Here is a 57,671-nt window from a genome sequence, read left to right on the forward strand (position 1 = left end):
CGCCGACATTCTGAGAGCGCTCGACAAGGGTGACCTTCACGTCCTTTGCCCTCGTATCCCTTATAAGTTCGGATAAAAAGTACGCGGTCGATAGCCCGGACACTCCGCCGCCTATTATGACTATGTGCTTACCGCTCATGCGCTGCCCTTGATGTTATTTAGCACTACGTCGGCAAGCATCTTTATGAACTTTGGCGAGGTGTTTAACGAAAGAGAGCGCGCGAAGTTAAGGCCTGCCTTTAGCGCTATATCCTTAAATAGAATATCTATGTCGTAGAGCGTTTCAACGTGGTCAGAGACAAAGCCTACAGGGACTATAAGAATACTACCGAATCCGTCCTTTGCGGCCTTTTCGATTTCATCCTCTGCAGCAGGGCCAAGCCACTCAACAGGGCCGCCGCCCTTACTCTGGTAGGCAAGGCGATGCTCAGGGAGATTTGCGCCCTTGGTAACGGCCTCTATGGTCTCGTTTATTTTCCCAACATACGAATCTCCGGCAAGCGCAGGCGCCGGAAGACTGTGCGCGGTGAAAAGCAAAAGCGTTTTTTTATCCAACGGAAGTGTTTTTAGCGCAGCGTCTATATTGTCCTTTATCGCCTCTATGAATAGCGGGTGCGTATGCCACGTAGATGCGTACCGAACCTCCGGCACCCCGGCAGTCGTTTTTCTCGCCTCTTCTATATCAGCAAGATACCCGCCTGTAGCAACCCTCGATGTGTGCGGGGCCATGATAACGGCAAGCGCGTCCTCGACCCCGTCCATCCACATGTCGCGAACGGTTTCCTTTATATACGGATGCCAAAAACGCATGCCAACGTAGACCTCGGTATCGAGGCCAAGAGATGCAAGCTCGACCTTTAGCGCGTCTGCCTCGGCAAGTGTGATTTTAAGAAGCGGCGAAGAGCCGCCGATAAGGGCGTAGCGTTTCTCAGCGTGCTTTACCGTCTCGTCGCTTACAGGGCGACCCTTTAAGACGTTCTTTACAAAAGGCGCCACATTTTCTATAGCGTCCGCGCCTCCGAAGGCCAGAAGCAGCACGCCTTTCTTTTTACCTTCGCTCATTTCGAACTTAGATCATGCACGGTGTCGATCAAATACCTTACATTATCCACCGGCGTACCGAGTATTATGCCGTGTCCGAGGTTAAAGATATGGCCCTTCCTGCCTTTGGCCTCATCTAACACGGCCTTTGCCCGCTTCTTTATCTCTGCCTTTGAGCCGAATAAAACCGTCGGGTCGAGGTTGCCCTGAACTGCCTTGTTATAGCCAACCCTCTTCCACGCTTCCCCGAGCTTTACCTTCCAATCAAGCCCTATGACGTCCCCGCCTGCCGAGGCGCAGAGTTCGAGATACGTTCCGGTGTTGGTCGAAAAATTTATGAACGGCAGCTTCGGAGCGTACTTCTTAAGAGCCGAGAATATCTTCTTATTATACGGAAGAGCAAAGACCTTGTAGTCCTCGGGGCTAAGGCACCCGACCCAGCTGTCGAAAAGCTGGAGCGCGTTAACGCCCGCATCTGCCTGCGCCTTGAGATAACGTATGATGATTTCCGTTATCTTCTTCATCAGGCGGTGCCACTCTTTAGGTTCGGTATACATAAGACGCTTTGCGTTTATGTAGTTCTTCGACCCGCCGCCTTCGATTATATAGCTTGCAATCGTAAACGGCGCTCCGGAAAACCCTATAAGCGGGATCTTTCCGTTAAGCTCGCGCTGCACGAGCTTTATGGCATTCAGGAGATAAGGCACGTCTTTCTCCGGCTCTATTATGCGGATTGCGCTTATGTCCTTGGAGGTACGCACAGGGTTGCCGATTACCGGGCCGTCTCCTTTTGCGAACTCCAGCTTTATGCCCATTCCGGGAAGAGGAAGAAGAATGTCTGCGAATATGATTGCCGCGTCGAGGTCGAATGCCTTTATGGGCTGCATCGTTACTTCGCAGGCGATCTCAGGGTTCCTGCACATCTCGAGAAAGGAGTACTTTGCCTTCAAGGCCATGTACTCTTTCATATATCTGCCGGCCTGGCGCATGAGCCACACGGGCGTGTGCCCTGTTTTTTCGCGCCTGCACGCGCGTAGGAATGTGTCGTTCTGTATTGTCTGCATAAAACTCCTCTCTGCCGTATAGCTTACGGGTATTAAAGAATTTTCATTATACGGGGATTTATGCGTCGTTGCAAGGGTTTTGAAGATATTCGGCTCTGCGCAATCCTGTATGCAACGCGCCGGGAAACAGCCGCACTAACGTCCTACTCTACCTCTTCCTCTATCCTCGTTATGAGCCCGCGCATCATGTTCACTTCCTTGTGCATCAGGCCCGTTCTGCCAAACAAACGGCGAAAGTTCCTTAGAATGCTTGCTATGATGAATTCGCCCTTTACCTTTTCGCCGTACCCGAGCTTTCTCGCCATCTTCTCGATGTGCCCGTAGAAGAGCTCGACGTCCTCTCTTGGTGCAACCCTGTACGACGGCTCAACAGGGTTCTCTGCCCTGAATATGTAGTGACACACTACAAACACTGCCTGCGCAAGGTTTATGGAGGCATAATCGCGGTGCGAGGGTATCTCGAGAAGAATGTCGCAAATCTCGGTTTCTTCGTTCTTTAGGCCCTTATCCTCCCTGCCAAAAAGTATTGCAACGCGGTTCTTCCTTGCGCGCTTGATTATCTCCGGTATGGCCTCGTCTATGTTCATCGTTGGAAAGCGAAGCTTGCCTCTGCGTCTCGTCGTGCCTACGACAAGCGGCGCATCCTTTATGGCCACGTCGAGCGTTGGAAACACGCGCGCGGCCTGAAGCATGTCGGTAGCGTTACAGGCCATGGATTTGCCTTCCTCTGTCATGTAAGGCACGGGGTTAACGAGGCGTAAGTCCTTTAAGCCGTTATTCTTCATTGCGCGGCAAACGCTTCCGATGTTTCCTGCGCCCCTCGGCTCAACAAGCACTATTGATATGTTTTTAGCTACACCCTTTACCATGGGCTAAAGTATACCAAAACAAAAGCAGGCTTCCCATAAATAAAAAACCGGCCGCTTACAAGCGGTTGCCTCCGGGGTCGAAGTAATGGTTTGCATACCTAAACCATGCTTCCGTAAACGGCGCGACAAATACCCCGTGCCACGTGAACTCAAACGGCGTGGTATCGTCCTCGTCCATGGAGCCTTTTCCCAATTTTGCTTTAATTATATCTTCAGCCAAGGCATTACCAGTGATATCTGTTATCAAATTCGGTGTTATGGTTGTAATTCCATATGCCTTGATTGTCACCTCCTTGTGCGTATTTATTTCATAGGCACTTGCTTCCAACGGAAAAACTATCACTAAAACAATGACTGAAAATAAGATTATCTGCCCGATTCTGTTTTTCATGGTGCCTCCTCCTTGAACAATTCTTTCTCAATAAACTCTGGTGTATGATAATGAAGAATTTTACTTTTATGATTCTTTGTTGCACTTTTTACAGCGTGCAGTGCGTTTTTGACCTTTCTCCACTCTGAAATGTCTCTGGCAACAAAATCCGTTTTATTTGGATCATGGTAATGTAAGTACTCTTCAAAAGATTCATAAAAATACCTCAACATATCCCAATACCTCTCCTCGTCGGTCTTGGGGTGGAGCGTTATTAAGCGGCCGTTCCACACGGATTCGCGGATTTGCCCCTTGGGGGTCTTAACGTTATCGTGAAGCCTCGAAAACTCATCTCCCAGCAATTCGCTGTCCAGATTAGCCACGTCCGTATATTTCTTGCGCTTAAAAGCCCACGGCAACCTACTGGCAGCGTCCTTATAATACGCCCGCATCTCCTCGTAACTCACAAACGCATCGAAGCCTTCGGGATTGCTTAGAATCTTCTCCACAATAGCCTTGTCCATGTTATATTGGTCTTGCGCCTCATACCCTTCCTTAAAAAACCAAAGCTCAGGGTCGCTGCGCTTAAATTCGCCGTTCCATGGGATAGTTAACGGCCCCTTGGCAGCAATAAAATAATTGCCGTCCTTATCCGTAACGCTCTCGGCAATGTCAATAATCACGTCAATACTCCCTTCGCCGTACGGCTTCTTGTATTCCCACACCGCCACCACCACCGCGCCTTCGATAGGCTTTCTCGTATCCGCGTCCACAACCCTTCCACGGATTTCCTTTGTATAAAACTTCCTTGCGTCTATGCCTATTGGTTCGTCAGGGGGAAGGTTAAGCTGCCTCCTGATGTCGGCCTTGTCCTTGTCGCTCGCGGCGGCCATAGTAATACAGCCGCTTATAAGGGCAACCGCAAAAATAGCCGCAACCAAAAAAACGAGATTTACAAATATATACTTTCGTACACGCATGTTTGCCTACCCTCTTCTCCCCGCATACAGGTATATCGTGCCAAACACTTTTTTGAATGACAATTTGTCGGTAACGTCAATAAACCCCGCTTCCTTCATATAGGACGGAAGAAGCCCCTCGGCATTGTCATGTATATGTTCCTTAAAGGACATCATGAACACCCCTATACGCGCAAATAATCCAGATGGCGGGCCGAGGTCGAGTATTGCGATGCGGCCCCCGGGCTTTAACACGCGAAAAAGCTCCTTTAAGGCCTCGCGCTTACCTTCCGGCTCTATGTGGTGAAAGACAAGGCTCGATATAACGACATCAAGTGAAGCGTCTTCATACGGAAGCCTGTGGCCGTCATACTCGTCTATGGCAATGGCAGCGCCACTTCGCCTAATTTTTTCTTTCGCAACCGCAAGGATTTCCGGGTCTATGTCAATGCCCGTGAGCTTCGCACCCGTTTGCATGCGGTTTATTTCCGTAAGCACGCTTGCTGTGCCGCAACCGAAATCGAGTAGGCTTTTACCGGATGAAACCCCGGTTGCCCCTACAAGCTCCCTGGCCATAAAGCCGTAAGGCAGAAAAAGACGCGTCATCGGGTCGTAAAAACACGTCATAAAGCTAAACTCGAGAGCTGGTATGAACTTTTTCTTGGCCATGCGGCTTTACTGCTGCTTCGGGCGTTCCCCGATAATGGCTATTATCGGCTTATCTTCGCCGTCCGGCTCTGCGATAATTTCCATGTACTCGCCCGAGGTCTTGTACACATAAGGCGCGTTCTTAAGCGGGTTCTTCGGGATTACGGACATATATTCAGGAGCTAGCTTATCGAGCGTCTCCGGATATTTGCCGTGCTTAGCCTTATAAACCAGGGCCGAGGCAAACAGCAAAGCTATGTCACGTTCTGCCTCTGCCTGCAGTTCACGCTTGAAATACGGCGAAAACGCAGGCGTGCCGATGGTAGCAAAAAGAGCCGGCAGTGCCGTGTGCTCGGCAAAGAACTTATCGACCATTTCATTGTCTGCCTTTCTTTTTACAAGATCCCTCTCGCTCGCGCCAGGCATAATAAGCCCGGCACCTCTCATGAACACGTAAGCATCCCATTTGCCAAAGGCCCTATAATACGCCAGGGTGGCGTATTTCTCCGTCCAACCTCCGCTGGACACAAATGACTCTTCCAGAATAACACCTGTGTTTAGCGCCTCGGAAAGCGCCACCATGCCCGAGAACTCGGCTCCCATTGCCCGTGAGAAAGAATCCTTCATCGGACGGATATCGCCGCTGACCTTTCTTGCAAACTCGAGCGCGGCCTTTTTATCCTTTGCGTTTTTCGCAATCGACACAAGCCCGTTATAGATAATCTTCATATCGGCAACACGTATAAGGTAGCTGACCAGCCACGGGTCCTGCTCGAGCATATCGGTAATGGCAATGATCTTCGAAATACGGGTACCTGCCTCGGTCCAATTGCCGCCGTTTGCAGCCCTCATGGCTTCGAGCATCTCAATCCTTGAAAACCTCTTGAATGTCGAAAACTGCGGTATCCTTACCGAGCTGTGCCCGTAACGGCCGTCCTTTGCTTTAATATCGTCCCAGAGAAACTTCTTATAGCCGACAGCCTTTTCCAGGGCCTCCATGGGCTTTGCCGTTTTTTCGGAAAGTTTCTTTATATCGTCCATGGCCTTTACCCGGTCATATTCCTTCTCGCCTGTGACCATATCCCAGAGCCTTGTTACTTCCTTGTCGTCGGCGTCCGTAAAAAGTTTTCCCGCGGCCTCTATATGCGGCGCGGCGTTCTCCGGGTCTTTATAATCCATATCAGGGAAGAAACTCTTCCACTCGGATGTAACGCCGTACTGCGCAAGCGCAGCCTTCTCCTTCTCTGCCATTGCACCAAAGACATGGGAATTTATCAAAACAGCGATGACATAGCACGCAACTGCACCGCCGATGATTATGATATAAACGAACAGGGACTTAAGCCCCGCTCCCGCGCCCGAGGCTCCGGCAAGCGCGCTACCGGTGAGAGCGCCGCTTTTATTCTTTATGAATATGAAATACAGGTACACCGAAACGAGGAACGCGACGGCCGCAACGCCGTATACCGCCCAGGAACTTTCAACCGACACGGTAAAGATGATGTCCACATAAGACATCAGGAGCACCGCAACAACCGACACGGCAAACGACAAGATGACGAACAAAACAAGGTTTAAAAGGACTGAAGCCAGCTTTTTCATGCGATACCTCCTTATAGAGAAGCATGGCAAGGCTTATAAATAATACCAACCCCCGGCCACCCTGTAAACACAAAATAAAAAGGGGCGGCATAAAAGCCGCCCCTGGTATTTATTACACAAAGTCCGACAAAACTGTCGTCACACAACATCTTCGCAATCATTCTCTTATGCCAAAACACAGCGGCAAGTCGGCTGTCAGGCTAAGCGCGCGAAATTTTTGACCGCAGGCGTATCTTTGGTGATACGTCGAGAATCAAAAATTTTCGCGCAACAACGCATGACAGACAAATCGCCGCTGTGCCGTCGACGGTTTTACCTTACCTTACAAGCCCAACCATTGCCTCAAGACGCTTGATACGCTCCTCCAAAGGCGGGTGCGTGGTGAAAAGGCTCGTCAAACCGCCCCTGCCAAAAAGCGGGCTCACGATGAACATGTGCGCAGTCGATTCATTCACATTATGCATCGGTATCTTCTGATTATAATACGTAAGCTTTCTTAGCGCCTCGGCAAGATACATCGGGTTTCCTGCAATCTCCGCGCCCCCCCTATCGGCTCCGTACTCCCTTGAGCGCGATATTGCCATCTGTATGAGGAAGGCCGCTATAGGGCCAAGTATCATCGTGAGTATCAGAACAGCCGGATGCCCGCCGCGTTCATTATCGCGGCCGCCGCCAAACCACATGGCCATGTGCGAGAGATAGCTTATCGCGCCGGCAATAGTCGCGGCAACGGTTGAGATAAGCATATCGCGGTTCTTTATGTGGCTAAGCTCGTGCGCCATCACGCCCATCAGCTCTTCGCGCGTAAGAAGCCTCATGATGCCGGTTGTCGCTGCAACTACGGCGTGTTCGGGGTTTCTGCCGGTAGCAAAGGCGTTTGGCGTATCGGTCTCCATCATATAAACCTTTGGCATCGGCAGATTGGCCTTCACTGCCAGGTCCCTTACCATTCCCACAAGCTCCGGGGCCTCGGCCTCTGTTACCTGCTTGGCGCCGTACATCGCAAGCACCATCTTGTCGCTAAACCAGTACGCACCGAAGTTCATCACCCCGGCGATTATGAGCGCAATGAGCGCGCCCTGCTTGCCGCCCAAATGCCCGCCTATGGCAACGAGCATGCCCGCAAGGAGACCGAGAAGAACAGCTGTCTTAAGATAGTTCATCGTTTATTCGACTACCTCCGTTAGTGTTATGCGGCAGAGTTTCTCCATACCTGCCTGCCGCGCCCTGATATATTTTAGGGACAAGCCCCCTCTTTGTCAAGGGAATGCGGCCCTAAGCAGCCTTCGCGCTCTCCGGGTTAAGCAGCGCCTCGATGGCGTTTTTGACCTCGGTCATATCCACTCCTGTCGACAGACAATACCCAAGCGGCCTCTTGTTGACGATTGCAAGCACAGGAAGCGGGTACGCGTCCTGAACTCCGCTTGTAAGGTCTCTTTCGCAGGCAACGGCCACAACGGCATCGGGCCGAAATTCCTTAAGCTTACGCCTTGCAACGGTGCCTCCGGTAAGCACAAAGAACTTTAAGCCGTACTTTCTCGACACGGTCAAAAGCTCCGCTATCTCGCACTTGCCGCATTCAACGCAATTATCGACGTCGCGAGTGACCTTTATTTTACAATCGTCGAACTGTATGCAGTGGGGCATGAGAAGGATTATCTTCTCGGGCTTAAAGCCGCTTTTTCTTTGCGACAGGCCTCTGACCATCTTGTTATTTAAGTCTATAAACACCTGCTCTACCTTTATCTTCGGAATCTTAAAGAGCCCGGAGGCCATTATGGTCACCGGCAAAAAGAACTTAACAAGAAGCCCCCTAAACATCGGGGAAACTGCCTGGCTCGAGGCCCCCCTCATTGCAGACGAAGCAACTGCAATGCCGCCTATTGCAACGAACCCTACGACTATTATTATCACAGCCCCGAGCGCGTACGGAAGCGCCGGGTGTATGTGCGAGAGCCCTACCGTTGGCACGTACCAGAGAAAGAACCCTATTGCCGCTATGAAGAGCGCAATTGCGCCGACAAAAGCAGCGACAGCAAAGCCCCCCGGCCTGTACTCTACACTCGCATGCCCTGCGCTGTTTATCTCGGCGCCATTATCCAAAGACTTTTTTTCCAAGCTTATGCCCTCTTGTAAACTCGTCTGCGCCGCAGCGCTTTTTACCTTCCAACTGAAGCTCCATTATCTCGTAACAGCCGCTCCCGCACTTAACACGGATAACGCCGCCCTCTATATCAAGCACCTCGCCAGGCCTCGCGTCCTTTGAGTCTTCGCCGACCGCCCTGCCCAAATGTATCTTTAGAACCTTGCCGTCGAGCTTCGTATACGCTCCGGGCCAGGGCGCAAACCCGCGCACCCGGTTATTTATCTCTACCGCGCTCCTGCTCCAGTCTATGAGGCCGTCTTCTTTCTTTAGTATCGGCGCGTAGGTGGCCTGTGATTCGTCCTGTCTTTCGGCCTTCAAATTACCTTCGGCAAGAAGCCCGAGCGTCTGTACAAGAAGGCTTCCGCCTAGAGGGGCAAGCTTTTCGAGCACGCTTTCTGCGGTATCTCCATCATCTATCCCTATCTCCTCTTTAAGGAGCATGGGGCCTGTATCCATGCCCTTGTCCATGAGCATGGTCGTAACGCCCGTTACCTTTTCGCCGTTAACTATCGCCCAGTTCACAGGGGCCGCGCCCCTGTACTTTGGCAAAAGAGAGGCGTGCACGTTCACGCACCCAAGCCTCGGTATGTTAAGCACAGCCTCCGGAAGGATTTTCCCGTAAGCTACGACAGCGATGACATCGGGCTTTATGTCTTTTAAAACATCCTGAAACGCGCTGTCTTTAAGGCTCTTTGGCTCATATACCGTTATGCCTCTGCCAAGCGCAAGCGTTTTTACGGCAGTATCAACAGGGACCTTGCTCCTGCCAGAAGGCTTTGCCGGCTGCGTTACAACGCAGGCTACATCCGCCCCTGCATTAAGAAGGGCCTTCAAAGACGCTGCCGCAAACTCCGGCGAGCCCATGAAGACTATTTTAAGGTTTTTCATCTGTATTTCAAAGCCTTTTAAAAGAAGCTAATCTTCCTTATCCTCTTCCTGCAGCCTTTTATACTTTCTAAGTATGAGCGAGCGCTTTAAGCGGCTTAGCTTATCGACAAACAACACGCCGTCAAGATGGTCTATCTCGTGCTGAAAGGCTATTGCCATCAGGCCTTTTGCGGCGATTTCAACTGTCTTGCCCATTTCATCAAGGGCGCGTACCGTTACCTCGGCAAACCTGTCTACATCGGCCCTAACGCCCGGCACGCTAAGACAGCCTTCCTCAAAGGTTACCTCTCCGCTAGAAGCTATAATCTCAGGGTTTGCGAACTTGTAGACAATGGTCTTTATGTCCTTATGCCTTTCGCTTCCGTCCCCTTCTTCATAGTCCTCTTCGTCATCGATATTCTCCGGAATTTCCATCACTATTACGCGCTTATCAACGCCTACCTGCGTTGCGGCAAGGCCTATGCCTATGTGCGCGCGCATGGTCTCGACCATTTCGTCCATAAGGCGGCGCACCTCGGCGTTTACCTCCATAACAGGCGCGGCCTTTACGCGAAGCCTCTCGTCAGGATATGTGAGAACCGTTAGTATGCTCATATCTATAATATTATATTATAACGCCTCGCACACCCAATGTCAGCTAAAAAAAGACCGTTTACCCAAAAGAGTAATTGGCACATTGTGCACATTAACAATTATTCTTATTGACAATTTTTATATTTTCTATATACTTATATGTTAGAAAGGTTTTTTCTACCTTCGTAAAGGCAATTATCGGTCTTAAGCCTCTATCTTTTGGCTATGAAAAAACTTGCTACTTTAATAAAAAATATCCTACTACGAAATTAAAAAGGCTTTATTATCAACGCGTTTTATGTGGCACGCAATTTGCAACATTATCTGATTAGCAGGACTAACTCTCGAGATTATCGGAGGTTTTAATAGAATACTAAACAAGCAATAACATTACAAGCATCATCCTTACCACGCGATAAGAGCAACCCGTTGTGACGAGCGCGGGGCGCAGAGCCATTAACCCGACATCCGGAAACGGAAAGGGTTTGAAGGGACGCCGAAGTGGTTAGGGTTTGAAAAGAACATTGTCTTGGCCGGTTATTTTCGGACAGGATAAATCCCTTTTCGGCCTGCCTTCGGTGAAACAAGAAAAAGAGGCAGGCCGTTTTTTTTTACGAAGAAATACCAAGGAGAAACACTTAGAGAAAACATCGAAAGAACGCACATAGCACCAGCGCCACGCGATAAGAGCAACCCGTCACGACGAGTACGGGGCGCAGAGCCATTAACCCGACATCCGGAAACGGAAAGGGTTTGAAGGGACGCCGAAGTGGCCGGTTGATTGCATTACAGAGAAACTTGCGAACATAAGGACGCGCGTAGCGCCTTAAGTCCGCCATCAACCCATCTTCGGCGATACAAATAGAAGATGGGTTTTATTTTTAAGGCGAGGGAAATGAAGAAAGTTCTCAAAAAAACGCTCCATACCTTGTATATAGCGCCCATAATGCGCCTTATGGCGGCGTTTGCGCTCTTTACCCTCGCGCTCCTTTCGCCAAACGCATCATACGCGGTAATAGACAACACCACCACTGCCACAAACAGCCTAAGCTGCGCAGGAACGCGCGCAGCCACCAACCTCGGATGCACGGCAAACGACTTTACGGTCAATGCGGTCCTTAGCGCTCAAAGCGGCACGGTTCCTTTTTGCATCGCAGGCGATGTCTTCTCTTTCAACGTGGAAGTATCGATAACCGGCGGCATAGGCGACAAATACGATATCGGCTTCTTTGCCGGCGAAACAGGGAACGACCCTGCAGTCAACGACGCTACAAAGACATGCTCCGTTGCGACCTTTCCGGTGACCGGAGTAGCCCCGTGGCAAACCCTTGATCCGCAAAACGACGCATGCAGCGACTTTACCGGCAAAAATCCGGCCTACACATCAATAGCCCTTATAAATAACGTAAAGGTGGTCTGTCAGGGTGCTGCCGGGGCGCCTACCGGAACGCTGGCAGTGCCTTTTGTCGCAAGCTTCCACTCAAATAGCGGCACCACCTGCACAGGGCCCACTGATGTATCGATCGCCGGAAGCTCCAAATGCGCCAAAGGCGTATCAACGGTCTCCGGAACCGTACAGGTGCGCTCGGGCACCTATATCGACGTAACCAAGGCAACGAACCCCACGCCGGACGGCTCGCTCCAGGATTTTACGTTAACAGCCTCAGTACCAGCGCCGCTTGTAGTTGTATCTCTAAAGAACGGCGTATACTCCTCGCCCATAACCACGGCAACGCAAACAGTCACAGCGACTATAAAACAGGGCGAGACAGTAAGGTTCATAACCGATGCGCTCGCAACGGACCAGATAATGACCATCACCGAGAGCGCCACCACCTTCTGGGAGACTTCGGCAGAGGCCATAACATGCGCAGGAAACATCACATCGCCAGTAGCCCCGACCTTTACGACAAACCTCGGAACGCGCACCATAACAGCGGCCCTTAGCACGCAAAAAGTATCGGGCTCCTGCACTATCACAAATAAGAAAAGAAGCAAAATCACCATGGTAAAGAACGTGGACGGACGCGTAAACCCGACAGATCAGTTCTCGGTCACGGCAACCGGCGGCGGCACGCTAACCGACAGCGTTGGAGCCGCCATAACCGCGCCCGTGACAATTACGACCGCGCTCGCTGAAACGACAAAGCAGACGACCTTCTGGAGCCAGCCCGGGCAGGCACTTACCATCACAGACAGCGCGGCAAGCGGCTTGCTTACCGACTATTATACACTGTATTCCTGCACGAACGCCTTCGCAGGCTCAACGACCGTGCTCCCTGCCCCGGGAGTTGCAAGCTCATTTAACCTTACCCCCGGCCCTGACGACGACATCACATGCACATACACGAACAGGGCAAAGCCCAGGGGGGCCGCAAAATCGTTTAACCCGGTAAGTATCGGCACAAACGATACATCGGTAATGACCATAACCCTGGAAAACAAAAACTCTCTGGCAATAACAGGCGCTGCATTCACTGACACATATCCCGCAGGCCTTATAAACACCGCGACCCCAAGCCCGGCAATCAGCGGCGTTGGATGCACAGGTACATTCACGAACCCGGACACTACCTCTGCCGCGCTCACAGGCGCTACCATACCGGCAAACACCACCTGCTCCTACACAATAAACGTAACAAGCGCGACCGCTGGAAGCTACACAAACACGCTGCCGGCAGGCGCAGTTACGAGCACGGACGCAGGAACAAGCCCCACGGCTGCGTCGGCAACGCTTACGGTAATGAACCACCCTGCTGCTACCAAGGCATTTAGTCCTGCGAGCATAGGCGTGAACGAAACGTCTACGCTTACAATAACGCTTACGAACTCGAACGCCGCGAACATAACGGGCGCGGCATTCACCGATACCTACCCGGCAAATCTCGTTAACGCGGCAACACCTGCCGGCTCTACGACCTGCGCCGGAGGCACTGTAACGGCAGTAGCAGGCGGCGGCAGTGTTTCGCTTAGCGGCGCAACAATTCCGGCATCCGGAAGCTGTACGGTAACGGTCAACGTAACGAGCGCAACGGCAGCCTCTTACACCAACACGCTGGCAACAGGCGGCGTAACTACCACGAACGCCGGAGCAACCCTTGCGCCTGCTTCGGCAACACTTATAGTGCTTAACCGGCCAACCGTTTCAAAGGCCTTTAGCCCGACAAGCATAGGCGTAAACGACACCTCGACCATCACCATAACGCTTACGAACTCGAATGCCACGGATATAACAGGCGCGGCATTTACCGACACGTATCCGGCAAATCTTGTTAACGCGGCAACCCCTGCCGGCGCCACCACCTGTACCGGAGGCACTGTAACGGCAGTAGCAGGCGGCGGCACGCTGCAGCTTAGCGGAGCAACTATTCCTGCATCAGGAAGCTGCACCGTAACCGTGAATGTCACGAGCGCTACGCCAGGAAGCTACTTGAATACAATACCAGCAGGCGGCGTTACAACGGCAAACGCAGGCTCGAACACAGGGGCTGCATCGGATACACTTACCGTGCTTGGCCGCCCGACCGTTTCAAAGGCCTTTAGCCCAACGAGCATAGGCGTAAACAGCACCTCGACCATCACGATAACGCTTACGAACCCTAACGCCGCGAACATAACCGGCGCGGCATTTACCGATACCTACCCGGCAGGCCTTGTCAATGCGGCAGCCCCTGCAGGCTCGACAACCTGCGCAGGAGGCTCGGTAACGGCAGCGGCAGGCGGCGGCAGCGTTCAACTTAGCGGAGCAACGATTCCGGCATCCGGAAGCTGCACAATAACCGTTACGGTCACGAGCGCTACTGCGGGAAGTTACACCAACACAATAGCGGCAGGCGGCGTGACAACAACGAACGCGGGCTCTAACGCCGGGGCAGCGTCAGCCACACTTACGGTACTTAACCGCCCTGACATTACAAAAGCATTTAGCCCGACAGACCTGGCAGTGAACGCGCCCTCGACACTTACCATAACGCTTACGAACTCTAACGCCGTAAACATCACCGGCGCTACGTTTACAGACACCCTGCCTGCGGGCGTAACGGTAGCAAGCCCGGTTAGCACCTCAAATAACTGCGGCGGGACATTTACTAATGGTGGCGGCGGAGCTATAGCAGCCGGGGACGGCTCTGTAAAGCTCACGGGCGGCACCATACCTCCGGCAGGCTGCGCTGTCACGGTCGATATTACGAGCGCTACTGCGGCGGCATATACCAACACCATAGCAGTCGGGGACCTTACAACCACGAATGCCGGGCCAAACACAGCAGTGGCAACGGCAACGGTAAAGTTCTACGACAACCCGACGATAACAAAGTCGTTTAGCCCGGCAAGCATCGGCACGAACGACCCGTCACTGCTTACCGTAACCGTCGCCAACCCGAACCCGAGCGCGCTAACAAACGTTGCCTTTACAGACAACTACCCGGGCGGCGGCGTCATGCAAAACGCAACAGGCGCCTCACCGACCATAACCGGGGCAGGATGCACGGGCACGCTTACTGCCGTTGACGGAGGGGTAAGCTTCTCGCTTAGCGGCGCAACCGTTCCTGCGGCATTTACCTGCACATACACTGCGTACGTAACGGCCACAACAGCGGGTGCGTACCTTAACTCGACCGGGAACGTAACGACAAACCAGGGCGTTACCGGAGCGGCAGCTACAGCTACCCTTACGGTGCTTAACCACCCAAGTGTTACAAAGGCCTTTAGCCCCACGGCTATCGGCGTCGGCGGCACATCGACCATCACCATAACGCTTACGAACTCTAACGGGGTTAACATAACAGGCGCGGCATTTACGGATACATATCCGGCAAATCTTGTTAACGCGGCTACGCCTGCAGGCTCTACGACATGCGCCGGAGGCGCTGTAACTGCAGCAGCAGGGGCTGGAAGCGTGGCGCTTAGCGGAGCAACCATCCCGGCCGGAGGAAGCTGCACAGTGACAGTTAGCGTCACGAGCGCGACATCTGGCTCATACACAAACACAATCGCCGCAGGCGGTGTGACCAGCACCAACGCCGGGGCAAACACCGCTTTAGCCTCGGATACACTGACGGTGCTTAACCGCCCGACCGTTACAAAGACATTTACCCCGGCCTCTATCGGCGTAAACGACACTTCCACAATGAAGGTCACCATTACGAACTCAAACGGAGTTGCGATAACCGGCGCGGCATTTACCGACACGTATCCTGCAAACCTGGTTAACGCGGCCACACCGGCTCCTACGATAACGGGCGTAGGCTGCACAGGGACGTTTACCGATCCAAGCACCACATCGGTTCAACTTAGCGGCGCAACCATTCCGGCAGGCAGCTCCTGCGACTATACGGTAACGGTCACAAGCGCGACGGCAGCAAGCTACACCAATACCATAGCGGCCGGAGACGTGACCACCACCAACGCCGGAGCAAACGCCGGGGCCGCATCAGCGACACTTACGGTGCTTAATCACCCGACAATTGCAAAGGCGTTTAGCCCGGCCTCGATCGGCGTTAACGACACTTCTACCATCACCATAACGCTTACAAACTCGAACGGAGTTGCCGTAACAGGCGCGGCATTTACCGATACGTATCCGGCAAATGTTGTAAACGCGGCAAGCCCTTCCGAGGCAACGACCTGCGCCGTGGGCACTGTCACGGCAGCGGCAGGTGGCGGCAGCGTTGCGCTTAGCGGAGCAACCATCCCGGCCGGCGGGAGCTGCACGTTAACTGTCACTGTCACGAGCGCGACAACGGGAAGCTACACCAACACAATAGCGGCCGGAAACGTGACCACCACAAACGCAGGAGCAAACACAGGAGCAGCATCGGCTACCCTTACGGTGCTTAACCACCCAAGTGTTACAAAGGCCTTTAGCCCCACGGCTATCGGCGTCGGCGGCACATCGACCATCACCATAACGCTTACGAACTCTAACGGGGTTGACATAACGGGCGCGGCATTTACGGATACATATCCGGCAAACCTGGTTAACGCCGCGGCTCCGGCAGAAGCAACAACCTGCGCAGGAGGCACTGTAACCGCAACGGCAGGGGCAGGAAGCGTGGCGCTTAGCGGAGCAACCATCCCGGCCGGAGGAAGCTGCACGGTAACTGTCACTGTCACGAGCGCGACATCTGGCTCATACACAAACACAATCGCCGCAGGCGGCGTGACCAGCACCAACGCAGGGGCAAACACCGCTTTAGCCTCGGATACACTTACGGTGCTTAACCGCCCGACTGTTACAAAGACATTTACCCCGGCCTCTATCGGCGTAAACGACACTTCTACAATGAAGGTCACCATTACGAACTCAAACGGAGTTGCGATAACCGGCGCGGCATTTACCGACACGTATCCTGCAAACCTGGTTAACGCGGCCACCCCGGCTCCTACGATAACGGGCGCGGGCTGCACAGGGACATTTACCGACCCGAGTACAACATCGGTTCAACTTAGCGGCGCAACTATTCCCGCAGGCAGCTCCTGCGACTATACGGTAACGGTCACAAGCGCGACAACAGGCAGCTACACCAATACAATAGCGGCAGGCGGCGTGACTACGACCAACGCCGGAGCAAACGCCGGGGCCGCATCAGCCACACTTACGGTGCTTAATCACCCGACGGTCACGAAGGCCTTCGCCCCCATACTGATAGGCACCGGAGGCACCTCGCTTCTTACCATAACACTTGCAAATTCGAACGTGGTTAACGTAACCGGCGCGGCATTTACCGATACTTACCCGGCAAATCTTGTTAACGCCGCTACTCCGGCAGGCTCTACGACCTGCACAGGCGGCACGGTAACGGCAGCGGCAGGGGGCGGCAGCGTGGCACTTAGCGGCGCAACTATCCCGGCCGGCGGAAGCTGCACGGTAACGGTAAACGTCCGAAGCTCCGTGCCAGGCACATACACGAACACCATCGGCATCGGGGCCATAACAACCGCTAACGCAGGAGCAAACCTTGCATCCGCTTCGGACTCACTCACGGTCGTGGCAGCAGGCATGCTCATAATATCGAAGACCGTTACGACGTATTCCGACCCGATAAACGGCATAACAGGGCCGCTTACCATACCGGGCGCGTACATGGATTACCTCATCACAATAAACAACATCGGCGCCGGAGCGTCATCGAGCCTCGTAGTGACAGACCCGATACCAACGGCGAATGTTGAGTTCTTCGGCGGCAACCTCGGCGGCGGCAGCCCGTTCGTGTATACGGACACAACGGCGCCCAACGGGCTTACGGGAATAACGTCACTGGAATACTCAAACGATAACGGAACAACGTGGACATACGCGCCGGCGCTAACGTTCGATCCAGCGGTAACGAACTTCAGGGTGACCTTTGGCGGCACGCTTGGCGCCGCAAAGGCGTTCACTCTCAAATTCAGGGTACGGGTGAAGTGATGACACGGTTTAAACTTACATACCGGCATCTGGCGGCAAAGGCGCTTTGCGCAGTAGCGGCCCTTATTATCGCGCTCTGCTGCCCGGCCATGTCCGAAGGGGCAACGCCTGCAGGAGTAACCATAAACAACACCGCCCTTGTGACCTATAATGTCGGCGGCGTATGGGCGACCATCAACGCTACCATCGGCTTTAAAGTACAGGAAGTAATACAGCCAACGATAACCTGGCAAAACAGCCCGGCGGTGTATGTTGCGCCTTCGCAGACAAACGCCATAGCGACATTCACCATAACCAATTCAGGCAACGGATGGGACGACTATACTGTCGTGGTAAACAATTCAGTAGGCGGCGACAACTTCGACCCCATACTTAGCGCCATATACGTAGACACCAACTCTAACGGCTTTTACGATGTTGGCGTAGATACACTCCTCTCCGGCGACCCGGGGCTTAACGCCGGAGCCTCTGTAACGTTATTCGTATTAAGTAACATACCGGCAGGCGCAACCGGCACAGGCACAAGCCGTATAACCATAACCTCCAAGACCGGCACAGGGGCGCCCGGCACCGTGCTCGCAAGCGCAGGCGACGGCGGCACTGACGCTGTAATAGGAGCGACAAGCGGCATAGCAAGCGTAGACGCGCTGTACTCGGTATCCGCAGCAACGGTGAACATAGCAAAAACATCTACTGTCCTGGACGTGTACGGCGGCTCTAACGCCATAACAGGATCGACCGTAACATACACGCTGACAGTAACGGTTGCCGGCGCGGGCACGGCAAATAACGTTGTGATAACCGACGCCATACCAACGAACACGACTTATAAAACCGGCACGATAACGCTCGACGGCGCGCCGATAAGCGACACCCCGGCAAACGACGCCGGAGATTATAATTCAACGGCCCCGGGGGCGATTACAATCAACCTCGGCTCGATGACAGCGGCTGTGACAAAGGTAATAACGTTCAAAGTAACTATAGATTAGAACGACGCTACAAGAAGGAGGCTCATATGCACCAAAAAAGAACACGGATGCTAACGGCGGCCGTTCTGGCCGGAGGCGCCTTTATCGCCCTCGCCCTTGCCAGTGAGGCAGCTGCAGCCGGCAAGATAGAGGTAAAGATAGCGGCACAGGTGCCGGTCAAGACCTCCGATGCAAGCGGCAAGAAGACAACTAAGATGGTGGATGCGGCAATTGCCAAGGTAATACCAGGAGATGTCGTGACATATACGATAACATACACGAACACCGGCGACGACGCCGTAAAAGAGGTCATTGTCACGAACCCTGTACCGCCTGAGGTCGAATACATAGAAAAAAGCGCGTCGGGAAAGGACTCGGTTATGACCTTTTCCATAGACGGAGGTAATACGTACGACGTTCCAACGAAGCTCGAAGTAAAAGACAAGGACGGAAAAACGCGCCGGGCCAAGGCGTCCGAATACACGAACATAAAATGGACGCTAAAGGGCAGCTTAGCCCCGGGGAAAGGGGGCTCGGTTGCGTACCGTGCGAAGATCAAATAACAGGACGCAAAATCACGAATTTACCGACAACTACTATATAAAAGGAGGACGACATGGCCCAAGTTAAGGAAATACTGGTTGAATAGAAAGGATGCAAAAGACAATAACGGAACATAAAAGACAATGGAGAAAGCAATGTTTACTTACAAAACGAAACATACAAACAAAAAGGAGGAGAATATGAACAGGCAGATAAAGCGCCTTCTACTGGCCCTGTTCGCCGCAGCCATGCTCGTTAGCATACTGCCGACGTCAGGAGCAGCAGAAACTGCAGGAGGCACGACCGTAACAAACAACGCAACCGTCTACTACAGCGACGGTGTGACAAGCACGTCGGCGGACACCACGCTGGCCCCGGCGACCTTCAAGGTCGACAACAGGGTCGAGGTGACGATGACGCTAAACACTACGTCGCCCATGGCAGTAGTAACCGGCGCAGCCGACAGAGTGCACTCGTTCACACTGACCAATGGAGGCAACACGACACAAAGGTACTCTTTTGCCATAGCCGATGGCGGGACCTTCACCGTCGCCAACCCGACGACGGGTGTTAAGATATTCGCCGAGATATGCCCATGCGACGGGATTTATAACGGTACAGACGTAGACCTGTCCGCCGGCGGCCTTACACCGGACGTGGCGCCCGGCGCAACCATTGACATCCACGTATGGGTCAATATCCCTGGCGCACTTACCCCGCCGAACAACTCGACCATAACGCTCACGGCAACGACACATAACAGAAGCGCCGTGGACGTAAACGCAACTACAGAGACCAACCTCGGCCTGAACACCGAGGACGCGGTATTCAACGACGTAGCCGGCGCAACCGATGCCGCAACCGACGGCAAATACTCCGTCACCGCTGCATACACGCTCGTTGGCACGGAGATGACCATCACGAAATCGGTAGCCCTGGTATCCGACCCGCTTGGCAGCGGCCTGACGATACCCGGAGCAATTGTCGAATACACCATAATCGCCAAAAACGGCAACGGTGCGGCGCCTGCGGCATCTTCGGCAACCCTGTCGAGCATACAGGACTTCATCGACATAGGGAAACTTACAATCGTCGCAGACTCCGTCAACATAACAACGTCCAGAGGCGGTTCATTCCTGCTCCGTACAACGGACCTAGGCGATGGCGATACAGACGGAGTCGCATATAACAGCGGCACTGGCGGACTTGTCATAGATTCAACTGTCTTCCTGCCGGCCGGAGGCATATATACTAACGCCGGGGAGCTACAGGACGGACAAACCATAACCATAACGTTCCAGGCAACAATACAGTAAGGAAATAAAACAAAGTGCAGGAGGCTTGGTGAAGGGATTCTTTAACATAGTAAGCGCTACGAACGGACGCTCAGGGAGTGTCGCCCGTACGTACGCGTCTGCCCTTTTCAGGGAAGTATTGTTAAAGGAGCCAGGCACCGCAGGCAACCCGGCGGCAGCGAGCAATACGCCGGGCTGTCTGCACGTTGCGCAAACCGGGGGTAAAGGCCTCGGGTTGCGCAACGTGCAGGCAGCTATCGCCTTTATAATGCTCTTTATCACAGCATCGGCGTCAGTGGCAGCTACACCTCCGGGCACTATAATAACCAACACCGCCACTGCCTCATACGACGTTGGCGCGGTCGTAGGCATAGCCGCGGTCTCGAACTCGGCATCAACGACAGTTGTAACACTAAATACAGCGTCAACGATAGACTTTCTCCTCTATAACCCTGCTCCAGGCACGTCCTTTAACGTGGCAACCGGCGCATATTCTGCGACAGGCTCGCTTGCAGGGCCGTTTACGCCGCTTGCTTCGCCCGTAGCGCAGACGCTTGGAGGCGCATTCAACCCTATCAACCTCGGCGCGCCGGTATCTCTATACCCCGGCACAACGGTCCATGCCGGAGAGCCGATATTCGTGCGCGTAAAAGACCCTGACCAGGACACGGACCCAGCGCTCCTCGACACGCTGACCATTACCATAACCACGGCATCGGGCGACTCAGAGGTCATCGTGCTTACCGAGACAGGGGTAAACACGGGCGAGTTCATAGGATACATTCAGACAGACGGAGCCACCGGCGCCCAAAACGACGGCGCAATAAACGTGGTGGACTCGGATTCCATAACCGCGAACTACACAGACCCCAACAACGCAATCGACGTATCGGCAAACGCCGTGCTCGTGGACCCATACGGCATACTCTTTAACAGCCTTACAGGAGCCCCGGTAAACGGAGCAACGGTTACGCTTAGGGAGTCGCCCGGCGGCGCCCTCGCAACAGTGTACGGCGACGACGGCATAAGCTCATACCCGGCAACGGTTGTAAGCGGCGGCACTGTAACCGACTCGGGCTCCAACGTCTACACCTTCCCTGCCGGCGGCTACCGCTTCCCGCTCATACCGCCCGGCAACTATGTGCTCGAAATAACGCCGCCTCCGGGGTACTCGGTACCGTCGGTCGTGCCAACGGCAATGCTTCAGACGCTTCCAGGAGCGCCGTTTACCATAATAACCGGCTCGAGGCTCGAGGTATTTACGATAGTGGCCGGCCCGGCAGTAAGGATAGACGTTCCGCTCGACGCGACAAGCGCTACGAGCCTGTTCGTCAGAAAAGACGCGTCGAAGGAAAAAGTATCGAAGGGCGACTTCCTCCAGTACAAGGTCGAGGTCGATAACGCAACCGGCGCGATACTAAATAACGTAGTCGTCACCGACAGGCTGCCCTCGGGCTTCAGGTACGAAGAAAATTCGGCGACATATAACGGCATCGCAGCCGCTAACCCTGCGATATCCGCAGACGGCCGCACCCTCACCTTCTCCGTAGCAACGCTTGGAGCAGGCGCGAAGATTACAATCGGCTACGTCGTGCACGTCGGCGCAGGAGCAAAATTCGGCGAGGCGGTTAACTCGGCCTCTGCGGCCTCGGGCGTAATCACCTCCAACACGGCAAAGGCAAAGGTAAAGGTCGTGGACGACCTTATGGAAACCAAGTCCGTCATCGTCGGAAGAGTCATCCCAGACGGCTGCGGCGAGACCGATCCTAATGCCGACGGCGCCGAAGGCGTAAGAATATACCTCGAGGACGGCACCTACGCCGTAACCGACAAGCGCGGCATGTTCCACTTCGAAGGCATCACCCCGGGCACACACATCGTGCAGATGGATACGGCAACGATACCCGAAACATACGAGCCCGTACTCTGCAAAGCGAACACTCGCAACTCCGGCAGCGCAATCAGCCAGTTCGTGGACGTACAGGGCGGCACGCTCTGGAGAGCGGACTTCCATATAAAGCTCAGGGCAAAGACCACGGGACAGGTATCGCTCTCTCTTGACAGCTCCATGAACGAAAGGACTATCAACTACAGCGCCGCTATAGACAACCTGGCGGTAAAGATCGACGGCGTGTCGGTAACCATATCGCTTCCGGAAGGGCTTACCTACAAAAAAGGCTCGGCCATCCAAAACAACGCCTCCATTGCCGACCCCGAGGACTTCGGCTCGAACACGCTGGTCTTTAGGCTAGGCGAGATAGGGGCCGACTCAAAGACAGAGCTCAACTTCGCTGCCTCGATAAACGACCCGAAGAGCACGAAGGAATACGGCGCCGGCGCCATGATGACATTTAACACTCCATCGGCAAAGAACCAGCGCACGCCGGTAGTGAAAAGCACTGCGGCAAGACAGGTGCAAACTAACACCACCACCTTCGACGCCATAACGCTGCATCCGCAATTCGCGCCAAGCTCCGATGAACTGCAGCCAGGCGACATAGAGACCATCAAGAAGGCGGCCGACACTATCAGGGATAAAAAGCTTAAGCGCGTGTACGTGATCGGGCACTCGGACTCTTCGAAGGTGCGTAACGCCAAAAACGCCAAATTCAAAGATAACCAGAACCTCTCGCTTGCCAGGGCAAAGGCCGTGGCAGAGGTGCTAAAAAACACCCTCGGCCTTACCGACGACGTTTTCGTCACCGAGGGCAAGGGTGACGCCGAGCCAGTGGCAACCAACAAGACCGCCGACGGCAGGGCCAAGAACCGCAGGGTGGAGATGCGTATAGAGCTTCAGGACGTTATCGACGAGAAAACTGTCGACACGGCCAAGAAAAGCTCGAACACGGTAAGCGCCGAGACCGTTGGACTTCGCCCCGGCGAATCGGCCACCATGCAGCCAGCAGACGGCGCCGGGACCGAAGAGACATTAAGGCCTCACATGGTGCCAATGCCGGAGGGCAAAACGCCGGAACTGGAGATACTCTGGCCAACGGAAGGGCACCACCCGGCAGCTCCATCCATGGGAATAGCAATAAAGCACGCGCCTGCTGAAATCATAAAAGTATACATCGGCGGCGAAGAAATAGCCCCGATCAACTTCGAAGAACGCGTTGTAAGCAAAGACTCGACGGTGGCAATAAGCCGCTGGCTCGGTATCCCGCTTGCTGGCGGCGACAACGTGCTCGAGGCCGCTACCTTTGACAAAGACGGCATCGAGACAAAACGCGTAAAGCGCACCGTGCACTACTCAACGGACCCGGTAAAGGCCGCATATTCGAAGGAGTTCTCGTCGCTTACAGCCGACGGCAAGACATCGCCGGTAATGGCCATACGCCTCTTTGACAAAGATAATCACCCGGTAAGGGAAGGTCTGATAATAGAAGCCGCGGTCGAGCCGCCCTACTCGTCATACGTAAGCTCGACATTGGCCGACAAATCGCCGCTCACCAAGAGCCCCTCTAACGCGAACTCGTTTAGGGTCGGCAAGGACGGCATAGTACTTGTGCCCATTACACCGACAACAAAGACCGGAGAAGTCTCGGTCAGGGTAAAGCTCGCTGGTTCGGAAGAAACCGTAAAGGGCTGGCTAAGGCCTGAGAAGCGCGACTGGGTGCTCATAGGACTCGCAGAGGGCACGGCAGCGCACGGCACGGTATCCAAGAACATGACAACTGCCAAGGACATGGGCGCAGAGTACGACTACTACGAGGACGGACGCATCGCCTTCTTCACAAAAGGCACGATAAAGGGCGAGTGGCTCCTTACCATGACCTACGACAGCAAGAAGGACGGCAACTACGACCAGACGCGGCTCCACAGCGTAATAGACCCGGGCACCTACTACACAGTATACGGCGACGCAAGCGAGCAGAGGTACGAGGCATCGAGTGCAAGGCCTCTCTACATAAAGATAGAGCGCGACCAGTTCTACGCCCTGTTCGGGGACTTCGATACCGGGCTCACGGTAACCGAGCTTTCTCGCTACTCGAGGTCGCATAACGGAATAAAGAGCGAATACAAGGGCGATAACTTCAACTACAGCGCCTTCGCAACAGATACGAGCCAGGCATTCGTAAAGGACGAAATACGCGGCGACGGCACCTCCGGGCTCTACCGTCTTACGAGGTCAAATGTCGTGATGAACTCCGAGAAGGTCGCCATCGAAGTGCGCGACCGCTTCAGAAGCGAGATAGTAATATCGAGAAGAGAGCTCATGAGGCACGCCGACTACGACATAGACTACGACTCCTCGACGATATTCTTTAAAGAGCCGGTAGCGAGCCGCGATGCCGACTTTAACCCCGTCTACATAGTGGCTGACTATGAAAGCAACGACAAGGCAGACCGCGAGTACAACTACGGAGGCCGCGTAGGCGCGAACACAACGAACGAAAAACTTTCGGGCGGCGTAACTCACGTGCACGAAGGCACGCTAAACGCCGAGGCAAACCTCTACGGCGCGGACGCGACAATAGAGATAACTGACAATACAAGGCTCAAGGTCGAGGCCGCAACGACCGACAAGGAAGTCGCAGCCAACGATACAAAGAAGGGCTCTGCCTACCTGGCCGAGATAACGCATCTTGGCGCCAAGGCAAAGGCAAGGACCTACATCCGCGAAATAGACGACGAATTCGGGCTCGGCCACACAAGCGGCTCCGAAGGCGGCATGAGGAAAATCGGGCTCGATGCCGAGTACAGCTTCAACACGACAACGAGCGCCTCAACGGAAATGTATAAGCACTCGAACCTCTCCACCGGCGCCGACCGCTACTACGGCAGCGTGAAGGCTACTTACAGGGAGAAGAACTACTCGCTCTTTACGGGGGTCAAGAGGGCCGAGGACCGCTTCGTAAACGGCCCCATAAACGACTCGACACAGATTGAGCTTGGCGGCTCACTTGGCCTTATGGAAAACAGGCTCACGCTAAAGGCCTCGCATGAGCAGTCGGTATCTGGCAACGAGAACCCGGACTTCCCGACGCGCACAACTCTCGGAGGCGAATACAGGCTAACCGAGTACGCCTCGGTCTTCGCAGCCCAGGAGTTCACGAACGGCAAGGATAACCACGCGGAGCTTACGAGGGCCGGCATAAAGGCAACGCCGTGGAGCGGCGCACAGATTGGCAGTTCGGTCGAGCAGCGCCACAACGAGGACGGCACGAGGCTTCTTTCCAACTCGGGCCTTAAGCAGCGCTACCAGTACTCCAAGCACTGGAGCTTCGATGCCTCGCTTGACCGCTCGGCTACGATAAAGCAGCCAGGCTCTCCGACCACCAACATGAACGCCCCGAAGGCCTCTTACGACAGCGAGGACTTTACGGCCCTGTCGCTTGGCGCTGCCTATAAAGAAGAGACATGGGGCGCAACATCGAGGTTCGAGTTCAGAAACGCCTCGAGCGAGGATAAGATAGGCCTGCTCCTTGGCGCGTACGGCGAGCCTAAGGAAGGCTACGGCGTATCGGCGGCCATGAGAACGCTTAGGACTTACAGGACCACACACACTCATTCGGCGGCCGACAACCTGCGTATCGGCTTCGCGTACAGGCCGAAGACAACGCAGTGGATAGTGCTCGATAAGCTCGACTTCATACACGACGAAATGGGCGGCTCGGCATCAACGTATAACTACGACAACAGGCGCGTTGTAAACAACTTGAACGTCAACTACAAGCCAAACGACAGAAACGAGCTCTCGGTCCACTACGGCATCAAGTACGTTACCGAGACCATCGACAACACGGATTACAGCGGCATCACCGAGCTCATCGGGCTCGAAGGCCGCCACGACGTAACGCCCAAGGTAGACCTCGGCGCGCACGCAAGGATACTCCATTCGTACCGCACCAACCAACAGGACTACAACACCGGCGTCTCGGTCGGCTACACGCTTGTAAAGAACGCCTGGGTAAGCATCGGCTACAACTTTAGCGGCTTCAAGGACACGGACTTCTCGGCAGCGGATTTTACGAGCCAGGGCGTATATCTTAAGTTCAGGATAAAGGTGGACCAGGAAAGCGCCAAGGAAGCCGTCAGGTGGCTGACCGGGCAGTAAGCGAGGCTTAGACCGTTACCGACGGGTCTACATCGAACAAGAGACGCACCGAACCAAGCCTTCTTGCAAGAAAATCCCTTTTAAGGCAAACAAGGAACCTGTTTAACCTGGAGGCATCGGCGCATTTAACGAGCATCTGCCGCCTGGTGCGCCCCCTTACCTTCTCTATAAGTGCTGGCACAGGGCCAAGGAGCACTATGCCACGCTCGACATATTTGTCGGCAACAGCGCGAAGCAGCGCCGCCCCCTTCTCGACATCTGCCTCCTTTATGCCGTCAATCCTCACAAGCGCGAGCCTTTCGTATGGCGGGTACTCGGCGTCCTTTCTTATTAGAAGTTCTTCCTTATAAAAACCGTCGTAATCGTGCGTTGCCGCGGCATGAAAGCAGAAGTGCTCCGGGCTAAATGTCTGCACCAGGACTTTCGACGGGCCGCTCTCTCTGCCTGCCCGGCCCGAGGCCTGCGCCATGAGCTGAAACGTCCGCTCGCCGCTTCGAAAGTCCGGGATGCCAAGCGATGTATCCCCTGATACTATGCCAACAAGCGTAATGCGCGGAAAATGGTGGCCCTTTGCAGCCATCTGCGTGCCTACGAGTATATCGACACTTCCGTCCTCGACAGCATCGAGTATTTTCTTTAGTGAGCCTTTTTTCGAGGTCGTGTCGCTGTCAAGGCGCGCTACCCTTGCCTTTGGAAAAAGCCCCCGTACCTCTTCCTCGACCTTTTCCGTGCCTATACCCGGGTCTACTATGTCCACGGAGGCGCAGCCTGGGCAGCTCTCCGGCACAGGCATGGTGAAATCACAGTAATGGCATTTAAGGGCACGCGCGCGCTTATGAAATGTAAGCGTCACGGAACAGTTCAAGCACTTCACTGCGCTGCCGCAGCCGCGGCAGAGAACAAAGCTCGAAAACCCGCGCCTGTTGAGGAAGACAAGCGTCTGATTGCCGGCTGTAAGGTTTTCCTCCATAAGCACGCGAAGCCTGCCGGATATTACCGTGCCCTTTGTCTCTTTTTTCATGTCAAAGAGCTCGACCTCCGGAAGCGTTGCGTCATCAACGCGTCTTGTGAGGCGAAGCATTTCGAACTTCCCAGTTATGGCGCTGTTATATGTCTCGACCGACGGGGTTGCGGAGCCCAGAATAACGGCAATGCCAAGCGTCTTTGCCAGCATCAGCGCCGAATCCCTGGCGTTGTACCTTGCCTTGTCGTCCTGCTTGTAGGAGGGGTCGTGCTCCTCGTCAACGATAATGAGCCCTATGTCCGAGAGCGGGGCAAAGAGCGCGCTTCTTGCGCCTATAACAACGTCAACGCCGCCTGCGCGGATTTTCCTCCACTGATCTGCTCTCTCGCCTTCGCCAATTGAACTGTGCACAACGGCAACGCGCCCCGGAAAATGCGCGTTAAGGAGCGCGGCAGGGCGCTCGGTCAGGCCTATCTCCGGAACAAGGAACAGGGCGCGCTTACCCTGCCTTACGGCCTCTTCTATTGCCTTTAGATATACAAACGTCTTTCCGCTCCCGGTGATGCCGTAGAGAAGAAACGGAGAAAAACCGTTACCGAGCGCGGCAGAGATGCGGCCTATCGCAGCGGCCTGCTCGTCATTTGGCTTGTGCGTAACACGACGAACGGCACTATCCTTAAACGGGTCTCTATCCACGACACGCTCTTCCTTTTCCAGAAGCCCGGAACCGACAAGCCTTCTTACAGGCTCATCGACCGAACCAAGCGCGTCCCTTAACGCCGAAAGCGGTATTTCGCCGTGCAGCTTTATGTGCTCGAAAACTTTTCTTCTAAGCGGCGCGGCCTTCATGCCTTCGAGCGCGGCCGCCTCATCAGCTTCCTTTACAAGCCTTACAACTGTCTCGGTCTTTACGCCAAGCGGGCCCTTTGCAACCACCTCTTCCGTTAAAAACCCCTTTTCCCTGAGCCTTGTCACTGCGGCGTATACAGAACCTTTTTTAACGGCCTTTACCACCGAAGAAAGCCGCTTTCCGCCCTTTGCAAGATCGAGAATAACGGCCTCGGTGCTATCTGGCTTTTTGATTGTCTCGAGATATTCAAGCCCCTTACCGGTTGTGGATATGACGCGCTCTTCACCGGGGTTCATGGCAGACGGCGCGGCAAGAAAGAACACCTCGCCCGGCGGGGCAAGGTAGTAGCCGCACATCCATTTGAGGAACTTAAGCCTCGCGCTATCAAGCACTGGAACGCTGTCTATGACGTCGATAAGGGGTTTTACGGATGTAACGGACGGCTTTTCTCTGGTCTCGACGATTATGGCAGTGATTTTCTTCCTTCCAAACTCTACGGCAACGCGCCTGCCCGGGCGTGCCTCGTCCAGAAGGTGCTCGGGCACCGAATAAGTAAAAAACCCTTCCACAGGAAGGGCAACGCTCACGTCCACGAATTTTTTCATTGTTTGTATATGCGCGTAAGACGTTACTGCAGGCCCGGCGTTACGACTCCACCCATTCGCCGCGTATATCGCCGTAATCGACCTGCGTCTGGTCCTCGAACCTCGCAAGCTCGTTCATAAAGGTAAGTTTTATCGTGTCTGTTGGGCCGTTACGCTGCTTTGCAACTATTATCTCGGCCCCTCTTCTTTTGCCGCAGGTGCAAAGCTCCTTTGGGCAATCGCAGGGCTTATAAAAACACTCCCTGTAGACGAACATAACCACGTCGGCGTCCTGCTCTATTGCGCCCGATTCTCTCAAGTCCGAAAGCTGCGGCCTCGCGTTCTCTCTGGTTTCCGCCCTTCTCGAAAGCTGCGAGAGAGCTACGACCGGAACGTTTACTTCCTTTGCAAGGGCCTTTAAAGACCTCGATATGTCGGATATCTCCTGCTCCCTGCTCTCGGTCCTCGTTCTTCCGCGCATGAGCTGCAGATAATCCACGATAATAAGCTTTATGCCAAGATCATTTACCCATCTCCTGGCCTTTGCCCGAAGCTCCAGTACGCTCTGTGCCGGGGTATCGTCGATATATATCGGCGCTTCGTAGAGCGTGCCGACTGCAGTGGTAAGGCGGCCCCAGTCCTCGTCGTTCAAGCGTCCGTGGCGAAGCCTGTGGAGGTCCACCCTTGCCCTCGAGGCAAGCATCCTCTGGGTCAGCTGCTCTTTACTCATTTCAAGGGAGAAGAGCGCAACAGGCGCTTCCGTCTCTATGGCCGCGTATTCTGCGATATTTAACGCAAAGGCTGTCTTTCCCATGCTAGGACGGCCTGCGATTATGATAAGGTCAGAGGGCTGAAGCCCTGCCAGAAGCCTGTCAAGGTCCTTAAAGCCGGAGGCCACACCGGTTACGTGCGTCTTTTTCTCGTAGAGCTTCTCAACCGCTTCGAAGGCGTCCTTTATGAGGTCACGCAGCGCGTAGTAAGACTTCTTTGTCCGCTCCTGCGCGGCCTGAAAAATTATTTTCTCGGCCTCGTCCACGAAGTCGTCGACCGCTTCGCCTGCGTCGTAACCGCGCCTTACTATCTCTGTAGCCGCGGTTATAAGCCCCCTTAAAAGGGACTTTTCCCTGACTATGCGCGCGTAATAGAGGATATTGGCCGCAGTAGGGGTCGAATCCGCAAGGGCCGCGACGTAGGAAACCCCGCCAACGGAATCGAGGGCCTTGGTGTTCTTTAGCGCATCGGTTAGCGTTACGATGTCTACCGGGGTGTTCTTTTCGAAGAGAGAGACCATGGCCCTGAATACGAGGCCGTGGATGTCGCTGTAGAAGTCGCCTCCGTCGTGGGCAAGTATCTCAAGCACCCTGGCAAGAGAGTCCTTCTCAAGCAGAATGCCGCCGATGACGGCCTGCTCTGCCTCCAGATTGTGCGGAGGGACCCTGTGAGGGGCCTCTTTTTTCCGGGCTTCAATGGCCATGGCAGACACCAGTCAAGGGCGGCAAATTTTGATTGCTGCAAAAAATACTGCTTACAGTTCCTTTGATACGTTGACCTTTACCGCGGCCTTCACCTCGGCATGCAGCCTTACGCTAACGGTTGCAGGGCCAAGCACCTTTATGGGCTCGCTAAGGATTATGTTCCTCTTCTCGACATTAAAGCCCTTTGCCTTCAATGCCGCCTCTACGTCCATCGAGGTAACCGAGCCAAAGAGCTTGTCTTCTTCTCCGGCCTTTCTCGTGAACTCGAGTGTGAGCGCTTCCATCTCGGCCTTTACCTTTTCGGCGTCGCCCTTTACCTGGACGGCCTTCTTTCTGTAAGCCTCTTTCTCGGTCTCTATCTGCTTTAGATTGCCAGGCGTTGCGCTTACGGCGCGGCCCCTGGGGATTAGATAGTTTCTCGCATACCCCGGCGCGACCCTTACGACCTCGCCGAAGCTTCCGAGGTTCTCGACATCGTCTCTAAGTATCACCTTCATGGTCTCAAAGCTCCTGTTTTTTTAAAATCGTTATGCCACGGCGCGGGAATACCACGCCGTGGCTCCGTTTGCAATTTAGCCTCTGTCCAGAGAGATTGCTGTGTACGGGATTATAGCTATCGCGCGGGCCCTCTTTATGGCCTGCCCTATTTCCCTCTGATGCTTTGCGCAGTTTCCGCTCATACGCCTTGGAAGGATCTTGCCCCTCTCGGAGATAAAAGACCTAAGCGCCCTCGCGTCCTTATAATCTATGCGAAGGTCCTTGTTCTTGCAGTAGCGGCAAACCTTCTTGCTAAAGGGCCTTCTTCCCCCGCCTTCGCCACCGGGACCGCCACCTGGACCGCCCCTAAACGGCGGCCTTGAGGGCCTCTGCGGCCTGCCCTGCGACGGCCCTGAGGGCCTCTCTGCCGGAGCTGCCGGCTGCGGCGTGGTTACTGTCGGCTGATCACTCATTGGAACCTCCTTCGGCCTTCTTCTCGGCCTTCTTTGCCCTCTCCTTTAGCCTTACGCTCTGGAAACGTATAACGTCCTCGTTATACTTGAGCATGAGCTCGAGTTCCTTGTTGGCAAGAGGCTCGGAGGTGTAGGTGAATACTACGTAATGACCTTCGTTCTTCTTTGCGATGGGATAGGAGAGCTTCTTTCTGCCCCACTCATCGATTGCCACGTCTTTACCCTCGTACTTATCGAGCGTAGACGAAGCCTTTGTTACGACGTCCTTTATTGCCTGCTCCCCGACGTCAGGGTTGACGATAAAAATCGTCTCGTAGTGCGTCTGCATCTTTTTCCTCCTTTTGGGTCCCCGTATAAAACGGGTTCGCCCCCTTCCTGATACTTAAGGGGGCAAGGGTTACTCTACGGTATATTGGGATTTTACCGTAAAACAGTATATTACTTTATACTATAATCCTTGCCAAATTGCAAGATTTTTCAAGCACCAAACGGCCCAAAACAACGCATCCTGGCGCGCAAAAAATCCAGATAAATCAAAATATTACGCCGCCAACTATACCGCAAACCTGAAATGCATCAGGTCCCCGTCCTTAACTATATACTCCTTGCCCTCGACCCGAAGAAGCCCCTTTTCCTTGCAAGCAGCCTCTGAGCCGCACTTTACAAAGTCGTCGTACGCCGTCACCTCGGCCCTGATAAACCCGCGCTCGAAGTCAGTATGTATCACTCCCGCGGCCTTCGGTGCTGTCGAACCCCTTACAACGGTCCATGCCCTTACTTCCTTCTTGCCTGCCGTGAAATACGTTATGAGCCCAAGAAGCTCGTACGCCTTTCTCGCAAGCTTATCAAGCCCTGCCTCTGTAAGCCCAAGCCCCTTTAGAAACTCATCGCGCTCGGCTCCGTCAAGCTCAGCGACCTCGGACTCAATTTTGCCGCATATCGATACGAACCCCGCGCCTTCCTTTAGAGCATACTCCTTAACGGCCTTGGCATATTTAGACTCTGCCTGAAGGTCGTCCTCGGCAACGTTGGCAACGTATATCACCGGCTTTGCAGTAATAAGCGCAAGCTCCTTGATAGCTTCGAGTGTTTTCTCCGGAAGCGTCCTTGCCAAACTGCCCTTCTCAAGCGCTGCCTTTACCTCAACGCACGCCTCATACATGGCCTTTGCGTCCTTATCACCGCTCTTGGCGGTCTTCTCAACCTTGCCGATACGCTTATCAACCGAATCCAGGTCCGCAAGTATCAGCTCGGTATTGATTGTCTCTATATCGCCAACAGGGTCGACCTTGCCGTGCACGTGCGTAATGTTCTCGTCGACAAAACACCTTACAACGTGCGCAATCGTATCTACACTTCTTATGTGCCCAAGAAACTGGTTACCAAGCCCCTCGCCCTTGCTTGCGCCCTTTACAAGCCCGGCAATGTCCACGAACTCAACGGAAGTAGGCACGACACGCTCCGGAGAAACAAGCTTCGTAAGCACCGTCAGCCGCTCATCCCTCATCGGCACCATTCCCACATTCGGATTAATGGTGCAAAACGGATAGTTCGACGCCTCTGCCCCGGCAGCTGTCATGGCATTAAATAAAGTCGACTTGCCGACATTTGGAAGACCGACTATTCCACAATTGAATCCCATCCAACCCCTCCTGCTTATTGAGGAGACTCTTGGGGGAACTTTCTGTAGAAAGTTCCCCCAGACCCCCTCAAAGACTTTTGACTGCCTGAGTCTGTCGGCCCCCGGTTGGGGGCCGACAGACTCAAGTAAAAAGTTTTTGGAGAGAGTTTGAGAGAACCTTTTTACAAAAAGGTTCTCTCAAAAATCCCCCCTCAAAAAAACATGAGCCGCCCGATGGCGGCTCATGGTGACTCTGGTATTTCTTTTTATCAGACGAGCAGCGGCGCGATGATAAGCGCTACTATGCTCATAAGCTTTATGAGTATGTTCATTGCCGGACCGGAGGTATCCTTAAACGGATCTCCAACGGTATCGCCAACGACCGCGGCCTTATGAGTATCCGAGCCTTTGCCGCCGTGTGCGCCCTTTTCGATGAACTTCTTCGCGTTATCCCATGCGCCACCTGCGTTCGCCATAAAGAGTGCGAGGAGCACGCCCGTGACGGTAGCTCCGGCAAGCATTCCGCCAAGTGCGGCTGCGCCAAGAACATATCCTACGATAACCGGAGCAACGACTGCAAGCACTCCCGGCAGTATCATTTCGCGAAGCGCAGCACTGGTGCATATCTCTATGCACTTCTCAACGTCCGGCTTTACGCCTTCCTTACCGGCAAGAAGACCCGGGATTTCCTTGAACTGCCTTCTGATCTCATTAACCATCTTGTAAGCGGCCTTACCAACACTCGTCATCGTAAGCGCGCCGATAAAGAACGGCAGTATGCCTCCGATAAAGAGGCCGATAACGACCGCCGGGTCTGTAAGCACTATTTCGAAAGTACCGCCCCTTGCTGCCGCGATGCTCTGGCTAAATGCCGCGAAAAGCGCGAGCGCGGTAAGAGCTGCCGAGCCTATAGCAAAGCCCTTGCCTATGGCGGCGGTAGTGTTGCCAAGGGCGTCGAGCGAGTCGGTAATGCTTCGAACGTCCTTGCCAAGGTGGCTCATCTCGGAGATGCCGCCGGCGTTATCTGCTATCGGGCCGTAGGCGTCGACACTCATGATGATACCGGTTGTGGCGAGCATTCCGACTGCGGCCATGCCTATACCGTAGATACCGGCAACGTGGTTGGAAACGAATATCGCTATGCAAATCGCTATTACCGGAAGAGCGCAGCTCTCGAGCCCGACTGCAATGCCTGTGATGATGTTCGTTGCCGGGCCGGTCTTACTCTGCTCTGCTATCCTTTCGACCGGTTTGGCCGAGGTGTAATGTTCGGTTATAAGGCCTATGGCAATGCCAGCGAAACATCCCACGAACACGGCCCAATACGCGTCATTGGAAACATCCATGTATCTTACGACGAAGTATCCGCCTATGAGGAAAAGGCCTGCTGCGATGAAAGTCGCGTACCTGAGAGCAGCTGCCGGGTTCCAGTTCTCTATGAACTTCATTGCGCCGATGCCAAGTATGCTGGCAACAAGGCCGACGGCAGTAAGTATTACAGGAAGGGCCATAAGGGCATATGTCGGCCCAAGCGCCGCGACCTTTGTTCCGGCGATTGCCGTTGCGCCGATGGCTATGGTCGCAACAATTGCGCCGACGTAAGATTCGAAGATATCCGCGCCGAGGCCTGCAACGTCTCCGACGTTATCGCCGACGTTATCTGCGATGACGCCAGGGTTTCTCGGGTCGTCTTCGGGGATTCCTGCCTCTATCTTGCCAACGAGGTCCGAGCCTACGTCAGCGGTCTTGGTATAGATACCGCCGCCAACACGGGCAAAGAGCGCTATGGAAGAAGCTCCCATTGCAAAGCCGTTTATAATGACGGCGTCCTGTGGATTGCCGAATATGAGAAAGAGAACTCCTACACCAAGAAGTCCGAGGCTCGCAACCGAGAGCCCCATGACAGCGCCGCCGTAGAACGCGGTAGAGAGGGCCTTACCGGCGTTCGGCTTGAACCTGTTTGCTGCTTCCGCTGTCCTTGTGTTCGCCTTTGTCGCCGCCTTCATGCCGAAAAACCCTGCAAGCATGGAACTGATGGCGCCGACGATATAGGCTATAGCCGTGAACTTGTCTATGAAGATACCTAAGAGCACAGCCACGATAACGAGGAATACAACGAGCACGGTGTACTGCTTCTTTAGATATACCATGGCCCCACGGTGTATGAGCTCCCCTATTTCCCGCATCCTGTCGTTACCGTCCGGCTGTCTCTTTATGTAGAGATAAATTACCAGGGCAAGTATAAGCCCCGCAATTGCCACTATGGGCGAAAGTTTGACTAACAATTCCATCTTTGGAATATACTCCTTTCTCTATTTTATATCTTTATAATTATTGCAACATGCGCGCCTGCTACGGTGCCAAAGAACGCGCCAAAACTCTACCTGTTAAATAAATTCATGGCCTTGTCAGCGCCGTCCTCTATCAAGACCTCTACAGCCTGGACCGCGCGGCCAAGAGCCTCGTCAATCAGAACCCTGTCGGCCTTATCAAACGAAGAAAGCACGTAGTCGGCCGTATCAACTCCAACTGGCGGCCTGCCAACGCCGACTTTGATTCTTAAAAACTCTTCCGTGCAGAGCTTTTCTATCAAGGAAGCAACGCCGTTATGGCCGCCGCTGCCGCCCTTCTTCCTTATTCTTAGCGACCCTGGCTCAGTATCGCAGTCGTCGTATATAACGACAAGGGACGAAACATCGAGCCCAAGGTCAGCTAGCAGGGCCTTTACCGGGCCGCCGCTTCTGTTCATAAAGGTAACGGGCTTGACAAGCGTAACTTCCGCGCCCTTTACAGCGCCCTTGCCGTAAACACATCCGGGCCCTTTTTCGTTTATCTTTACGCCAAAGGCAGCAGATATTTTGTCAACTGCCATGAACCCGGCATTATGCCGCGTGTCTTCGTATTCCGAGCCCGGGTTGCCGAGTCCTACTATCAAATATCCGGGCATGAAAGCCTTCCCGAGTGATAATGCGCTTCAAGAGCTTCGCCAAAGTGTGCGCAAGCCCGAAACAAACGTGCCTTACTTCTTCTTTTCCTTCGAAGCTTCCTTTGCAGGAGCAGCTTCCTTGCCTGCCTCTGCGGCTGCCTTTTCATCTTCCGGCACCTCGAAGCTCTTGGCTATCTCGGCCTTGGCCTCTTCGGCGGTCTTTACAGGAGCAACCTCTGACATCGGCACGCTCACGAGCACCACGGTCGAGCCCTTGTCGTCAAGGACCTTGGCGCCTGCGGGAACCTTTATATCTCCGATATGGAGCGACTGGCCTATGGTAAGAGAGGTAACATCTACGTCTATTGCGTCCGGAATGTCCTTTGGAAGACACTCGATATGTATGGCGCGCATTTCCTGGTGGAGTATGCCGCCCTCTGCAACACCTGCGGCCTTGCCTGTGATATTTACGCGCACGGCAACGGCGATCTTTCTGTCCATCGCGACGTTTAACATGTCGAGGTGTTCTATCTTCTCGGTTAGCGGATGACGGTCCATGTCCTTGAACATCACGATGCGCTCTTTGGCGCCATAGATATTAAGGTTCACGAGCACGTTCTTTCCGGCGTACTTCTTAAGGAGCTTCTCTACCTCTATGTCCTTCAGCTTAACAAGAAGGTTTTCCTTCATGTCCGGGCCGTATATTACGGCCGGTATGAACCCTTCCTTCCTTAGCCTTCCGGGAGCGCCCTTGCCTTCGTTTTGCCTCGGCCACGCCGAGAGTGCGACCTGTTCCATTGTCTTTCCTCCTTACTTTCTTTTCAAACCCGCTTTTGGGGCTAAATAAACAGCGAACTCACGGACTCGCCGTAGTGTATCCGCTTTATCCCCTCCGCAAGAAGCGGAGCTATGGATAAATACTTTATCTTCTTCGATGCGTTTGCCTTGCCCCTTGGTATCGTATTGGTTACGACAACCTCTTCTATCGGGCTCTTTTCTATTCTATCGATTGCGGGCCCCGAGAGTATCGCGTGCGTGCAGCAGGCATATATTCTCTTTGCCCCGTGGTCCTTTAGCGCAACCGCTGCCTGCGTCATAGTGCCTGCGGTATCGACCATGTCGTCTAGAAGGATGGCGACCTTGCCGCTTACGTCTCCTATTACGTTCATAACCTCGGAGACATTGGCCTTGGGCCTTCTCTTGTCCACTATCGCGAGATCGGCATCGAGCCTCTTTGCAAAGGCCCTTGCCCTTTCAACTCCTCCTGCGTCCGGGGAAACAACGACCACATCATCACCCTTAAACGAGCTTCTCATGTAATCAAGAAGCACAGGGGTTGCGTATATATTATCGACCGGAATGTTGAAAAAACCCTGTATCTGCCCTGCGTGCAGGTCAACGCACACGACCCTTGTAGCTCCTGCTGTTTCTATAAGGTCTGCTACGAGCTTTGCCGTAATCGGAGTTCTCGGAGCAACCTTTCTATCCTGCCTTGCGTACCCATAGTACGGAATGATGGCCGTGATGCAGCTTGCCGAGGCCCTCTTAAGGGCGTCGAGCATGATAAGAAGCTCCATCAGATTATCGTTACTCGGCGTGCAGGTGGGCTGCACGACATAGATATCGAGCCCCCTGACACTCTCTTTTATATCAACACTTATCTCGCCGTCGCTAAAGCTCTTTACCTCGGCCTTGCCAAGCGATATCTCGAGCCTCGAGCATATCTCTTCGGCCAGAGCAATGTTGGCATTTCCGGTAAACACCTTTATCTTTTCGGTAAGCGACATACCCTTTTTAATACACTCTTTGGACAATTATTTTCTCCGCCTCGAACCCTGGATGGGGCGGAAGGATTCGAACCTTCAAATGCGGGGATCAAAACCCCGTGCCTTGCCGTTTGGCTACGCCCCAGTCAACACTTAGCCGCATAACGCGTAAGGCGCGCTCACTTGCCGGAGTAACCTCTATAACCCCCTGGCCAGAAAAACCCTCATCGGCGCCTTTAACGTGCCGCTTAACTGTTCGTAGGCCTTTTTCGCCGAGGCGTAATCAAAGAACACGCCAAACACCGTGGGCCCGCTTCCGCTCATCATCGAGGCTAAAGCCCCTGCCTCTTTTAGCAGGCGCTTCATCTCGGCTATCTCCGGATGCATGGACAGGGTCACTCTTTCGAGGTCGTTTTGCATGAACGCCAATACGGCCTTGGTGTCAAACGCCCTGTCTTTTAAACTATTAAGGATATTATCTTCCGCATTTTTTGTCAAGGCCAAATTTCCGTAGACCTTTGCCGTACTTACCTGAAAACCGGGGTTCTGGAGAACATACCAGATACCAGCATCCACCCTAACATCCGTAAGCACCTCGCCGCGGCCCGTGCCAATGGCAGCAGAGCTGTCTATGAGGAAGAACGGCACGTCAGAGCCGCACTCTAACGCTATGTTTTTTAAAGCTTTTTCGTCAAGCGGCCTTCCATGAAGCACATTCAAGGCCTTCAAGACCCCTACCGCATCCGTGCTTCCTCCGGCAAGACCGGCTCCTACGGGGATGGACTTTTCTATCTTTATGGCAACCTTTTTATCTACGGCAGCGGCCTTTAAAAACAACGCTGCAGCCTTGAAGGCTATGTTGGAGGAATCTTGCGGAATATCGGCGCCACCTGCGTCGACACTTATGCCCGAGCCTTCGGACACCGTTACGGTAACGGTGTCAAAGAGTCCTATCTTGTGCATAAGGGTCGAGAGCTCGTGATAACCGTCGTCTCTCTTCCTTAAAACCTTTAAAAAGAGATTTACCTTGGCAGGACAAAGGAGCTTTAGTTCCATGTCAGGCTTTCCGAAGGTCGGAAAAGAGGACATCCCCCCCTCCCGCGCGCCTTATGAGATGATGAAGTAGAGGTTAAGAAGAACGAGCAACCCTATGAGTATGCCAGCGGCATAGTGCTGCACGATACCGGTCTGGAATGTCCGAAGCGCCGTGGACATGCCGACCACACCCTTTGCAACGCCGTTTACTATGCCATCAACTATGGCAACGTCGAAACAAAGCGATGCGCGCGCAATGAAGAAACCCCACGCCTCGACAATCGTCTTATAGGAATTGCTCACTGCGTCGTCTATAACCGCAAGCACGCGGTTCGCGAACCAGAGAAACGCCCTGCCGAGCACGCGGTAGAACCAATCGGTATCTATCGTAATAAGAGGACATGCCCTGATGGCCTTCCTCGCTATAACGAACGCAACGGCCGTAAAGGCAAGCCCTTCTAGCGCAAGCACCACGTGCTCGGCTCCGTAAGGATGGTACTCCATCGCGAACGGAAGAAGATTATAAAGCGCGCCCGGAAATATTCCGATAAGCACGCAAAGGACTGCCGCTATTATCATCGCAACCGTCATGTGGGAAGGCGGGTCTGTAACAGTATCATTATACGTGCGGTTCGTTGTCTCGCCTATGAACACAAGATACGGCACCTTGAGGGCCGCGTAGAGCATGGTTCCAAAAGAAGCGATAGTCAGGAGCACCCACGTTGTCTCGTGCCCTGCGCCAGAGACCGCTCCGAGTATTACGGGCTTTGCCACAAAACCGCTTGTAAGCGGTAGCGCTGCAATGGATAGGGCTCCAACCATATAGAGCCAGAAGGTCTTAGGCATCCTCGAGTACAGCCCTCCAAGCTCGGTCATCTTGGCAGTGCCTGCCATGAAGAGCACAGAGCCTGTTGCCATGAAGAGAAGCCCTTTGTACAGGATATGGGCAACGGCCTGCGCACTAACGCCGTTTATCGCCATCTCCGTGCCTATGCCAACGCCAACGACCATGTAGCCTACCTGGCTTACTATGGAATACGCCATGACGCGGCGTATGTCGTTCTCCATCATCGCGTATATGATGCCGTAGAGCACCATTATCACGCCTATCGGCACGAGTATCTCGGCGCCGGAGAAGCCGCGTATCAGGGCGTAGACCGCGCTCTTTGTGGTAAACGCGCAGAGGAACACGGCACCCGCCACACTTGCGCGCGGGTACGAATCCGGAAGCCACGCGTTAAGCGGCCATGCCGCTGCGTTAACGAGTATGCCAATAAGCATCATCCATGAGCCGAGACTCCCAAGCGTTATCTGCGTAAACTCTATGGAGCCTGTTTCGTGGAACACGAGCTTCATTCCACCCATAAGCAGCATGCCGCCTATGACGTGTATGAGAATATAACGGTATGCAGCGCCGTAGGACTCCTCCGTCCTTCCGGCGAGTATAAGGAATACGGAGGAAAACGCCATCGCCTCCCAGAAAATAAAGAGGGAGATAAAGTCTCCGGCAAAGACCGTGCCTATGGCGCTTCCGGCGTAGACGTAGCTCGCTATGTGGTGGCCGACCTCCTTTACATTCGAGGCATAGAGCATGCCGATAAAGGCCGCGATGGTGAACACATACGCGAACACAAGAGAGAGCTTATCTACTCGGCCAAAGATTATCTCCTCGTGCAGAAGATGAAATACGCCGTACTGGCCCGTCTTAAGCGTAAGAAGGCTTATCAGTGCCGCCACCGGAAGGATAAGCAGATACACCTGCCTTACCCTGCCCTTCATGAAAAGGGCCAGCAGCGAACCAAATATCAGAATTGCTCCGGGATGAACCCAGCTCATAACAGTACTCCCCCTACCTGATTAAAGCTTGAACGACGAACCCTTTTTCTCATAGTAATCGGATGTCCTGCCAAGCACTGCGCAGACAGCCTTTGCCAGAACCGCGAAAACGCCTACGGCTATAAGCCCCATTGCCGCGTACGCAAACGGCACGGCATCGAGTGTAGCGCCGCCTTCGTGGCGCTCGATGACGAATATATCGAGAAGCACCAGGATAAGGGCAACAGCGAGCCCCAGCCACTTAACCCTTACGTCCAGTTTTCCGTCCTTAAATACGCACATATCAACCTTACCTTTTCAGGCTTCCCTATTCAGGCCCGACTATATGGTGAATGATAGCCAGGAAAAAGTCGGGATAAATGCCTATGAACACCGATATGGCCGCCGTTATGGAGAGCGGCACCCACACAAACGGCGAGGCCTCGGTAACGCCGTCCAAGTCCTTTTCATTATCCGGCTTCTTGAAATACGCCCTGAATATTATGGGCATGAAGTAGCCGGCATTCAGTATGGAGCTTACAAGGAGCACGGCAAGGAGCGGCACCGAGTGCGCATCCAGCGTGCCTACCGCAAGGTACCACTTGCTTGTAAACCCTGCAACTGCCGGCACGCCTATCATCGAGAGCGCGCCTACTGTAAACGCAGCCATTGTATAGGGCATCTTCTTTGCTATGCCGTTTAGCTTGCTTATCTTCTTTATATGCGAGGCAACGTATATCGACCCTGCGCAGAAGAAGAGCGTTATCTTGGAGAAGGCGTGGTTCGCTATATGCAGCACGCCTCCGGTAATGCCCGCAGGGTTAAGGAGCGCCACACCGAGTATTACATAAGAGAGCTGGCTCACAGTCGAGTACGCGAGCCTTGCCTTCAAGTCGTCCTTTGTAAGCGCTATGGTCGAGGCCGCGAGTATGGTAAAGGACACGTAAAATGCCGTTGGTATGCCGAGGTTGAAGTGCGACATCACGTCGACTCCGTAGATATGGAGCATGACCCTTACAACCGAGAACACGCCGACCTTCACAACAGCGACCGCGTGGAGAAGTCCGCTAACTGGAGTTGGCGCAACCATTGCCGACGGCAGCCAGTTATGGAACGGCATGATGCCGGCCTTTGCAAAACCCATGAGGAACAATATGAAGCTGAGTATCACGAGCGCCGAAGGCATGCCGGTCGTGAATATGCCGCCCTCCTGGAAGTCCAGCGTGCCGGTCGTCATATAAGTGATGACAACGGCTGCAAGGAGCGCGGTCTTCGAAAGCCCCACGAGGTATATCATGTACTTCTTACTGCCCTCCCACGCATCCGCATCCTCGTGGTGCGCGACCAGCGGATAGGTCATGATGCTTAGCACCTCGTAGAAGAGGTAGAGCGTGAATAGGTTCGAGGAGAAGGCAACGCCAAGGGCCGAGAAGAGCGCTATCGCGAAGCATGCGAAGTACCTTGTCTGCGCGTGCTCGTTTAAGCTCCTCATGTAGCCGATAGAGTACGTTGTGGCTATTATCCAGAGGAACGACGCTGTAAAGGCGAATAGATAACCGAGCGCATCGACCTTCAGTTTAAAGTCTATGCCAGGGAGCACCGTAAAGAGATGGTACTCAACAGTTGCGCCCTTTAAGATAAGCGGGGCCATGGAGGCAACGAGCGCGAACATGACGAACGCGGCAAGGTACGACCAGAACTCCCTTAGGTTTGGCTGCTTACCCGAGAGCCAGATAAGCGGCACGGCTATTGCCGGTGCAAGGAGCGCCAGTAAAGGCGTTATGGATACGATAGTCTCGTTCATAGTATTTTAGAGGCGGCGACCGCCAGATCTATTATGCATCCCGGGTACACGCCAAGGCCGATGACCACGATAACGGCAACGATTATGACAAAGGCAAGCCCTCTGTCTTTCTCGCACATGCATGTGTCGGCATCCTTTGGCGCGTCTTTCATGTACATCAGCATTATTATCCTTATATAAAAATACGCGGCAACGGCGCTTGCAAGAAGCGCCACTATGGCTACTGCCACGAAACCCTTTTCCAGAAGCGCGACAAACACATAGAACTTGCCCATGAACCCGGCTGTCGGCGGTATGCCGGCAAGAGAGAAAAGGAATATGAGCATCACAAGTGCAGTAAGCTTGTTATTCTTGGCAAGGCCGGTATAGTCGGAAATCAGCTCGCCGCCCTTGCCGTTTCTCTTCATAAGGAGCACGACAGCGAAAGCGCCCATGTTCATGGCCGTGTAAACGGCAAGGTAGAAGAGCACCGAGGCAACACCCTGTTCGCCGTAGGCAACAAGGCCAAGGAGCGCGTACCCCGCGTGCCCTATACTTGAGTACGCTAGCATCCTCTTGATGTTCTTTTGCGCAATGGCCGTGAAGTTGCCGTATATCATGCTGGCAAGGCTTACTACAATGACCAGCACCTTCCACTGCTCATACATCGGCGCAAACCCTTCTGCAAAGACCCTAAGGAGCACGGCAAAGGCAGCTGCCTTTGCTCCAACCGACATATAAGCGGTTATCGGAGTGGGCGCGCCCTCGTACGCATCCGGGGCCCACATGTGGAACGGTACACCCGCTATCTTGAAGGCAAAGCCCGCAAACAGAAGCGTTACTGCAAGTATCATGGCAGGGCTCGCGGCATCCGCGGCCTTTAAGGCCTCGGCAACGCCGTCAAGCGCGGTAGTGCCGCAAAGGCCGTACACAAGCGATATGCCAAAGAGCATCACACCCGAGGAAAACGCGCCGAGAATGACGTACTTAAGAGCGCCCTCGTTGGAGCGTTTATCGTGCTGGGCAAAACCTACGAGCGCGTATATCGGAATGCTCATCATCTCTGTACCGACGTAGAGCATGAGAAGATCCTTACCCGAAGCCATGACCATCATGCCGCTTAGAGCAAAGAGTACCAGCACATAGTACTCGCCAAGATTTATATCCTCGTCCTTTAGGTAACGGTGCGACATCAAAATGGTCATTATCGCCGCCGCATAGAACAGGAACTTAAGGAACGCGGAGTAGTAATCCGCTGCAAACATGCCGCTAAAGGTCAATATGCCTGCGATATCCGAGCCGGTGAGCCACCACGTAGCCACTGCAGCGGCTATGACTGTAACCACACTTAGCGCGGCAACAAGGCATTTACGGTCCTTGCCGGTAAAAAGGTCGACGATGAGAATGAAGCAGGCGCCAAGGGCCACTATCATCTCCGGCAGTATCGATATAATGTCGTTTATGTTAAGTTTAAACATTTCGTATCGCCCTTACTTCACGTGAGTTGCGGCCGTGCTTGCGGCGTCAACGGCCTTTGACGCATCTACCGCAACAGCCGGTATCTTTTCACACGCCTCGGCAGGCAGGGAAGCGCCGACCTGCCCAAGTAGATGGTCAATTGAGCTGTGCATTATCTCAAGGAACCCCATGGGCTTTAAGCCCACCCATACAACGAATATCATGAAACCCATAAGGGCTATGAACTCCCTTAAATTTATATCGCTTATCTTATGGCCGTGCGAGTCATGATGCCCGCCGCCGTGCGAATCTCCGTGGCCTCCGTGGCTGTCGCCGTGGCCGTTTGCGCCAAAAGCAACGCGCTTGTACATGACAAGCATATACGCCGCGCCGACTATTACGCCGACAAGGAGGATGGCAAGATAGAACTTCCACACAGCGTACGCGCCAATCAGTATCAACAGCTCGCCTATGAAGCCGTTGGTGCCTGGGAACCCGAGCGAGGCAAGCGAGAATATAAAGAGGAACACGGCGTAGAACGGCACGAGGCGCGCGGCCCAGCCGTAGTCTTTGAGCATCCTCGTGTGAGTACGCTCGTATATTATGCCAACACATAGGAAGAGCGCGCCGCTCGTTATGCCGTGATTAAACATCTGAAGCACAGCGCCCTCGACCGCGTTCTTGTTAAAAAGGAAAAGTCCGAGAGTGACAAAGCCCATGTGGCTGACGCTAGAATAGGCGATCAGCTTTTTCATGTCTTCCTGGGCAAGGGCCAGGAACGCCCCGTAGATTATGGCTATAATAGAAAGTATTATTATCGGAAGCGCAAAGTAGTGCGAGGCCTCCGGGAACATCGGCATAAGGAAACGAAGGAACCCGTATGTGCCCATCTTAAGGAGCACTCCGGCAAGGATGATACTTCCGGCGGTCGGGGCCTCGACGTGCGCATCAGGCAACCACGTATGGAACGGGAACATCGGCACCTTGATGGCAAAGGCGATAAAGAAGAGTATGAAGCACATCGCCTGGAAACTGAAGGCGTACTTTACCGTCATCAGTACCGGTATGTCGAAGGTCTTGCCGCCCGCATAGTAGAGCGCAATGATGCCGACAAGAAGGAGCACGCTTCCGGCAAGCGTATAGAGGAAGAACTTAACCGCCGAGTAAACGCGCCTCGGCCCTCCCCAAACACCTATTATAAGGTACATGGGGATTAGCATCGCCTCCCAGAATAGATAGAAGAGGACAAAGTCGAGTGCGCAGAACACGCCGACCATCGCGCCCTGAAGGACCAGAAGCGCTATCATGAACTCCCTTACCCTCGTCTGTATGGCGCTCCATGAGGCAAGCACGCATATCCAGCCGACAAGTGCGGTGAGGAATATAAAGAGCACGCTTATGCCGTCGATGCCCATGTAGTACTGGATATTGAGAGCCTCTATCCACTTATATCTCTCGACAAACTGCATCTCATGTGTGCCGGTCTTAAAGGCGAGCACAAGGATTATGGAAAGGACGAAATCCACCACGGTAAAGACGAGTGCCGCCCACCTTGCCGAATTATCGCTCCTGGCAAAGAGGAATATAAGTGCCGCGCCGATAAACGGCACGAACGTCAGCACGCTCAAAAGCCTTTCGTTAAGAAGCGGTATGCCCTGTAAAAATTCCACTTATTCCTCTCTACTCCTTTAAAGTATCGGCATCGTCTGCGTTATAGATGCCCCTATTTCTTACAAGCGCGATGAGGATAGCCAGCGCAACAGCGACCTCAGCGGCGGCAACGGTTATCGTGAATACCGCAAATATCTGCCCTCTTAAATCGCCAAGATAATGCGAGAACGCGACGAGATTGATGTTAACGGAATTTAACATGAGCTCTATCGACATGAGCATCACTATCACGTTACGCCTAAAGAGCACTCCCGCTGCCCCTATGACAAAGAGCACTGAGGCAAGCGCAACGCAGTATCCTACCGGTATAGTGGATGTCAATTCCATCTTTTCCTCGCAAGAACGATTGCCCCGACCATCGCGGCAAGGAGCAGTATCGAAACAGCCTCGAATGGCAGTAGATACGTCGTAAAGAGCGCCCTTGCCAGGCCCTCGACCTCTATCTCGGCCTTTATCGCCGGGATGGAGAGCTTATCGAAGCTCGAGCCGAAGGCAACGAACAGAAACTCTATCAGAACAAGCGGCGCAAGTATATAGGCATACCACGCGCCCTTTGACGCAATCCTCTCTATAAGCACCTTTCTCATATCGAGCACCATGACGGCAAAGAGAAATAACACCATCACCGCACCTACGTAGATAAATATCTGCACAACGGCAAGAAACGGAGAACCAAGGAGCACGAATATGCAGGCCACCTGGAAAAAGCAGACCATAAGCGCAAGGGCGCTGTGCACAGGGTTCCTAAGCGTCACGACACCGAGGGCCGTTACCACCGCCACGAATGCGAATATGAAGAAAAAGAGTTTTTCCATGATTACCCTATAATCCCCTTATACCTTGTTCCACCAATCTGACTGCTTCCAGAGGTCCCCGGCCTTTACCTTTATCGTGCCGTCCTTTTCCTTTACAAGCTTTGCCTTCACAAGCACGCCGCCCTCGAAGTGCTGCGGTATGCTCTGCTCTTTTAAAAGATCGTCTATGTGCTTAACTGCGGTGTCTCTATCAAAGCACGCAAGCTCGAACTCCCTGCCCATCCTTACGGCTGTGGTCGGGCACGCGTCCTCGCAGTACCCGCAGAAGAGGCATCTTACGAGATCCACCTTCCACACCGCAGGCACCCTGTCCGCTATGCCTCTACCAGAGTTATCCTCCATCGGCACAACCGTTATACAGCGCGTGGGGCACGCCTTCACGCAGAGCTCGCACGCCACACAGAGCTCCTGGCCCTTCTCGTTCTTATTGAGGGTGTGCATGCCGCGAAACCTCTTATACGGTATCCACTTCTCCTCGTCGGGATAACGGTGCGTAACGCTCCTCGAGACGTTGTACGCAAGTGTGAGCGTAAGCCCTTTTATGAAGTCTATGAACAGTATTTTCTTTATAAGTTCCATCATAATCGGCCTTAGCTAAGGTATATCCTCATAATTCCGGTTACGAGCAGCGTAACAAGTGAAAGCGGTATAAGTATCTTCCACCCAATCGTCATCAGCTGGTCATAACGGTAACGTGGTATCGTGAACCTGAGCCACATAAAGAAGTATATGAACGCCGCAATCTTTACAAAGAACCAGAACACCGGCGGTATCGGTATGGGGAAGTTAAGTATTCCCGCAAACGGGTCCTGCCATCCTCCGAAGAAAAATAGCACCGAGAAAACGGAAACAGAGAAGAGTGCCACGTACTCGGCAAGCATGAAGAAGGAGAAAAGCATGCCGCTGTATTCTACGTTATACCCGGCCGCAAGAACGCCCTCGTCCTCGGGAAGGTCGAACGGTATTCTGTTCATCTCCGCTATGCCGGCAACAAGGAATATGAAGAACCATATCGGCCCTACCGGCAGATAGAACACGTTCCAGTTCCAGAAGCCTCCGCCCTGCGCCCTTACTATATCGCCAAGATTAAGCGTGTTTGTGAGCATAACAACACCTACGACTGCGAAGGTCATGGCGACTTCGTAGCTAATCATCTGCGCAGTGCTCCGAAGTCCGCCAAGGAGCGCGTACTTCGAATTGGATGCCCAGCCGCCAAAAATTATGCCGTACACCGCAAGCCCTGAGAGGGCAAGCACGTATATGACGCCGACGTTCATGTTCGAAACAGACAGGGTGATTTCCTTATTTATGAACGGTATGGTCACGTTCTCGCCAAAGGGCACGACAGCCATCGCCATCATTATCGGCACCATTGCCATGAACGGCGCTATAATGAATATCAGCTTATCGGCCTTTGTCGGTATGAGTATTTCCTTAACGAGCATCTTTATCGTATCCGCAAGCGGCTGCAGTATGCCGTGCGGCCCTACCCTGAACGGACCAAGCCTCGCGTGTATGTGGCCCGCGACCTTTCTCTCTATCCAGGTAAGCGGCATCGGAAGAGAGAACAGCACGCCAACAAGCACCATTATCTTCACCATGATTATGGCAAAGTCAATGACCAGCGACCAGTTTATGGCGTCTATCAGGACCTGCATCTACTTACTATCTCTTCCTTCCCCACATGTAATTTAGCATATCCATGTACCTCATGTTCATGCCGCGCACTATCGAATGCACGGTAAATACAACGCTCCTCATGAGCTTGTAGACCACCCACGGATGCTTCTCGACTATCGCCTCGAACTCTTTTCTCTCAATCGTATAGACCTCGATGTCGGTCACGGCGATGATGGTCGCAGACCTCGGTCTTCCGTCAAGAAAGCTCATCTCGCCGAATATCTCGCCTTCCTTCATGAGGGTCAGCGTAAAGAGCTCGCCGTCTGCCGCTGTCTTACAGGCCTTTACCTCGCCCTTCTTGAGTATATACAGGCTCTCTCCGTCTTCGGCATCGCTAAATATCTTATCCCCTGTCTTGTACGACTTCTCGTGAAGAAGCTTCGCTACGACCTCGAGTTCCTTGTCTTCGAGATCAACGAAGAACGGCACCTTGCCGAGGCTTTTTATGTCTATCGCGCCCATCGAGTCCTCCTCTTTGCCGGCCAGGTTTTGGCCGGAAGTTTTAAGGTCATTTGCGCCTTGGCGCCACACTTACGCGCGGCGCGCCGATACCCGCCTCAAAAAACATGTTCGCAGGACTATCCGCGTAATTCTCCGGCACGAACACCACATCGGGTCTCGTGCCGCTGTTTACCCTCAAGGAAAAAACCGCCTTAACGCCTTCTGCGCCCGTAACCTCTATTTCATCGCCTGGGTTAAGCCCAAGCTTCTTGGCCTCGGAGGCCGCCATCTCTACAACAGGGCCTGAGATAAAGCTCCCTATGACCTTTGAATGCGCCGTAAGAGTGCCTGAATAATAAAGATGGTTGCCTGTCACAAGATGATAGGGCCTTAAAGGGGCGCCGTCTATAATCTCGGTCTCCTTCATCTTCGGCGCGCTGGCCTGCTTTGCCTGCCCCGCATCCGAATCGCCAAGCAAAAATCCCTCGGTTGTCTCAACGCCGGCGGCAGCGCCCGAGTACCTCGTAACCGTCTTTTCTATCTCCGAGAGCACTGCGTCTGCATCGGATGAGAACTCCGCGCCGCCCATTGCCATGCCGCCTATTGCGGCAATTATCTCAAGGTCGTCCTTTGCCTCGCCTGCAGGTTTTCTTAACATGTTTATGCGCTGAACCCTGCCCTCCTGGCTCGTGACAGTGCCGTTTTTCTCAACAAACATCGCGCCCGGAAGAACAAGATCAGCGGCCTTGGCCGTCTCTGTCATGAACACATCCTGCACAACAAGGAACTTTATCTTTTTAAGGGCTTCCTTAACAAGCGCTGCCCCTGGGTAAGATGCTACAACATCCTCGCCAACGACATAGAGCATGTCGAGACCTTCCGAAGCGGCCTTCTTCATAAGCCCTTCTGCTCCGAGCCCTTTTGAAGAAACATCCGAATATCCCGGGCCAAAGGCCGGATGCACGCCCATATCCCACGCGCCCCTCTGGTTGGTCCTGTCGAGAAGCGGCATCACGCGGACATCCTTCTTAAGAACTTTCAGCATATCCTTTAGAAGCTGCATCTCATTTATGCCGTCCGAGTTCCTCATCATATCGATACCGGCCATGAGAGCGATCGTCTCTGAGGCCTTGAGCCTCTTTGCCGCGCCTTTTACATCATCTGAGCTGACGCCTGCTTCCTTGGCAAGAGAATCAACGGTCTTTCCACCTAACAAATCAACGCCCTTTATGCCCGCGAACTTATCGGCGCCTTCTTCTTTAATAGCTGCGCATACGCCGAGTATAAGAGCGCCAAGCCTTGCCGGAGCGTGACGAAGCGTCAGCATCGCGGACCTGTCGAGCTTCATGCCGCGCGGCGAGGCGATGATGATGTTCTTTCTCCTCGCATTCGACATGATACGGACTATATAATCCGTGACCGGGTTCTCATCCGATATCTGCGAGCCCAGTATGAATATCGCCGCCTGATCCATGCACCCGTACGCCGTCACGGCCTTCCCGGATACCTCTACCGCGTGCATGAAAGCAGCAGAAGCGGCCTCGCTCCAGCGCGATGCCGAATCTATATTGGCGGTCTTAAGCGTTGTTCTCGCAACCTTTTGCAAAAGGTAGAGCTCCTCGTTAGTTAGCCTTGCAGAAGCTATGACGCCTGTCTTTTCGCCTGAGGCGGTCTTTATATTGCGCTGCATCACCGAATACGCTTCTTCCCACGTAATGGGCTCGAATATGCCGTTTTTCTTAAGAAGCGGCGTTGTAATGCGCTTGGTGCTGTTTACGAAATCGAAACCAAAGCGGCCTCTCGCGCAAAGGAGCTTGTCGTTAAAACCGGCGCCCTCTTTGGCAATGCTTCTTACGGCCGTGCCTGCCCTCTCCTCAACGGTTATGCGGCACCCGGTCGCGCAGTACGGGCAAACGCTCTTTACGCCCTTTAAGTCCCACGGCCTTGCCGTGTAGCGGTAGGGTTTACGCATAAAGCAGCCGCACGGGCAGACCTCGATACACATGCCGCAGTGGTCGCAGTCGAGCTGGGTTTTAAGAAAGCTCGTCATCTCCTGGCCGCTTCCGCGCCCAAGCGCGCCGAGTACGCCTCTACCAACTATTTCGTCGCAAGCCCTAACACACCTCATGCACTGCACGCAGCGGTTCGAGTTCTTAACTATTACCGGGCTTAAAACGTAATCCTTCTCATGGAACACCCTCTTTGTTTCGCTGTAGCTGCCCTTTCTCGGGCCGTGCTCGAATACCATATCCTGAAGCTCGCACTCGCCTGCCTTATCGCACACAGGGCAATCGAAGGCATGGTTGCTAAGGAGAAACTCGAGCATCGCGGCACGCGCACTTACGACCTGCGGCGAATGCGTAAAGACCTCCATGCCAGGGATGACAGGCGTAATACAGGAGGGCTGAAGCTTCTTCTGGCCACCGATCTCTATGATGCACATCCTGCAGGAACCAAGCCCGGAAAGCTTTGCCTGATAGCAAAACGTCGGGATGGTGACGCCTGCTTCCTTCGCCGCGTCCAGGATAAGAGTGCCGTCGTTTACCGTGACCTCTTTGCCGTTTACCTTTAACGTAATCATAGTTCGTATCCGCCCTCTACCATGCACTTCTTATGCTCGGCATGGTGGACGAACTCTTCCCTGAAGTTTTTCATAAACCCTCTTAGCGCCATTACGGCTCCGTCGCCAAGCGGGCAGAACGTGCGTCCGAAAATATTGTTGCAAATGCGCTCGAGCTCTTCGACATCGGCCATGGTGCCTTCATTGTGCTCGAGCCTCTTTAATATCTTTGTCAGCCAGATGGTCCCTTCGCGACACGGCGTGCACTTGCCGCAGGACTCGTGGCTAAAAAACCTTGTTATGATGTACGAGGCCTTGACCATGCATGTAGAGTCGTCCATAACGACCACTGCGCCGCTGCCAAGCATGCTGCCCTTTGCGGCCAGAGAATCGAAGTCCATCGGAGTGTCCAAATCTTTTTCCGTAAGCAGCGGCGCGGAAACTCCGCCCGGTATCACGGCCTTGAACTTACGGCCCTCTCTCATACCGCCGCAGTGCTTGAATATGATGTCCCTTACGGGCGTGCCCATCGGAAGCTCGAAAAGACCCGGCTTTTTAACATGTCCGCTTACGCAGAAAATCTTTGGCCCCGGGCTTTTCTCCGGGCCCATGCTCTTGAACCATGCTACACCCTTTTCAACGATTGCAGGCACGCAGGCAAGCGTTTCGACGTTATTTATGACCGTCGGCTTTGCGTAAAGGCCGGCAAGGGCCGGGAACGGCGGCTTCTTTCTCGGCTGGCCTCTTAACCCTTCGATAGATTCGAGAAGCGCGGTTTCCTCGCCGCATATGTAAGCGCCAAAGCCTCTGTGCACGTACATGTCGTGCGAGAAGCCGGTTCCGAGTATATTTTTACCGAGATAACCCTTTTTATACGCCTCATCTATAGCGGCCTCGAGCCTCTTTGCTCCGAATGCGAACTCGCCCCTGATGTATATGTACGACGCAACGGCCCCGAGCGCATAGCTTGCGATTATCATCCCCTCTACAAGAAGATGCGGGTCGTTGTCCATAATGCCTCTGTCCTTGTACGTGCCCGGCTCACCCTCGTCGGCGTTACAGCAGAGGTACTTTGGCCCGGTAAAGTCCTTTGGCACAAAGCTCCACTTAAGCCCTGTGGGGAAGCCTGCGCCGCCGCGTCCGCGAAGCCCCGAGTCCTTCATGAGCTGGATAAGCTCATCCGGGTTCTTCTTTAACGCGAGCGCCAACGCCTTATACCCGCCTCCGGCCTCGTACACGGAAAGCTTATAGGCATTCGGGTTATTCAGATTTTTAAGAAGTACCGGTTCCATCTTCCATCCGCCTACTTAAGTCCGTTCAAGATCTCATCGACCCCGCCGGGCGTGAGGTTCTCGTGGAAATCGTCGTTTACCTGCATCATCGGCGCCGTGCCGCAGCTTCCAAGGCACTCAACCGTCGAGAGCGTGAACTTCTTATCCGCTGTCGTCTGACCTGTCTTTATGCCAAGCCTTGCTTCGATATGCTTTACTATGTGCTCTGCGCCAAGAAGCGAGCATGATATGTTACGGCACACCTGAACGTGATACTTCCCAACGGGCTTCTCCACATTATACATTGTATAGAACGCGCCTACTTCGTGCACGTCCACGGGCTCGATGCCGAGGTACGCGGCGATATCGGCCATGTCCTCTTTTGTGAGGTGGCCCTTTTCAGCCTGCACCACCTGCATCGCCGGCATGCACGCGCTCTTTTTATTGGCGTACTTGGCGATTATCTTATCTATCTTCTCTATGGCGTCTTTTGACAGCATAATTTTTTATTTATCGCACTCGCCAAACACAGGGTCGAGGCTCGATATGATCGCTATCACGTCGGCAAGGTAACTATTGCGGCTTAGAAAATCAGTTACCTGGAGGTTACAGAAACTCGGCACCCTGGCCTTTAGCCTGAAGGGCTTCTCCGTTCCATCACTTACTATGTAGAACCCGAGCTCGCCCTTTGGCGACTCAACTGCCGAGTACGCCTCGCCCTTTGGGACCTTGAACCCGTCGGAGACGTATTTAAAATGGTGGATGAGCGACTCCATGTTCTTATAAACGTCCTTCTTTGGAGGCGGCACAATCTCGGGCATGTCCACGGTGACCGGGCCTGATGGCATATCGGTAAGGCACTGCTCTATTATGCGCACGGCCTGGCGCATCTCCTCCATCCTCACGGTGTAGCGGTCGAAGCAGTCGCCGGCTGCGCCAAGCGGCACATCAAACTTAAGCCTGTCGTAAACAAGATACGGCTCGTCCCTTCTTATATCGAAATCAACGCCGCTTGCCCTGAGTACCGGCCCTCCAACGCCGAAGTCTATGGCGTCCTCTGCCGAAAGTATGCCCACACCCTTATTTCTCGCAACCCAGATCCTGTTACCCGTAAGGAGCCTGTCATACTCGTCGAGCTTTTCCTTCATTATCTTGCAAAAACGTCCGCAGCGCTCTTTAAAGGCGTCGGTTACGTCGTAACGCACGCCGCCGACCCTCATGTATGTGTTGGTAACGCGCGCGCCGCACATCATCTCGAAGAGGTCGAGCACAAGCTCTCTCTCCCTCATCGCGTAGAGAAGTATCGTCATTGCGCCAAGGTCAACGCCCCACGCGCCCACACATGTAAGGTGCCCTGTCAAGCGGGCAAGCTCGGCTGCTATGACGCGTATGTACTTTGCGCGCTCGGGGATGTCTATGCCAAGCAGCTTCTCAACCGTTTGCACATAGGCAAGGTTGTTGCTCATGCCGCACCAGTAGTCGAGCCTGTCGGTATAGGGCACGAACTGGTGGTAGTAGATATTCTCGGCTATCTTCTCCGTGCCGCGGTGCAAATACCCGATATCAGGGTCGGCGCGAAGCACGGTCTCTCCCTGCACATCGAGTATCAGGTGAAGCACTCCGTGCGAGGACGGGTGCTGCGGCCCGAGGCTTAGAGTAAGGGCCTTTGTCTCTATCGGCTCGTCTGTGTTAAGTTTCCTTGCCATGGCTTACTTCTTTTTCTCCTCGCCAAACGGGTTGTACTGGTCCTTATAACCCTTTAGCGGATAATCCTTTCTCAAAGGATAGCCTTCCCAGTCCTCGGCCAGGTAAATGCGCCTTGGGTCAGGATGCCCCTCGAACACGATGCCGAACATGTCGTAGTTCTCTCTCTCGTACCAGTTGGCTGAGCGCCATACCGACGTAACGGTCGCTGCCTTCTCGCCGTCACCTACGGCTATCTTCACCCTCATCCTGGACTTCTTGTCGATGGAAAGAAGGTGGTAGGAGATGTCGAAACGCGGGACCCTCGGCATGTTGTCTACGACACTTATATCGCTAAGATAGCTCATCTTGATGTCGGGCTCGTTCTTTAGATAGCTCGAAACGCCGACTATCGCGTCCTTGTCAACGGTTACGGTAAGCTCGCCCGCATACCACACAACATCCTTTACGGCCGTGCCGAAGCGGGCTTTTACCTTATCTATGACCGAATTTTTAAGATGCTCCTGCATGTTATATGGCTATGCCCTTTTTCTTTCTTTCTTCAACTGTCTCTCTCTTTATCTTTTCCTGAAGCTGCAAAAAGCCGTATATCAGGGCCTCCGGCCTCGGAGGACAACCCGGGACGAACACATCGACCGGAACAATAAGCTCTGTACCCTGAACAACGGCATAGGTATTATACGGCCCGCCGGCGGAGGCGCACCCGCCCATGGCTATGACCCATCTTGGCTCTGCCATCTGGTCGTAAAGGGTCTTAAGAAGCGGCGCCATTTTCTTTGTCACAGTTCCGGCAACTATCATCACGTCCGACTGCCTTGGCGACGGCCTAAACACTATGCCAAAACGGTCAAGGTCGTAACGCGAACACGCCGTTGATATCATCTCTATGGCGCAGCACGCAAGCCCGAATGTCATCGGAAAGAGCGACGAAGTCCTGCCCCATTTGAAAACAAAGTCCGATACCGGATTTGTCTTCATGAACTCGGTTATGTTCTCGACTGTTGTAAACTGCGCCAAACCGGCGTATGGATTTCCTTTTAGGTCCATGGATATGCCCCTTTTATTTGAACCAATCGAGAGCGCCTTTCTTCCACGCGTAGGCAAGGCCCACGGCAAGGACGAATATGAAGACGACCATTTCTATGAATGCGATGAGCGCGAGGCTCTTGTCGGCTATGATAATGGCCCAGGGGAATAGATAGAGCGTTTCAACGTCGAAGACAACGAACAGTATGGCTATAAGGAAGAAGTGGACTCGAAAGTGCCCGGTATCGGCATCGCCTATTGGCTCGACACCGCACTCCCAGGGGGAAAGCTTTCTCGCATACGGGTTCTTTGGCGAAAGAAACCATGCAATCACAACGGCGGCAGCACCCATGAAGGTGATGTACCCGGCGATAAGCAGTATGGGCAGATAGTCGTTAAAAAGCATATCTACAAAAGCCCCGTCCCGTTGCGTTCTTACCCCCAAAAAGGCGCCGCTACTCACGGCAATGCCGCTCCCGAACCTTATAAAAGGCTCTCGGGGGTAGCTTGCAAAATAAAACAATGGCAGTGTTTTGTCAAGGATAAAATGTATACTGTATACAATAGGAAGGCCCGGAAAAGGACTTTCAAAACCCTTTAGTCAGGTTATTTAGGGGCTGTATTAAGAAGTTTTAACGCGGCCTCGCCCTCAAAGCCTATTCCAATGGCCTCAAATACCATTGCCGCACGGTCAAAGCTATTCCTCTCCTTCCTTATATTAAGGTAAGGGCCAAGGCCGGCTGCTATACACGGCAGCGCAAACACAGGCACGGGATAATCTGTTCCGAAAAGAAGTCTCCCTTTTACCGAGCCGTCCTCCGTAAGCATCCTTCTTATTACCTTAAGCATTCCCTGCCTCGAGGGAAGCGTAAGGGCCGATGTATCGAGAAATAGGTTTTCATGTTTTCTCATAAGCTCTTTTACGATATCCGCATACCGCTCGTAAATAAAAAGCCCTGTGCTGCCGCCATGCGCAAGGATTACAGTTACTCCGGCATCAAGAATAGCGGCAAGCCTCGCCGGATCTCCGTAAGACTGGTTAACCGAGCTTAGCGCGAACTCGTAGCCCGAATGCGTAAGAAGCGGCATCCTTAAATCCGCCATCTTTTTCCAGAAAGAAAGGAACTTCTTGTCCAAAGGATCAAAGCCCTGGCTGTTTGGGATTACTTTATTAAGTACTGCGCCAAGCGCCTTGCACCTTTCGAGTTCGTCGATTGAATCGCGGCGCAAGGGATTTATCGAGCACGCTGGAATAAAAGTATCGTAGCTTTTCGCCCAACCAAGCACAGCGTCGTTACTGACCATGAACTTCGTTCTATCGGCGTCGATTAAACCGCTTGAAAGATAAAGGCCGTCCATTGGAAGGAGCACGGCCTTTGCTACGCGCTTAGAGGTTTTTATTTCTCCGGATAAATTATCAAGGTAGGTCTTCGATGGGTCTTTATCGCCAGCACTTATGCCGAGCCTGTGCCTTAAGAACTTTAGCGCAAGAGTTTCTTTTAACACAAAGCGCCTGCCGCTGCCAAAGTCTATCGGCTCAAACGGAGGCGCATGCACGTGGATGTCGATTAACTTCGCTATGGCCATATTCCATCGAATGGTTGGAGGACCGAAGGCTCGAAGCAGGCCTACTAAAACTTATAAAACTTCTTCACCCTGTCCTTGAAAATGTCGTTTAGCGGAGTTACGCACTTACTTCTCGCGGCCCTCGGATCTATCTCCACAAGCGCGGACTCGGCCTTTTTCGCCGACGCCCTCTTCATCACGCGGCCCCTTGGGCTAACGACCTCGCTCTGACCGATAAAGGTGAGGGCCTTGGCAGCCCCCCTCTTCTCGCTGCCAACCCTGTTGGCGGTTATCGCGTACACGCGGTTCTCGAGGCACCTCGTTATCATGGCCTCCGGACAAAACGGCAGCACAAGGTTCGACGGATGCAGAATCACGTCCGCGCCCATTAAGGCAAGCGTCCTCGCTGCCTCGGGAAACACCCAGTCAAAGCATATCATCATGCCGACCTTAGCTTTACCTATGTCGTGGACTTTAAAGCCGGTATCGCCGGGATAGAAATACTTTTTTTCGTTCCAGAAAAGGTGGGTCTTCCTGTACACGGCGATAACGCCCTTTGGCCCGACAAGCACCGAAGAGTTATACACCCGCTTTCCATCGCGCTCGACAAACCCGGCCGCAATAAACATGCCCGTTACCTTCGCTGTCTCCGCAAGACGCCTTACCGCGTACCCGTCGCTAACACGCTCGGAATACTTAAGGCTCTCTCTCTTATCCCTGAAGGCATAGCCTGTCGAGAAAAGCTCGGGAAGCACCACGAGTTCGGCCCCGCGCTTCGAAAGAGCAAGAAGCCCTTTAACCGCGTCCTCGACATTCCTCTCTACAGCCCCAAACACCGGAGCAGTTTGCAAAAATCCCGCCTTCATGAAGTTAAGTTGACACCTCGTAATAATATTTGAGAGAACCTTTTTGTAAAAAGGTTCTCTCAAACTCTTTCCAAAAACTTTTTACTTGAATTGCTGCGCCCCCTTTAACAAAAGGGGGCGCAGCAATTCAGGCAAGTAAAAGTCTTTGAAGGGGTTTGGGGGAACTTTCTACAGAAAGTTCCCCCAAACGTTACTACCAGATATCAACCTACTTCTTGCAGCCGGATTTCTTCTTGGAACCGCATGAGGACTTTTTCTTCTTTGCTGCTGCTTTCTTTTTTGCAGGCATGGCGTTTCCTCCTTGGTTGTATTTTTAAATATTGGTGCGTTGTTCCTTATACAATAAAAATATCACACCGGGAGAAAGAGTCAATTGAATTCGGACTATCAGTCGAGCGCGAACGCGATG

47 protein-coding genes and 1 tRNA gene (1 of these 48 running past the window's edge) are annotated in these 57,671 nt (G+C 53.5%); 5 read left to right on the forward strand and 43 right to left on the reverse strand.

Annotated features, from left to right (window positions below; genetic code table 11):
* Positions 1–135 precede the first annotated feature (135 nt).
* The 11 genes from hemH to def all read right to left on the reverse strand — a co-directional run bounded on the left by hemH (position 136) and on the right by def (position 10,181).
* Positions 136–1,062, reverse strand: coding sequence for a ferrochelatase (gene hemH, locus OEV59_02855; GenBank protein MDH4226683.1), 927 nt, complete (start codon positions 1,060–1,062; stop codon positions 136–138).
* Entirely contained in the window at positions 1,059–2,105 is a 1,047-nt protein-coding gene (gene hemE / locus OEV59_02860) for a uroporphyrinogen decarboxylase (GenBank protein MDH4226684.1), read from the reverse strand. Before hemE ends, hemH begins: the two co-directional genes overlap by 4 nt.
* Positions 2,106–2,248: 143 nt before the next feature.
* Positions 2,249–2,974 carry an RNA methyltransferase gene (locus OEV59_02865; GenBank protein ID MDH4226685.1) on the reverse strand — a complete coding sequence of 242 codons (726 nt, stop codon included), beginning with the start codon at positions 2,972–2,974 and terminating at the stop codon, positions 2,249–2,251.
* A 55-nt stretch (positions 2,975–3,029) separates the two neighbouring features.
* A complete protein-coding gene (locus OEV59_02870) occupies positions 3,030–3,365 on the reverse strand; it encodes a hypothetical protein (protein ID MDH4226686.1) in 336 nt (111 codons plus the stop codon).
* Positions 3,362–4,237, reverse strand: coding sequence for a carboxypeptidase-like regulatory domain-containing protein (locus tag OEV59_02875; protein ID MDH4226687.1), 876 nt, complete (start codon positions 4,235–4,237; stop codon positions 3,362–3,364). The genes OEV59_02870 and OEV59_02875 overlap by 4 nt, the downstream gene beginning before the upstream one ends.
* A 93-nt stretch (positions 4,238–4,330) precedes the next feature.
* Entirely contained in the window at positions 4,331–4,972 is a 642-nt protein-coding gene (locus OEV59_02880; GenBank protein ID MDH4226688.1) for a class I SAM-dependent methyltransferase, read from the reverse strand.
* Between the two features lie 6 nt (positions 4,973–4,978).
* Positions 4,979–6,553 carry a hypothetical protein gene (locus tag OEV59_02885; GenBank protein ID MDH4226689.1) on the reverse strand — a complete coding sequence of 525 codons (1,575 nt, stop codon included), beginning with the start codon at positions 6,551–6,553 and terminating at the stop codon, positions 4,979–4,981.
* Positions 6,554–6,870: 317 nt separating this feature from the next.
* Positions 6,871–7,716, reverse strand: a complete 846-nt coding sequence (htpX, locus tag OEV59_02890) for a zinc metalloprotease HtpX (protein MDH4226690.1) — start codon at positions 7,714–7,716, stop codon at positions 6,871–6,873.
* Positions 7,717–7,828: 112 nt separating this feature from the next.
* Positions 7,829–8,671: a DUF116 domain-containing protein gene (locus OEV59_02895; GenBank protein MDH4226691.1), complete on the reverse strand. Its 843-nt coding sequence runs from the start codon at positions 8,669–8,671 to the stop codon at positions 7,829–7,831.
* Entirely contained in the window at positions 8,649–9,587 is a 939-nt protein-coding gene (gene fmt, locus OEV59_02900) for a methionyl-tRNA formyltransferase (protein ID MDH4226692.1), read from the reverse strand. The genes OEV59_02895 and fmt overlap by 23 nt, the downstream gene beginning before the upstream one ends.
* 27 nt (positions 9,588–9,614) lie before the next feature.
* On the reverse strand, positions 9,615–10,181 hold the full coding sequence (gene def / locus OEV59_02905; GenBank protein MDH4226693.1) for a peptide deformylase: 567 nt from the start codon (positions 10,179–10,181) through the stop codon (positions 9,615–9,617).
* Positions 10,182–11,055: 874 nt separating this feature from the next.
* Here def and OEV59_02910 point away from each other — a divergent pair.
* The 5 genes from OEV59_02910 to OEV59_02930 all read left to right on the forward strand — a co-directional run bounded on the left by OEV59_02910 (position 11,056) and on the right by OEV59_02930 (position 26,435).
* A complete protein-coding gene (locus OEV59_02910; protein ID MDH4226694.1) occupies positions 11,056–17,568 on the forward strand; it encodes a DUF11 domain-containing protein in 6,513 nt (2,170 codons plus the stop codon).
* Complete coding sequence (locus tag OEV59_02915; GenBank protein MDH4226695.1) at positions 17,568–18,560, forward strand: hypothetical protein; 993 nt, start codon at positions 17,568–17,570, stop codon at positions 18,558–18,560. The genes OEV59_02910 and OEV59_02915 overlap by 1 nt, the downstream gene beginning before the upstream one ends.
* Before the next feature lie 26 nt (positions 18,561–18,586).
* The gene (locus OEV59_02920; protein MDH4226696.1) at positions 18,587–19,102 is read left to right on the forward strand and encodes a hypothetical protein; all 516 of its coding nucleotides are present in this window, start codon (positions 18,587–18,589) and stop codon (positions 19,100–19,102) included.
* A gap of 180 nt (positions 19,103–19,282) precedes the next feature.
* The gene (locus OEV59_02925) at positions 19,283–20,398 is read left to right on the forward strand and encodes a hypothetical protein (GenBank protein ID MDH4226697.1); all 1,116 of its coding nucleotides are present in this window, start codon (positions 19,283–19,285) and stop codon (positions 20,396–20,398) included.
* A gap of 28 nt (positions 20,399–20,426) precedes the next feature.
* On the forward strand, positions 20,427–26,435 hold the full coding sequence (locus tag OEV59_02930) for an OmpA family protein (GenBank protein MDH4226698.1): 6,009 nt from the start codon (positions 20,427–20,429) through the stop codon (positions 26,433–26,435).
* Positions 26,436–26,442: 7 nt separating this feature from the next.
* On the opposite strand, the gene priA is transcribed toward OEV59_02930, so the two are convergent.
* The 32 genes from priA to OEV59_03090 form a co-directional block, all read right to left on the reverse strand.
* The gene (priA, locus tag OEV59_02935; protein ID MDH4226699.1) at positions 26,443–28,854 is read right to left on the reverse strand and encodes a primosomal protein N'; all 2,412 of its coding nucleotides are present in this window, start codon (positions 28,852–28,854) and stop codon (positions 26,443–26,445) included.
* 40 nt (positions 28,855–28,894) lie between these two features.
* Positions 28,895–30,307, reverse strand: a complete 1,413-nt coding sequence (gene dnaB, locus OEV59_02940) for a replicative DNA helicase (GenBank protein MDH4226700.1) — start codon at positions 30,305–30,307, stop codon at positions 28,895–28,897.
* A 51-nt stretch (positions 30,308–30,358) separates the two neighbouring features.
* A complete protein-coding gene (gene rplI, locus OEV59_02945; protein ID MDH4226701.1) occupies positions 30,359–30,805 on the reverse strand; it encodes a 50S ribosomal protein L9 in 447 nt (148 codons plus the stop codon).
* 75 nt (positions 30,806–30,880) lie between these two features.
* Positions 30,881–31,258, reverse strand: a complete 378-nt coding sequence (gene rpsR / locus OEV59_02950) for a 30S ribosomal protein S18 (GenBank protein MDH4226702.1) — start codon at positions 31,256–31,258, stop codon at positions 30,881–30,883.
* A complete protein-coding gene (gene rpsF, locus OEV59_02955) occupies positions 31,251–31,586 on the reverse strand; it encodes a 30S ribosomal protein S6 (protein ID MDH4226703.1) in 336 nt (111 codons plus the stop codon). The genes rpsR and rpsF overlap by 8 nt, the downstream gene beginning before the upstream one ends.
* Positions 31,587–31,811: 225 nt before the next feature.
* Positions 31,812–32,900: a redox-regulated ATPase YchF gene (gene ychF / locus OEV59_02960; protein ID MDH4226704.1), complete on the reverse strand. Its 1,089-nt coding sequence runs from the start codon at positions 32,898–32,900 to the stop codon at positions 31,812–31,814.
* Between the two features lie 248 nt (positions 32,901–33,148).
* Complete coding sequence (locus tag OEV59_02965; GenBank protein MDH4226705.1) at positions 33,149–35,170, reverse strand: sodium-translocating pyrophosphatase; 2,022 nt, start codon at positions 35,168–35,170, stop codon at positions 33,149–33,151.
* Positions 35,171–35,259: 89 nt separating this feature from the next.
* Positions 35,260–35,814, reverse strand: a complete 555-nt coding sequence (pth, locus tag OEV59_02970; protein MDH4226706.1) for an aminoacyl-tRNA hydrolase — start codon at positions 35,812–35,814, stop codon at positions 35,260–35,262.
* An 84-nt stretch (positions 35,815–35,898) separates the two neighbouring features.
* Complete coding sequence (locus OEV59_02975; protein MDH4226707.1) at positions 35,899–36,603, reverse strand: 50S ribosomal protein L25; 705 nt, start codon at positions 36,601–36,603, stop codon at positions 35,899–35,901.
* A gap of 41 nt (positions 36,604–36,644) precedes the next feature.
* On the reverse strand, positions 36,645–37,592 hold the full coding sequence (locus OEV59_02980) for a ribose-phosphate pyrophosphokinase (GenBank protein MDH4226708.1): 948 nt from the start codon (positions 37,590–37,592) through the stop codon (positions 36,645–36,647).
* 49 nt (positions 37,593–37,641) lie between these two features.
* A tRNA-Gln gene (locus OEV59_02985) sits at positions 37,642–37,716 on the reverse strand.
* 53 nt (positions 37,717–37,769) lie between these two features.
* Entirely contained in the window at positions 37,770–38,660 is an 891-nt protein-coding gene (ispE, locus tag OEV59_02990) for a 4-(cytidine 5'-diphospho)-2-C-methyl-D-erythritol kinase (GenBank protein MDH4226709.1), read from the reverse strand.
* An 18-nt stretch (positions 38,661–38,678) separates the two neighbouring features.
* Entirely contained in the window at positions 38,679–40,442 is a 1,764-nt protein-coding gene (locus tag OEV59_02995; GenBank protein ID MDH4226710.1) for a Na(+)/H(+) antiporter subunit D, read from the reverse strand.
* Positions 40,443–40,463: 21 nt separating this feature from the next.
* Positions 40,464–40,724, reverse strand: a complete 261-nt coding sequence (locus OEV59_03000) for a hypothetical protein (protein ID MDH4226711.1) — start codon at positions 40,722–40,724, stop codon at positions 40,464–40,466.
* 25 nt (positions 40,725–40,749) lie between these two features.
* Complete coding sequence (locus OEV59_03005) at positions 40,750–42,225, reverse strand: monovalent cation/H+ antiporter subunit D family protein (GenBank protein MDH4226712.1); 1,476 nt, start codon at positions 42,223–42,225, stop codon at positions 40,750–40,752.
* Positions 42,222–43,682 (reverse strand): NADH-quinone oxidoreductase subunit N, encoded by a 1,461-nt coding sequence (locus OEV59_03010; GenBank protein MDH4226713.1) that lies wholly within the window; start codon positions 43,680–43,682, stop codon positions 42,222–42,224. The genes OEV59_03005 and OEV59_03010 overlap by 4 nt, the downstream gene beginning before the upstream one ends.
* 12 nt (positions 43,683–43,694) lie before the next feature.
* Entirely contained in the window at positions 43,695–45,332 is a 1,638-nt protein-coding gene (locus OEV59_03015; protein ID MDH4226714.1) for an NADH-quinone oxidoreductase subunit M, read from the reverse strand.
* A 10-nt stretch (positions 45,333–45,342) separates the two neighbouring features.
* On the reverse strand, positions 45,343–45,660 hold the full coding sequence (gene nuoK, locus OEV59_03020; protein ID MDH4226715.1) for an NADH-quinone oxidoreductase subunit NuoK: 318 nt from the start codon (positions 45,658–45,660) through the stop codon (positions 45,343–45,345).
* A complete protein-coding gene (locus OEV59_03025) occupies positions 45,651–46,148 on the reverse strand; it encodes an NADH-quinone oxidoreductase subunit J (protein ID MDH4226716.1) in 498 nt (165 codons plus the stop codon). Before OEV59_03025 ends, nuoK begins: the two co-directional genes overlap by 10 nt.
* An 18-nt stretch (positions 46,149–46,166) precedes the next feature.
* Positions 46,167–46,730: an NADH-quinone oxidoreductase subunit I gene (locus OEV59_03030; GenBank protein MDH4226717.1), complete on the reverse strand. Its 564-nt coding sequence runs from the start codon at positions 46,728–46,730 to the stop codon at positions 46,167–46,169.
* Between the two features lie 8 nt (positions 46,731–46,738).
* A complete protein-coding gene (gene nuoH / locus OEV59_03035; GenBank protein MDH4226718.1) occupies positions 46,739–47,806 on the reverse strand; it encodes an NADH-quinone oxidoreductase subunit NuoH in 1,068 nt (355 codons plus the stop codon).
* 7 nt (positions 47,807–47,813) lie between these two features.
* Entirely contained in the window at positions 47,814–48,290 is a 477-nt protein-coding gene (locus tag OEV59_03040; protein ID MDH4226719.1) for a cyclic nucleotide-binding domain-containing protein, read from the reverse strand.
* A 46-nt stretch (positions 48,291–48,336) separates the two neighbouring features.
* Positions 48,337–50,850: an NADH-quinone oxidoreductase subunit NuoG gene (gene nuoG / locus OEV59_03045; protein MDH4226720.1), complete on the reverse strand. Its 2,514-nt coding sequence runs from the start codon at positions 50,848–50,850 to the stop codon at positions 48,337–48,339.
* Positions 50,847–52,121 carry an NADH-quinone oxidoreductase subunit NuoF gene (nuoF, locus tag OEV59_03050; protein MDH4226721.1) on the reverse strand — a complete coding sequence of 425 codons (1,275 nt, stop codon included), beginning with the start codon at positions 52,119–52,121 and terminating at the stop codon, positions 50,847–50,849. The genes nuoG and nuoF overlap by 4 nt, the downstream gene beginning before the upstream one ends.
* An 11-nt stretch (positions 52,122–52,132) precedes the next feature.
* The gene (nuoE, locus tag OEV59_03055; GenBank protein MDH4226722.1) at positions 52,133–52,600 is read right to left on the reverse strand and encodes an NADH-quinone oxidoreductase subunit NuoE; all 468 of its coding nucleotides are present in this window, start codon (positions 52,598–52,600) and stop codon (positions 52,133–52,135) included.
* 6 nt (positions 52,601–52,606) lie between these two features.
* Entirely contained in the window at positions 52,607–53,806 is a 1,200-nt protein-coding gene (gene nuoD / locus OEV59_03060) for an NADH dehydrogenase (quinone) subunit D (GenBank protein MDH4226723.1), read from the reverse strand.
* 3 nt (positions 53,807–53,809) lie between these two features.
* Entirely contained in the window at positions 53,810–54,313 is a 504-nt protein-coding gene (locus tag OEV59_03065) for an NADH-quinone oxidoreductase subunit C (GenBank protein ID MDH4226724.1), read from the reverse strand.
* Position 54,314: 1 nt separating this feature from the next.
* A complete protein-coding gene (locus OEV59_03070; protein MDH4226725.1) occupies positions 54,315–54,782 on the reverse strand; it encodes an NADH-quinone oxidoreductase subunit B in 468 nt (155 codons plus the stop codon).
* Positions 54,783–54,864: 82 nt separating this feature from the next.
* Positions 54,865–55,236: an NADH-quinone oxidoreductase subunit A gene (locus tag OEV59_03075; protein MDH4226726.1), complete on the reverse strand. Its 372-nt coding sequence runs from the start codon at positions 55,234–55,236 to the stop codon at positions 54,865–54,867.
* 200 nt (positions 55,237–55,436) lie between these two features.
* Positions 55,437–56,417 carry an amidohydrolase family protein gene (locus OEV59_03080; GenBank protein ID MDH4226727.1) on the reverse strand — a complete coding sequence of 327 codons (981 nt, stop codon included), beginning with the start codon at positions 56,415–56,417 and terminating at the stop codon, positions 55,437–55,439.
* A 44-nt stretch (positions 56,418–56,461) separates the two neighbouring features.
* Entirely contained in the window at positions 56,462–57,262 is an 801-nt protein-coding gene (locus OEV59_03085; protein ID MDH4226728.1) for an acyltransferase, read from the reverse strand.
* Positions 57,263–57,649: 387 nt separating this feature from the next.
* Positions 57,650–57,671: the end of a TonB family protein gene (locus OEV59_03090; GenBank protein MDH4226729.1), read on the reverse strand. 587 nt of this gene lie beyond the right edge of the window; only the last 22 of its 609 coding nucleotides appear in the window; its start codon lies off the right edge, out of view — the gene reads right to left on this strand; the stop codon is at positions 57,650–57,652.

The organism is Deltaproteobacteria bacterium (assembly GCA_029858205.1).
In the GTDB taxonomy this organism is placed as follows: Bacteria; Desulfobacterota; GWC2-55-46; order GWC2-55-46; family DRQE01; genus JAOUFM01.

Bases quoted from the DNA above. Each gene is read 5' to 3' on its own strand.
- hemH (MDH4226683.1), bottom strand. From the start codon at position 1,062: ATGAGCGAAGGTAAAAAGAAAGGCGTGCTGCTTCTGGCCTTCGGAGGC.
- hemE (MDH4226684.1), bottom strand. From the start codon at position 2,105: ATGCAGACAATACAGAACGACACATTCCTACGCGCGTGCAGGCGCGAA.
- OEV59_02865 (MDH4226685.1), bottom strand. From the start codon at position 2,974: ATGGTAAAGGGTGTAGCTAAAAACATATCAATAGTGCTTGTTGAGCCG.
- OEV59_02870 (MDH4226686.1), bottom strand. From the start codon at position 3,365: ATGAAAAACAGAATCGGGCAGATAATCTTATTTTCAGTCATTGTTTTA.
- OEV59_02875 (MDH4226687.1), bottom strand. From the start codon at position 4,237: ATGGCCGCCGCGAGCGACAAGGACAAGGCCGACATCAGGAGGCAGCTT.
- OEV59_02880 (MDH4226688.1), bottom strand. From the start codon at position 4,972: ATGGCCAAGAAAAAGTTCATACCAGCTCTCGAGTTTAGCTTTATGACG.
- OEV59_02885 (MDH4226689.1), bottom strand. From the start codon at position 6,553: ATGAAAAAGCTGGCTTCAGTCCTTTTAAACCTTGTTTTGTTCGTCATC.
- htpX (MDH4226690.1), bottom strand. From the start codon at position 7,716: ATGAACTATCTTAAGACAGCTGTTCTTCTCGGTCTCCTTGCGGGCATG.
- fmt (MDH4226692.1), bottom strand. From the start codon at position 9,587: ATGAAAAACCTTAAAATAGTCTTCATGGGCTCGCCGGAGTTTGCGGCA.
- def (MDH4226693.1), bottom strand. From the start codon at position 10,181: ATGAGCATACTAACGGTTCTCACATATCCTGACGAGAGGCTTCGCGTA.
- OEV59_02910 (MDH4226694.1), top strand. From the start codon at position 11,056: ATGAAGAAAGTTCTCAAAAAAACGCTCCATACCTTGTATATAGCGCCC.
- OEV59_02915 (MDH4226695.1), top strand. From the start codon at position 17,568: ATGACACGGTTTAAACTTACATACCGGCATCTGGCGGCAAAGGCGCTT.
- OEV59_02920 (MDH4226696.1), top strand. From the start codon at position 18,587: ATGCACCAAAAAAGAACACGGATGCTAACGGCGGCCGTTCTGGCCGGA.
- OEV59_02925 (MDH4226697.1), top strand. From the start codon at position 19,283: ATGAACAGGCAGATAAAGCGCCTTCTACTGGCCCTGTTCGCCGCAGCC.
- priA (MDH4226699.1), bottom strand. From the start codon at position 28,854: ATGAAAAAATTCGTGGACGTGAGCGTTGCCCTTCCTGTGGAAGGGTTT.
- dnaB (MDH4226700.1), bottom strand. From the start codon at position 30,307: ATGGCCATTGAAGCCCGGAAAAAAGAGGCCCCTCACAGGGTCCCTCCG.
- rplI (MDH4226701.1), bottom strand. From the start codon at position 30,805: ATGAAGGTGATACTTAGAGACGATGTCGAGAACCTCGGAAGCTTCGGC.
- rpsR (MDH4226702.1), bottom strand. From the start codon at position 31,258: ATGAGTGATCAGCCGACAGTAACCACGCCGCAGCCGGCAGCTCCGGCA.
- rpsF (MDH4226703.1), bottom strand. From the start codon at position 31,586: ATGCAGACGCACTACGAGACGATTTTTATCGTCAACCCTGACGTCGGG.
- ychF (MDH4226704.1), bottom strand. From the start codon at position 32,900: ATGGGATTCAATTGTGGAATAGTCGGTCTTCCAAATGTCGGCAAGTCG.
- OEV59_02965 (MDH4226705.1), bottom strand. From the start codon at position 35,170: ATGGAATTGTTAGTCAAACTTTCGCCCATAGTGGCAATTGCGGGGCTT.
- OEV59_02975 (MDH4226707.1), bottom strand. From the start codon at position 36,603: ATGGAACAGGTCGCACTCTCGGCGTGGCCGAGGCAAAACGAAGGCAAG.
- OEV59_02980 (MDH4226708.1), bottom strand. From the start codon at position 37,592: ATGTCGCTTACCGAAAAGATAAAGGTGTTTACCGGAAATGCCAACATT.
- ispE (MDH4226709.1), bottom strand. From the start codon at position 38,660: ATGTCCTCTTTTCCGACCTTCGGAAAGCCTGACATGGAACTAAAGCTC.
- OEV59_02995 (MDH4226710.1), bottom strand. From the start codon at position 40,442: ATGAGCTGGGTTCATCCCGGAGCAATTCTGATATTTGGTTCGCTGCTG.
- OEV59_03000 (MDH4226711.1), bottom strand. From the start codon at position 40,724: ATGTGCGTATTTAAGGACGGAAAACTGGACGTAAGGGTTAAGTGGCTG.
- OEV59_03005 (MDH4226712.1), bottom strand. From the start codon at position 42,225: ATGAACGAGACTATCGTATCCATAACGCCTTTACTGGCGCTCCTTGCA.
- OEV59_03010 (MDH4226713.1), bottom strand. From the start codon at position 43,682: ATGTTTAAACTTAACATAAACGACATTATATCGATACTGCCGGAGATG.
- nuoK (MDH4226715.1), bottom strand. From the start codon at position 45,660: ATGGAATTGACATCCACTATACCGGTAGGATACTGCGTTGCGCTTGCC.
- OEV59_03025 (MDH4226716.1), bottom strand. From the start codon at position 46,148: ATGGAAAAACTCTTTTTCTTCATATTCGCATTCGTGGCGGTGGTAACG.
- OEV59_03030 (MDH4226717.1), bottom strand. From the start codon at position 46,730: ATGATGGAACTTATAAAGAAAATACTGTTCATAGACTTCATAAAAGGG.
- nuoH (MDH4226718.1), bottom strand. From the start codon at position 47,806: ATGCAGGTCCTGATAGACGCCATAAACTGGTCGCTGGTCATTGACTTT.
- OEV59_03040 (MDH4226719.1), bottom strand. From the start codon at position 48,290: ATGGGCGCGATAGACATAAAAAGCCTCGGCAAGGTGCCGTTCTTCGTT.
- nuoG (MDH4226720.1), bottom strand. From the start codon at position 50,850: ATGATTACGTTAAAGGTAAACGGCAAAGAGGTCACGGTAAACGACGGC.
- nuoF (MDH4226721.1), bottom strand. From the start codon at position 52,121: ATGGAACCGGTACTTCTTAAAAATCTGAATAACCCGAATGCCTATAAG.
- nuoE (MDH4226722.1), bottom strand. From the start codon at position 52,600: ATGCTGTCAAAAGACGCCATAGAGAAGATAGATAAGATAATCGCCAAG.
- nuoD (MDH4226723.1), bottom strand. From the start codon at position 53,806: ATGGCAAGGAAACTTAACACAGACGAGCCGATAGAGACAAAGGCCCTT.
- OEV59_03065 (MDH4226724.1), bottom strand. From the start codon at position 54,313: ATGCAGGAGCATCTTAAAAATTCGGTCATAGATAAGGTAAAAGCCCGC.
- OEV59_03070 (MDH4226725.1), bottom strand. From the start codon at position 54,782: ATGAAGACAAATCCGGTATCGGACTTTGTTTTCAAATGGGGCAGGACT.
- OEV59_03075 (MDH4226726.1), bottom strand. From the start codon at position 55,236: ATGCTTTTTAACGACTATCTGCCCATACTGCTTATCGCCGGGTACATC.
- OEV59_03080 (MDH4226727.1), bottom strand. From the start codon at position 56,417: ATGGCCATAGCGAAGTTAATCGACATCCACGTGCATGCGCCTCCGTTT.
- OEV59_03085 (MDH4226728.1), bottom strand. From the start codon at position 57,262: ATGAAGGCGGGATTTTTGCAAACTGCTCCGGTGTTTGGGGCTGTAGAG.